The organism is Pseudomonas sp. FG47, from assembly GCF_057809115.1.
Map to the genome: position 1 here is coordinate 1 of NZ_JBMDJI010000010.1, position 54,939 is coordinate 54,939.

A 54,939-nucleotide genomic window follows, 5' to 3' on the forward strand; every position below is an offset into this window, starting at 1 on the left:
CTGCTCGCAGCCCTCTCGCGACACAAGGCCGCTCCTAAAACGCTTGGGTCCGCCTGCGCAATCCTTTGCTCAGCCCAATCCCTTCTATTAATAATCCCGTCTTATAGCCAAAACCAATCAGCAGCATGAGCTTTGCCAATGAGCCTTTGGCCGGAGCAGTCGGTAGGATTCACTCCATCAACTGATTCCAACCCCATGAAGGAGCGTCTCTCATGCCAATCATCAACAGCCAGGTCAAACCGTTCAACGCCACCGCCTACCACAAGGGCGAGTTCGTCCAGGTCAGCGAAGCCGACCTGAAAGGCAAGTGGTCCGTCGTGTTCTTCTACCCGGCCGACTTCACTTTCGTCTGCCCGACCGAGCTGGGCGACCTGGCCGACAACTATGCCGAATTCCAGAAGCTGGGCGTCGAGATCTACGGCGTGTCCACCGACACCCACTTCACCCACAAAGCCTGGCACGACACCTCGGACACCATCGGCAAGATCCAGTACCCGCTGATCGGTGACCCGACCCACATCATCTCGCGCAACTTCGACGTGCTGATCGAAGAAGCCGGCCTGGCCGATCGCGGTACCTTCGTGATCAACCCGCAAGGCCAGATCAAGATCGTCGAACTGAACGATGGCGGTGTTGGCCGTGACGCCACCGAGCTGCTGCGCAAGGTCAAGGCTGCCCAGTACGTTGCCGCTCACCCAGGTGAAGTGTGCCCGGCCAAGTGGAAAGAAGGCGAAGCTACGCTCGCCCCGTCGCTCGATCTGGTCGGCAAGATCTAAGCCGATGCGCACCCCGCGGGCGGTAGACAGCCGCCAAAGCTGAAGCAGTTACCGCCCCGTAAAAGCGCCCGGGCGACCACGCCTGGGCGTTTTTGTATCCGAGTTTTGAAAAAGGAATCGCCCGTATGTTGGACGCCACGCTTAAATCGCAACTGAAAACCTACCTGGAGCGGGTCACCCAGCCGATCGAGATCGTTGCCTCCCTCGACGACGGCGCGAAGTCCCGCGAATTGCACGACCTGCTGGTGGAAATCGCCGGCCTGTCGAACCTCATTACCTTCAGCGCGGATGGCAGCGACGCCCGTCGTCCTTCGTTCTCGCTGAACCGCCCGGGTGCCGGTATAAGCTTGCGCTTCGCCGGCATCCCCATGGGTCATGAATTCACTTCCCTGGTGCTGGCGCTGCTGCAGGTCGGCGGTCACCCGTCCAAGGCCAGCGCCGAAGTGATCGAGCAGATCCAGGCCTTGGACGGTGAGTTCACCTTCGAGACCTACTTCTCGCTGTCGTGCCAGAACTGCCCGGACGTGGTCCAGGCGCTGAACCTGATGGCGGTGCTCAACCCCAACGTGCGCCATGTGGCCATCGACGGCGCGCTGTTCCAGGACGAAGTCGACGCCCGCAAGATCATGGCGGTGCCAAGCATCTACCTGAACGGCGAATTGTTCGGCCAGGGCCGCATGGGCCTGGAAGAGATCCTCGGCAAGCTCGACACCAATGCCGGTGCCCGCCAAGCCGAGAAGATCAACGCCAAGGACGCTTTCGACGTGCTGGTGGTCGGCGGTGGTCCCGCCGGCGCCGCGGCGGCCATCTATGCCGCGCGCAAAGGTATCCGCACCGGTGTTGCCGCCGAGCGTTTCGGCGGCCAGGTGCTCGATACCCTGGCCATCGAGAACTTCATCTCGGTACAGGAAACCGAGGGGCCCAAGCTGGCCACCGCGCTGGAAGAACACGTCAAGCAGTACGACGTCGACATCATGAACCTGCAGCGCGGCGAGGCGCTGATCCCGGCCACCGATGGCGGCTTGCACGAAGTGCGCTTGGCCGGCGGCGCCTCGCTCAAGGCCAAGACCGTGATCCTCGCCACCGGTGCCCGCTGGCGCGAAATGAACGTGCCGGGCGAGCAGGAGTACCGGGCCCGTGGCGTTGCCTACTGCCCGCACTGCGACGGCCCGCTGTTCAAGGGCAAGCGCGTGGCAGTGATCGGTGGCGGCAACTCGGGCGTGGAGGCAGCCATCGACCTGGCGGGCATCGTCGCCCAGGTCACCCTGATCGAGTTCGACAGCCAGTTGCGCGCCGATGCCGTGCTGCAGCGCAAGTTGCACAGCTTGGCGAACGTGAAGGTGATCACCAGTGCGTTGACCACCGAGGTGGTGGGCAACGGCGAGAAAGTGACCGGCCTGCGCTACAAGGACCGCAGCACCGAGCAGGTTCATGACCTGGCGCTGGAAGGCATCTTCGTGCAGATCGGCCTGCTGCCGAACACCGACTGGCTCAAAGGCACCGTTGAACTGTCGCCGCGTGGCGAGATCATCGTCGATGCCAAGGGTGCCACCAGCATTCCCGGGGTTTTTGCCGCCGGTGACGTGACCACGGTGCCGTACAAGCAGATCGTGATCGCCGTGGGCGAGGGCGCCAAGGCCTCGTTGGCCGCCTTCGACCACCTGATCCGCAGCTCGGCGCCGGCGTGAGTCGAACGCCGTAGGTGAAAGCGCCGTCATGCCTTTGGGCTGGCGGCGTTTTCGTATGGCTGCTCCGGCAGTTTCCCACGACATACCCTGCAACCTTCCACTATCGCCTTACCCCTGCGGCCTGCCCCCGCGCTCATGCTAGAATCCGCCCCTTCGAATCTGGAGGTAGACGCGTGCGCAAACTGGCGGTGGTAATGGCGGTGCTAGCCCTGGCGGGCTGTGACAACGAGGTCGAAGGTGTGCACAAGCAGGTGGCCGAACATCTGCACAACCCCAAGACGGCCAAGTTCGCCAACGTGCGCTTCGACACCCAGGGTTCCATCTGCGGCCAGGTGCGCGGCAAGGACGACAGCGGCCAGTACGAGCCTTATCGCAGTTACGTGGCGATCAAGCACGACGGCCAGTACGAGATCCTCATCGACCAGACCGGCAACAACCTGCGCATTCGTGAAGTCTGCGGCGGTGCCGACCTGCAGCGCCGAGCCGATGAGCTGGCTGAGCAGCCAGCGCCGCAAGGCTGGGATGTGGAAGTGATTCAGGGCCCGAACATGGGCGCGCTGACCGACATGACCGCGCGGCTGATCGAGAAGGGTATCCCGTCGTCGGTGGAGTATCGCGAGGGCAAGCCGGTGGTGTTGATGGGGCCGTTCCCGAGCAAGGTCGAGGCCGAGGCGCGCAAGGCCGAGGTGATGGGCAAGCTGGGCACCGATTCGATCGTCATCCAGCACGGCGCCAAGCGCTGAGCCCCCACACGCTGTGCGACCCGCCTTGCCCCGTAGGCGCCAGCCTTGCTGGCGCATGCGCTGGAACACGTGGCCCGGCCCTGCTGTCACAGCTATGCTGACAAGGGTAGGGGCGAGCGGGGGAGCACCTCATGGCAACGCTGGAACGGGCCATTGCGGTGGCCATCAAGGCACATGAAGGGCAGTACGACAAAGGCGGGGCGGCCTACATCCTCCACCCGTTGCGGGTGATGGAACGGGTGGTCACCCCCGAGCAACGCATCGTCGCGGTGCTGCACGACGTGCTGGAAGACACCCCGTTCACCCTCTCGGACCTGGCCCGAGAAGGCTTCCCGTTGAAGATCCTCGCCGCGCTGCTGGCCCTGAGCCGCCGTGAGGGGGAGAGCTACGAGGCCTTCGTCATCCGCCTGGGCGTCGACCCCTTGGCACGCCAGGTCAAGTTGGCCGACCTGGCCGACAACAGCGACTTGTCGCGTATTGCCCATCCCGGCCCCGCGGACTTGGCCCGGCTGAGCCGCTACCAGCAAGCCAGCGCCTACCTGCAGGCGCTGGCCTGAGCGGCATCAGCCACAGGCCTTGAGGTTGACCGGCCCGACGAACGCGTTGCCATGCCCCATCACGCATGCCACCTGCTGGTTGCGTTGCAGCTCCCAGGCCTGCGGCGGGTAGGTCTTGTTCCAGGCCTCGAACAGTTGCCGGTCCTGCTTGGACAGGCGCAGGTCGTACTGTTTGCTCATGTAGAAGTAGGTGCGTGCGATCATGCCGCGGATCGATGGCCGCGGCATGACCTTCTTGGCCTTGAAGTCGACCTGGGTCAGGCAACTGCCGTACTGGCCATGTTGCTCGGGCAGCCAGCCGAAGCTGTAGTTGCTGCGATCGCCGTTGACCTCGCCGATGCTTGGCACCAGGTTGTGCAGGTCGGCTTCGGCGCGCTGGTAGACCTTGTCGTTGCGCGAACAATTCTTGCGCCCGCCGCTTTGCCAGCACTGGCGCTGGTGGCCGATCTGCCAGGCCGGGACGATGTGTTCCCACTCGATGCGCGAGGCGCGGTTGAGGTTCTTGCGCGGCGCGTAGCCACATGAGGCCAGGTCGACTTTGTTGCCTTTGTACTTGCAACCGCAATAGAACTCGGTGGACTGCGGCGCGTACAGCTTCCAGGCGACCTTCTTGGCCTCCTGGAAGGTGCGCGGAGCGTCGGCGTGGGCGAGCGGGGTGGTCAACAGCAGGCAGGCGACAGCGAAAAGCGAAACTCTCATGCGGGGTCAGTCTTCCTTGGGCACGGTCCAGAAAATCTGCACGCCACCGTCGTCACGGTGGGCGAGGGTGACGTTGTCGTTCTCGGCGATTTCCTCGAGCAGGGTGGCCCAGTCGTCGGGCGACTCGTGCTCGAGGCGGAAGATCAAGGCGGCGCGGCTGCGCTGGGCGGTGGGGCTGTTGATGATCTTCTGGATGCGCTGACCCAGTTGTTCATAACTGCTTGGCGACGCGGAGGCGGGTTTGGCCACGGGGCTTTTCCTTTTTTGCTGTATGTGCATACAGTATTTCACTGTAAGCCGTTTCGCAACAGCGGGTAGGGCGAAAGCCGTATAAGACCGTGGTAGCAGGATTGGTTCCGTGCAAGCAGTATTCGCCGGCAAGCCGGCTCCTACAGTGGATTGTGCCCTACCTGTAGGAGTCGGCTTGCCGGCGAATCAACCGGAACCACCATCGGCCCGGTTGAGCTCAAGCGCGGATCAGTATTCCCAGAAGATCCGCTGCAGCTCCTTGCTGTCCTGGGTCTTGGTCATTGCGACCATGGCCAGGATTCGCGCTTTCTGCGGGTTCAGGTCGTGGGCCACGACCCAGTCGTTCTTGTCGTCAGGCTGTTCGGCGTTGCGCAGCACGAAGCCACCCTGGTTGACGTGGGACGAGCGAATGATCTGCACGCCGTTCTTGCGCAGCTCCTGCAGGGCAGGGACCACCCGCGACGACACCGAACCGTTGCCGGTACCGGCATGGATGATCGCCTTGGCGCCAGCCTGGGCCAGGGCCTTGTAGGCGGTGTCGGTCACGTTGCCGTAGCCGTAGGCGATGTCCACGGCCGGCAGTTTGCTGATTTGCTTGATGTCGAACTCGGAGTTGACGGTGTGGCGCTTGGCCGGCAGGCGGAAGAAGTACGACTTGCCTTCCACCACCATGCCCAGCGGGCCCCACTGGCTCTTGAAGGCTTCGGTCTTGATGTTGACCGACTTGCTGACGTCGCGACCCGACTGGATCTCGTCGTTCATGGTCACCAGCACGCCCTTGCCGCGAGCGTCCTTGCTGCTGGCCACGGCCACGGCGTTGTACAGGTTGAGCATGCCGTCGGCGGACATGGCGGTGCCCGGACGCATCGAACCGACCACGATGATCGGCTTGTCGGTTTTTTCCACCAGGTTGAGGAAGTAGGCGGTCTCTTCCAGGGTATCGGTGCCGTGGGTGATGACGATGCCGTCGACATCCTTGCTGTCGGCCAGCTCGGCGACGCGCTTGCCCAGTTTCAGCAGGTCGTCGTTGCCGATGCTCTCGGAGGCGATCTGCATCACCTGCTCGCCGCGCACGTTGGCCAAATCCTGCAGCTCCGGCACGCCGGCGATCAGCTTGTCGATGCCCAGCTTGGCGGCCTGGTAGGTGGCGCTGTTGGCGGCGGTGGCGCCGGCGCCGGCGATGGTGCCGCCGGTGGCCAGGATCACCACGTTGGCGAGCTTCTGTTGTTGCGCGGCTTCCTTGGCGGAAACGGCGGTCGGCAGCACCAGCAGCAGCGCCAGGGCGCTCGGTGCGAAGGTGTTCAGGGCGAATTTCATCATTTCTGCTTCTCTCTTCCTGGGTGAGATGTTCTCGATGTCGCGCGAATACAAAGGCAGATTTCGTACCAGCAACTACCGTTCGTCGTATTTCATTTTGACTCCCGAAACACTGGGGGTTAGCGGGCGGCCCGGTGCAGGCGCCGCAACCTGTCGTTCGGCAGCCCGAACAAGCGTAGGAAAGGTGTTCGGTTTTTCGGATAAATTGCGGATAATCCGACAGGCGTGCCCTTGGCCTGGGCCTGCGAATGGATTTGACAAAAGCGGGGCCTGTTTCCATAGTGAGCTACCGCAAACGTTTGCGATCCGATAAAAACCACAAGATTCGGAGTCATTTCCATGAAGCTGCCGTTTTCCGGCCGTCCCCTGGCCCTCGCCGTCGTTTCTTCGTTGCTGTTCTCCCTGCCGGCCGCCCATGCCGAAGACAAGCCCAAGGTCGCGCTGGTGATGAAATCCCTGGCCAACGAGTTCTTCCGCACCATGGAGGACGGCGCCAAGGCCTACCAGAAAGACCACGCCGCCGAGTTCGAGCTGGTCGCCAACGGCATCAAGGACGAGACCGACACCGGCAACCAGATCCGTATCGTCGAGCAGATGATCGCCACTGGCGCCAAGGCCCTGGTGATAGCCCCGGCCGACTCCAAGGCCTTGGTGCCGGTGGTGAAGAAAGCCATGGACGCCGGCATCACGGTGGTCAATATCGACAACCGCCTCGACCCCGACGTGCTCAAGAGCAAAGGCATCAGCGTGCCCTTCGTCGGCCCCGACAACCGCAAGGGCGCGCGCCTGGTGGGCGACTACCTGGCCCAGCACAAGCTCAAGGCTGGCGACCAGGTCGGCATCATCGAAGGCGTGCCGACCACCACCAATGCCCAGCAGCGCACCGCCGGGTTCAAGGACGCCATGCAAGCGGCGCAAATGAAGATCGTCTCGGTGCAGTCGGGTAATTGGGAAATCGACAAGGGCAACGCCGTGGCTGCCTCGATGCTCAATGAATACCCAGAGCTCAAGGCGTTGCTGGCCGGTAACGACAGCATGGCCCTGGGCGCGGTCTCGGCCGTGCGCGCCGCCGGCAAGACCGGCCAGGTGCAGGTGGTCGGTTACGACAACATCAATGCCATCAAGCCGATGCTCAAGGACGGCCGGGTGCTTGCCACCCTCGACCAGGCGGCCAGCCAGCAGGCGGTGTACGGCATCCAGGCGGCGCTGAAGATGGTCAAGGGCGAGCAGCCAGGCGTGGATGCCGACAATGTCATCCAGACCCCGGTCGAGCTGATTACCCAGTGATGTTGCGATCCCTGTAGGGGCGGGCTTGCCCCGCGATCACCGGCGTAGCCGGTGCCATGCGCCGCGTCGACTGCTTCGCGGGGCAAGTCCGCTCCTGCCAGGGGGTTGTGCCAACCTAGGAGAGAATGGCCATGTCAGTACCGGCCAATGAAACCGTGCTAGCCGTCAGCGGCCTGGGCAAGACCTACGCCCAGCCCGTGCTCGGCGATATCACCCTCGAGCTGCGCGGCGGCGAGGTGCTGGCCCTGACCGGCGAGAACGGCGCGGGCAAGTCGACCCTGTCCAAGCTGATCAGCGGCCTGGAGATCCCCAGCACCGGGCAGATGCTTTATCGCGGCGAGCCCTACAGCCCCGGCAGCCGCGCCGAGGCCGAGCGCCTTGGCGTGCGCATGGTGATGCAGGAGCTAAACCTGCTGCCCACCCTGACCGTGGCCGAGAACCTGTTTCTCGACAACCTGCCCAGCCGTTTTGGTTGGGTCAACCAAAAGCGCCTGCGTCAGCTGGCCAGCGCGGCCATGGCCCAGGTTGGCCTGGACGCCATAGACCCGGATACGCCCGTGGGCGAGCTGGGCATCGGCCACCAGCAGATGGTCGAGATCGCCCGCAACCTGATCGGTGACTGCCACGTACTGATCTTCGACGAGCCCACGGCCATGCTCACCGCCCGCGAGGTGGAGCTGCTGTTCACCCAGATCGAGCGCCTGCGCCAGCGCGGCGTGGCCATCGTGTATATCTCCCATCGCCTCGAAGAGTTGCAGCGCGTGGCCCAGCGCATTGCCGTGCTGCGTGATGGCAGGCTGGTGTGTGTCGAGCCGATCCAGCGCTACAGCAGCGCCGAACTGGTCAACCTGATGGTCGGCCGTGAGCTTGGCGAGCATATCGACCTGGGCCGGCGACAGATCGGCGCGCCCTTGCTCAAGGTCGACAAGCTCAGCCGCGGTGACAAGGTTCGCGGGGTGTCGTTCGAGGTCAGGGCAGGGGAGATCTTCGGCATCTCCGGCCTGATTGGCGCCGGGCGTACCGAGCTGCTGCGCCTGATCTACGGCGCCGACCACGCCGACAGCGGCAGCATTGCCCTTGGCCAGCGGCAGGTAACCATCGATTCGCCCAAGGCTGCAGTCAAGGCCGGCATCGCCCTGATCACCGAGGATCGCAAGGGCGAAGGCCTGCTGCTGTCGCAATCGATCAGCGCCAACATTGCCCTGGGCAACCTTGACGCGGTGTCCCGAGCCGGGGTGCTCGACCAGGGCGCCGAGCGTGCCCTGGCCGAACGCCAGATCAACGCCATGCGTATCCGTAGCGCCAGCCCTGCCCAGGCAGTCGGCGAGTTGTCCGGTGGCAACCAGCAAAAGGTGGTGATTGGCCGATGGCTGGAGCGCGACTGCCAGGTGCTGCTGTTCGACGAACCCACCCGCGGTATCGATGTCGGCGCCAAGTTCGACATCTATGGCTTGCTCGCCGAGCTGGCGCGCCAGGGCAAGGCCCTGGTGGTGGTGTCCAGCGACCTGCGCGAGCTGATGCTGATCTGCGACCGCATCGCCGTGCTCAGCGCCGGCCGTCTGATCGACACCTTCGACCGCGACGGGTGGACCCAGGACCAACTGCTTGCCGCCGCCTTCGCCGGCTACCAGAAACGTGATGCCCTGCTGCACGACGCAGCTCCCAGGATGGACGCATGAAAACCACAACAAACATCTCGGGTGCCGCGCCCGTGCGCCGCAGCGGCACCTATTTCGGCCTGGGTACCTACCTGGGCCTGGCTGGCGCCTTGCTGGCGATGATCGTGCTGTTCTCGCTGCTCAGCAGCCACTTTCTGTCCTATGCCACCTTCAGCACCCTGGCCAACCAGATCCCCGACCTGATGGTGCTGGCGGTGGGCATGACCTTTGTGTTGATCATCGGCGGCATCGACCTGTCGGTAGGCTCGGTGCTGGCGCTGGCGGCGTCCACGGTCAGCGTGGCGATCCTCGGCTGGGGCTGGGGCGTGCTGCCCGCGGCGCTGCTGGGCATGGCCGTGGCGGCCTTGGCTGGCAGCCTCACCGGCAGCATCACCGTGGCCTGGCGCATCCCCTCGTTCATCGTCTCGCTGGGTGTGCTGGAAATGGCCCGCGGCCTGGCCTACCAGTTCACCGACTCGCGTACCGCCTATATCGGCGATGCTTATGCCTGGTTCTCCAACCCGGTGGCCTTCGGTATTTCCCCTGCCTTCATCATCGCCCTGCTGGTGATCGTGCTGGCCCAGTTGGTGCTGACGCGTAGCGTGTTCGGCCGCTACCTGATCGGCATCGGTACCAATGAAGAGGCGGTGCGCCTGGCCGGTATCGACCCGCGTCCGTACAAGATCCTGGTATTCGCCCTGATGGGCGTGCTCGCCGGGCTGGCCGCGCTGTTCCAGATCTCCCGGCTGGAAGCCGCCGACCCCAACGCCGGTTCCGGCCTCGAGTTGCAGGTGATCGCCGCCGTGGTAATCGGCGGCACCAGCCTGATGGGCGGGCGTGGTTCGGTCATCAGCACTTTCTTCGGCGTGCTGATCATTTCGGTGCTGGCCGCTGGCCTTGCGCAGATCGGCGCTTCGGAACCCACCAAACGCATCATCACCGGGGCGGTCATCGTCGTCGCCGTGGTGCTCGACACTTACCGCAGCCGGCGCGCGAGCCGGCGGAACTGAACCCATGGCTACCATTAAAGACGTCGCGGCACTGGCGGGTATTTCCTATACCACCGTGTCCCATGTATTGAACAAGACCCGCCCGGTCAGCGAGCCGGTGCGGCTGAAAGTCGAGGCGGCGATCGCCGAGCTCGACTACGTGCCCAGCGCCGTGGCCCGCTCGCTGAAGGCGCGCAGCACCGCCACCATCGGCTTGCTGGTGCCCAACAGCGTCAACCCGTACTTCGCCGAGCTGGCCCGGGGGATCGAGGACGCCTGTGAGCGCAATGGTTATTGCGTGATCCTGTGCAACTCCGACGACAACCCGCAGAAGCAGCGCAGCTACCTGCGGGTGCTGCTGGAAAAGCGCATCGACGGCTTGATCGTCGCCTCGGTGGGCGAGGACCAGGACCTGCTTGCCAGCCTCGGCGGCGTGCGCACGCCAATGGTCATCGTCGACCGCGCCCTGGATGGCGTGGCCGCCGACCTGGTGCGCATCGATCACGAGCAGGGTGCCTACCTCGCCACCCGCCATCTGCTGGAGCTTGGCCATCGCGAGATCGCCACCATCGCCGGCCCGGTCGATACCGGCGTCAGCCAGCTGCGCCTGGCCGGGTTTCGCCGGGCCATGGCCGAGGCGGGTGCGCCCATTGCCGCCGGCCATGTGCTGCACAGCGATTTCACCAGCCCCGGCGGCCATGCCGCGGCGGCGCGCCTGCTCGATGGCGAACGGCCCACGGCGATCTTCGCCGGCAACGACATGATCGGCTTCGGTGTGCTGCGCGCCGCCGCCGAGCGCAATATCGATGTACCCGGCGAGCTGTCGGTGATTGGCTTCGACGATATCGAGCTGAGTCGCTACGTGTACCCGGCGCTGACCACGGTCGGCCAGTCGATCCGCGAGCTGGGCGAAAACGCTGCCGGCCTGTTGCTGTCGCGCATCGGCACGCCCAGCCGCGGCGAGGCCGAGCAACGCATCGTCGCCCCGCGCATCGTCCTGCGTGAGTCCACCGGGCCGCGCCCGGACCTGTTCAACGATTACCGGTAAGGAATAACCATGAATGCCAAGGTGGTTGTGGTCGGCAGCCTCAACATGGACCTGGTCGCCCGCGCCCAGCGCTTGCCCCGTGGCGGCGAGACCTTGCCCGGCGAAAGCTTCTTCACCGCCCCTGGCGGCAAGGGCGCCAACCAGGCGGTGGCGGCAGCCCGGTTGGGCGCCAGCGTGGCGATGATCGGCAATGTCGGTGAAGACGCCTATGGCCAGCAGTTGCGTCGCGCCCTGGAGGTGGAGGGCATCGACTGCCAAGGGGTTGGCGTGTGCAACGGGGTTTCCAGCGGCGTGGCGCTGATCGTGGTGGATGCCGCCAGCCAGAACGCCATCGTGATCATTCCTGGCGGCAATGGCCTGCTTGGGCCTGAGTCGGTGCGCCGTTTCGACAGCCTGCTGCAGCAGGCCGAGGTGATCATCTGCCAGCTGGAGGTGCCTGCCGCAACCGTGGCCTGGACCCTGGCCCGTGGCCGTGAACTGGGCAAGACGGTGATCCTCAATCCGGCACCGGCCAGTGGCCCACTGCCGGCGGAATGGTTCGCCCATATCGATTACCTGATTCCCAACGAGAGCGAAGCCGAGGCCCTGTCCGGCCTGCAGGTCAACGACCAGGACAGCGCCCGGCGTGCCGCCGAGCGCTTGCGCAAGATGGGCGCGCGCAAGGTGATCGTCACCCTCGGCGCCCAGGGTGCGTTACTGGTCGATGCCGCTGGCAGCCGGCATTTTCCGGCCCCTCGCGTGCAGCCGGTGGATACCACCGCGGCAGGCGATACCTTCGTTGGTGGCTTTGCCGCCAGTCTGGCATGTGCTCTGCCCGAGGATGAGGCGATCGGCTTTGGCCAGCGCGCAGCCGCATTGTCGGTGACCCGTGTCGGCGCGCAGCCGTCGATTCCGTACCTCAAGGAGCTGGCACCATGAAAAAGACCGCGCTGCTGAATATCGCCCTGTCGCGTACCATCGCCGGGCTCGGGCATGGCGACATCCTGGTGATTGGCGATGCCGGGTTGCCAGTGCCGGCGGGGGTGGAACTGATCGACCTGGCGCTGACGCCCGGTATTCCGACCTTCGCCAGTGTCCTGCGCGCGGTGCTCAGCGAGATGCAGGTGGAGCACCATGTGCTGGCCGAGGAAGTGTTCCAGGCCGCGCCACCGGCCTTGGCGGATCTCGAGCAGTTGCATGCCCGTGGCGAGCTTGGCCAGCGCGGGGTGATGAGCCATGCCGATTTCAAGGCCTTGTGCCGTCAGGCGCGGGCCGTGGTGCGTACGGGGGAGTACAGGCCCTACAGCAATATTGCCCTGGTGGCTGGCGTTACCTTCTAGACCGAACGCAAGGGCTGCGCCTTTGATAGACCGCGAAGCGGCCGCCCCTGAATCCATCCCCTAGCAACAAGGAGTGCTGAATGTCCCTGAAAATCTTGCTCCAAGGAGCCGTGCTCATGTCCGCGCTGGCTGCTACCTCTGTCATGGCCGCCCCGCGCGACCTGATCATTGACACTGATCCCGGTGCCGACGATGTGGTGGCGCTGCTGCTGGCCATGGCCTCGCCGCAAGAGCTGAAGATCCGCGCCATTACCACCGTCGCTGGCAACGTGCGCCTGGAAAAGACCTCGCGCAATGCCCGCCTGGCCCGTGAGTGGGGCGGCCGCGAAGACATCCCGGTGTATGCCGGGGCAGGGCGCCCACTGGTGCGTACGCCGATCTACGCGGCCAACGTGCATGGCGAGGAAGGCCTGACCGGCGTGCAGGTGCACGAGCCGAAGAAACCCTTGGCCAAAGGCAATGCGGTGCAGTACCTGGTCGACACCCTGAGCGCCGCCGAGCCTCACAGCATCACCATCGCCATGCTTGGCCCGCAGACCAACCTGGCCCTGGCGCTGATCCAGAAGCCCGAGATCGTCAGCGGCATCAAGGAAGTGGTGGTGATGGGCGGCGCGCACTTCAACGGCGGCAACATCACCCCGGCGGCGGAGTTCAACCTTTACGCCGACCCCCATGCCGCCGAAGTGGTGCTAGGCAGCGGCGTCAAGCTCACCTACCTGCCGCTGGACGTGACCCACAAGGTGCTCACCAGCGACGCTCGCCTTGAACAGTTGGCGGCAGTGAACAACAAGGCCAGCAAGCTGGTGGTGGATATCCTCAACGCCTACATCAAGTTCGACATGGACAGCTACGGCATGCCTGGCGGCCCGGTGCACGATGCCAGCGTGATCGCCTACCTGCTCAAGCCCGAGCTGTTCAAGGGCAAGCAGGTGCATATGCTGGTCGACAGCCGCGAAGGCCCGACCTTCGGCCAGACCGTGGCCGACTGGTACGGCGTGCTCAAACAGCCGGCCAACGTGACCTGGATCGAGGAGGGCGATGCCCAGGGCTTCTTCGACCTGCTCAGTGCGCGCCTGGCCCGATTGCAATAGCCTCGAGTGGCGCGTGGCGCTCGAGCACCTGTTCGATGAAGCTGCGCGCTGCCTCACCGCCGCGATCGCGCACCAGCAGGTCGACGGCAATCAGCATCAGCTCTTCGGGGGTGCTGGGGCTGTAGGCGCTTTGGCCCTCGTCCCACTTGACCTTGATATCGGCATCGATGCTGTGGCTGCTCATGGGGCGGTTCTCGCTGGGGCCTTGGGGATAGGTCGAATACCGCGTCCTGGCGTTCGAAGGGGAGGCTGTTTCGCGCTCCGCTTCTTGCAGTAAATCATGCCTTTGCCGCAGGGGCCCTGCGACTTAAGCATAAGCACCGGGCGGGGCCGAACCGCAGGTTTGGTGCAAAATTCAGTCACGATTGCGTTTCGCGTCTAGCGCCGCGGTCAGGCAGAATTGTGCGGTTTTGCAACAAACAGTTGGTGGAACTGTCCGATAGTGCAGTTCCCAGATCGATTTAGGAGGATTCATGTTCCGTACCCGCGCTTCCCTGGCGACCCTGCTGGTGGCTTCCGTCCTGGCAGGTTGCAGCACCGGCGGTTCTTCGGGTGGCAGCAGCGCCCCCGCCGCCCCGGCCGACAACCACGGCCGCTGCGAAGCCAGTGGCGCCGACTTCACCATCGGCAAGCCGGCCAGCCCTGCGCTGCTGGAGCAGGCGCGCAAGGCCAGCGGTTCGCAAATGGCGCGCATCCTCACGCCGCATGATGTGATCACCCTGGAATACCGCTCCGAGCGCCTCAACCTGAACGTCGACGACAAGGGTGTGGTCACGCGTGTGAACTGCGGCTGATCCAAGCCCAGAATTGGCCCCTTTGTAGGAGCGGCCTTGTGTCGCGATAGGGGCGCGCAGCGGCCCCCAGTTCGTCGTCACAACACAGATCGCCGGGGCCGCTTTGCGGCCCTTTCGCGACGCAAGGCCGCTCCTACAAAAGGGCTGCATTGTTCTGACAGCCCATAAAAAAACCCGCCACAAGTGACGGGTTTTTTACAGCTATCCGAAATTACTCCGGACGAACCTGCGCAGCCTGCATGCCCTTCTGGCCGCGCTCGGCAACGAAGGAAACGGTCTGGCCTTCTTTCAGGCTCTTGAAGCCGTCGGTTTCGATGGCCTTGAAGTGTACGAACAGGTCGTCGCCGCCGCCTTGAGGAGTGATGAAGCCGAAGCCTTTTTCATCGTTGAACCACTTGACGGTGCCGGTTTGGCGATTGGACATGGGGTGAATCTCCAGAAACATGATTTTTTATCGGGGTGCAGTGTCGCCTAAGCTTCAGTGGCACCGACGACACTATAGTCTAATTCTTCGCATCTAGCGCCTATTACCTTCGCAGGATGTTGATCCAAGGCAAAAGATGCGACGGGTAGCCGGAAAAACCGGCCTATTTTGGCTTGCAACTGGCCTGGACCACCTGCTGGGCCTTCTGCATCAGCTTGGCGTCTACGCCGTCCTGGCTGTCGAGGTCCTCGATCTCCTTGTCGTTGAAATTCTTCTTGATGGCTTGGGCACCACACTCGCAGTGCTTCTTGGCTGTCGCCGCATCCACGCCTTGGCCGCTCGCCACTTGTTGGCACTGCGCCATATAGGACGCTTCCTTGCCGGCGGGGAAATCGCCTGCGTTGGCAGCCAGGGGCAGCAGCAGGGCGCTCGCGGCGCAGGCAGCCAGAAGGGACTGAAGTCGCATAACCGGACACTCCTTGGTTAATAGTCTCATCAAGAGTAGGTTGCTTCAGAAAGTCTGATAGGAAATTTTCCGCAAGAGTTCACCGCCAAGGCGTAAATTCCAAATATTTCTGCCGGCCGCTCTAGCCCCGTGCTAGCATGCCTCCCTTGCGCCACGCCCTGTGCGGGCGCATTTCTCTTTATACCTTCCAGTCACTCTGGTTCGTCCCTGGCAGGCCGAAAGGTCTCTGCCACTGTGAGGCAGGCTTTCCCGCGGGAAAGGCAGGGCGGATCTTGTACTGGCTCATCCCAACCCACGTGACCTTTGGTAGGGGTCACCACTAGGAGAGGAGGCGCCATGCCCGTTATTACTCTTCCCGATGGCAGTCAACGCACGTTCGACCAGCCGGTATCCGTAGCCGAAGTCGCCGCTTCGATTGGCGCGGGCCTGGCCAAGGCCACCCTGGCCGGCAAGGTCGATGGCAAGCTCGTCGATGCCTGCGACAAGATCGACCACGACGCCACCCTGCAGATCATCACCCCTAAAGATGAAGAGGGACTGGAGATCATCCGTCACTCGTGCGCCCACCTGATCGGCCACGCCGTGAAACAGCTGTACCCGACCGCCAAGATGGTGATCGGCCCGGTGATCGATGAAGGTTTCTACTACGACATCGCCTACGAGCGTCCTTTCACCCCCGAGGACCTCGCCGCCATCGAAAAGCGCATGCAGCAGCTGATCGAGAAGGACTACGACGTCGTCAAGAAGATGACCCCGCGCGCCGATGTCATCGACGTGTTCACCCAGCGTGGCGAAGACTACAAGCTGCGCCTGGTCGAGGACATGCCCGATGAACAGGCCATGGGCCTGTACTACCACGAAGAATACGTCGACATGTGCCGTGGCCCGCACGTGCCGAACACCCGCTTCCTCAAGGCGTTCAAGCTGACCAAGCTCAGCGGCGCCTACTGGCGTGGCGATGCCAAGAACGAACAGCTGCAACGTGTGTACGGCACCGCCTGGGCCGACAAGAAGCAGCTGGCGGCGTACATCCAGCGCATCGAAGAAGCCGAAAAACGCGACCACCGCAAGATCGGCAAGCAGCTCGACCTGTTCCACCTGCAGGAAGAAGCACCGGGCATGGTGTTCTGGCACGCCAATGGCTGGACCGTGTACCAGGTGCTCGAGCAGTACATGCGTAAAGTGCAGCGCGAGAACGGCTACCAGGAGATCAAGACCCCGCAGGTGGTCGATCGTATTCTCTGGGAGCGTTCCGGCCACTGGACCAACTACGCCGAGAACATGTTCACCACCGCCTCGGAAAGCCGTGACTACGCGGTGAAGCCGATGAACTGCCCGTGCCACGTGCAGGTGTTCAACCAGGGCCTGAAGTCCTACCGCGACCTGCCGCTGCGCCTGGCCGAGTTCGGCGCCTGCCACCGCAACGAGCCGTCCGGCGCGCTGCATGGCATCATGCGCGTGCGTGGCTTCGTGCAGGACGATGCGCACATCTTCTGCACCGAGGAGCAGGTGAAGAAGGAAGCTGCCGACTTCATCAAGCTGACCCTGGATGTGTACAAGGACTTCGGCTTCACCGACGTCGCCATGAAGCTGTCGACCCGTCCGGCCAAGCGCGTGGGTTCCGAAGAGCTGTGGGATCGCGCCGAAGGCGCCCTGGCCGATGCCCTGAACGACTCGGGCCTGGAGTGGGAATACCAGCCGGGCGAGGGCGCGTTCTACGGTCCGAAGATCGAGTTCACCCTGCGCGACTGCCTCGGCCGTAACTGGCAGTGCGGCACCCTGCAGTACGACCCGAACCTTCCAGAGCGCCTGGATGCCAGCTACATCGCCGAAGATAACAGCCGCGTGCGCCCGGTAATGCTGCACCGCGCCATCCTCGGTTCGTTCGAGCGCTTCATCGGCATGCTCATCGAACATTACGCTGGCGTGTTCCCGGCCTGGCTCGCCCCGACCCAAGCCGTGATCATGAACATCACCGACAAACAGGCCGATTTCGCCCTCGAGGTGGAAAAAGCCCTGAACGGTAGCGGATTCCGTGCCAAGTCGGACTTGAGAAATGAGAAGATCGGCTTTAAAATCCGCGAGCATACGTTGCTGCGGGTCCCTTACCTTTTGGTTATAGGGGATCGCGAAGTCGAAACGCAAACCGTCGCTGTGCGCACCCGTGAAGGCGCAGACCTGGGCTCGATGCCCGTCGCGCAGTTCACTGAGCTGCTGTCGCAAGCGGTTTCCCGGCGTGGTCGCCAAGAATCGGAGTAAAGATTATTAAGCGTGAAATGAGAAACGATAAACGAACTGCACCGAAAGCCCCGATCAACGAGAATATCTCGGCACGCGAGGTTCGGTTAATTGGTGCTGACGGCGAGCAGATTGGCATCGTCTCGATTGATGAAGCGCTGCGTATCGCTGATGAAGCGAAGCTGGATCTGGTGGAAATCTCTGCAGACGCGCAACCGCCCGTCTGCAAGGTGATGGACTACGGCAAGCACCTCTTCGAGAAGAAGAAGCAGGCCAACGAAGCCAAGAAGAACCAGAAGCAGATCCAGATCAAAGAAATCAAGTTTCGTCCAGGGACGGAAGAAGGGGATTACCAGGTAAAACTACGCAACCTGGTACGTTTCCTTAGCGATGGGGACAAGGCCAAGATCTCTCTGAGATTCCGCGGCCGTGAGATGGCCCACCAGGAGCTGGGCATGGAGCTGTTGAAGCGGGTCGAAGCTGACCTCGTGGAATACGGCACCGTTGAGCAGCATCCGAAGATGGAAGGACGCCAGCTTATGATGGTCATCGCCCCCAAAAAGAAGAAGTAATCTCCCGGGCACGGCAGGCCTGATGATTATTGTGTAATTTTTATTCGAATGCGGAGTTCCAACATGCCAAAAATGAAAACCAAGAGCGGTGCTGCGAAGCGCTTCCTGAAGACGGCTTCCGGCTTCAAGCACAAGCACGCTTTCAAGAGCCACATCCTGACCAAAATGTCGACCAAGCGTAAGCGTCAACTGCGCGGTGCCAGCTTGCTGCACCCGTCTGACGTGGCAAAAGTCGAGCGCATGCTGCGCGTTCGTTAATTCTGGTTAAGATAGAGGAAGTTACTCATGGCTCGTGTTAAGCGCGGCGTTATCGCTCGTAAGCGTCACAAAAAAATTCTGAAACTGGCTAAAGGCTACTACGGTGCACGCTCGCGCGTATTCCGCGTTGCCAAGCAAGCGGTCATCAAGGCAGGCCAATACGCCTACCGCGACCGTCGCCAGAAGAAGCGTCAGTTCCGCGCACTGTGGATCGCTCGTATCAACGCCGGTGCCCGCACCAACGGTCTGTCGTACAGCCGTCTGATTGCTGGCCTGAAAAAAGCGTCGATCGAAATCGACCGCAAGGTTCTGGCTGATCTGGCAGTGAACGAAAAAGCGGCGTTTGCTGCGATTGTCGAGAAGGCTAAAGCCGTACTGGCTTAAGTACCCACGACAATCATCCGGCGGCGCCTGCGCCGTCGGGTGTAAAACGTCATCGGATAGGGGAAGAGCCTTCAAAAGCTCTTCCCCTATTTTCGTATCTGGAGTCTGTACATGGAAAACCTGGACGCGCTGGTCGCCCAAGCCCTCGAGGCCGTGGAACGCGCTGAAGACATCACTACCCTGGAACAGATCCGGGTCCAATATCTCGGCAAGAAAGGCGAGCTGACCCAGGTGATGAAGACCCTGGGCAACCTGCCAGCCGAAGAGCGCCCCAAGGTCGGCGCGCTGATCAACGACGCCAAGGAACGCGTCACCGACGTGCTCAACGCACGCAAGGCCGCCTTTGAAGAGGCCGAGCTCAACGCTCGCCTGGCCGCCGAATGCATCGACGTGACCCTGCCAGGCCGTGGCCAGACCACCGGCGGGCTGCACCCGATTACCCGTACTCTCGAGCGCATCGAGCAGTTCTTCACCCACATCGGCTACGGCATCGCCGAAGGCCCTGAGGTCGAAGACGACTACCACAACTTCGAAGCGCTCAACATCCCCGGCCACCACCCGGCCCGGGCGATGCACGACACCTTCTACTTCAACGCCAACATGCTGCTGCGCACCCACACCTCGCCGGTCCAGGTGCGCACCATGGAAAGCACCCAGCCGCCGATCCGCATCGTCTGCCCAGGCCGTGTGTACCGTTGCGACTCGGATATCACCCACTCGCCGATGTTCCACCAGGTCGAAGGCCTGCTGGTCGATCGCGGCATCAACTTCGCCGACCTCAAGGGCACCATCGAAGAGTTCCTGCGGGTGTTCTTCGAGAAAGAACTGGCCGTGCGCTTCCGCCCGTCGTTCTTCCCCTTCACCGAGCCGAGCGCCGAAGTCGACATCCAGTGCGTGATGTGTTCCGGCAAGGGCTGTCGCGTGTGCAAGCAGACCGGCTGGCTGGAAGTGATGGGCTGCGGCATGGTCCACCCGAACGTGCTGCGCATGTCCGGCATCGACCCGGAAGAGTACCAGGGCTTCGCCTTCGGCATGGGCGCCGAGCGCCTGGCCATGCTGCGCTATGGCGTCAACGATTTGCGTCTGTTCTTCGACAACGACCTGCGGTTCTTGGCTCAATTCCGCTAGGCCCAATCGACGCAACTTTCAGGAGAACAGCATGAAATTCAGTGAACAGTGGCTGCGCGGTTGGGTAAACCCGCAAGTCTCCCGTGACGAACTGGTCGCCCGCCTGTCCATGGCCGGCCTCGAAGTCGACAGCGTGACCCCCGCTGCCGGCCAGTTCAGCGGCATCGTGGTGGGCGAGATCCTCACCACCGAACAACACCCGGACGCCGACAAGCTGCGCGTGTGCCAGGTGAGCAACGGCGCAGAGACCTTCCAGGTGGTCTGCGGCGCCCCGAATGCCCGCCCAGGCATCAAGATCCCGTTCGCCATGATCGGCGCCGAACTGCCGGGCGACTTCAAGATCAAGAAGGCCAAGCTGCGCGGCGTCGAATCCTTCGGCATGCTCTGCTCGGCTGCCGAGCTGCAGATCAGCGAAGAGAACGACGGCCTGCTGGAACTGGCTGCCGACGCCCCGGTTGGCCAGGACATCCGTCAGTACCTGAACCTGGACGACGCCAGCATCGAGATCGGCCTGACCCCGAACCGCGGCGACTGCCTGTCCATCGCTGGCCTTGCCCGTGACGTCAGCGCCCTGTACGACGTGCCGGTCACCCGCCCGGTGGTGCCAGCCGTACCGGCCGCGCACGACGAAGTGCGCCCGGTCGAAGTCAGCGCCCCGGCCGCCTGCCCGCGCTACCTGGGCCGCGTGATCCGCAACGTCGACCTGAGCAAGCCGACCCCGCTGTGGATGGTCGAGCGCTTGCGCCGTAGCGACGTGCGCAGCATCGACGCCGCCGTCGACATCACCAACTACGTGATGCTCGAACTCGGCCAGCCGATGCACGCCTTCGACCTCGCCGAAATCAACGGCGGCATCCGCGTGCGCATGGCCGAGGAGGGCGAGAAGCTCGTCCTGCTGGATGGCCAGGAAGTTGCCCTGCGCGCCGACACCCTGGTGATCGCCGACCACACCCGCGCCCTGGCCATTGCCGGCGTGATGGGTGGCGAGCACAGTGGCGTCAACACTGAGAAGACCCGCGACCTGTTCCTCGAGAGCGCTTTCTTCGAGCCGATCTCTGTCGCCGGCAAGGCCCGTTCCTACGGCCTGCACACCGACGCTTCGCACCGCTACGAGCGCGGCGTGGATTCGCAACTAGCCCGTGAAGCCATGGAGCGCGCCACCGCCTTGGTGCTGGAGATCGTCGGCGGCGAAGCAGGCCCCGTAGTCGAAGCCGTGAGCGAGCAGCACCTGCCGAACATCGCGCCGATCACCCTGCGCGACGAACGCATCACCCAGATGCTCGGCATGCAAATGCAAGCCGCCCAGGTCGAGCAACTGCTCAACGCCCTGGAGCTGAACACCAGCGCCAACGGAGCAGGGGAGTGGACCGTTACGGTCCCAAGCCACCGCTTCGACGTCAGCCTGGAAGTCGACCTGATTGAAGAGCTGGCCCGCCTGTACGGCTACAACAACCTGCCGGTCCGTTACCCGCAGGCCCGCCTGGCCCCGCAAGCCCGCCCGGAAACCCGTGGCGAGCTGCCGAACCTGCGTCGCCTGCTGGTTGCCCGCGGCTACCAGGAAGCCATCACCTACAGCTTCATCGACCCGAAACTGTTCGAGCTGTTCACCCCAGGCGTCGAGCCGCTGCTGCTGGCCAACCCGATCTCCAACGACATGGCCGCCATGCGCGCCTCGTTGTGGCCGGGCCTGGTCAAGGCCATGCAGCACAACCTCAACCGCCAGCAAGACCGCGTGCGCCTGTTCGAAAGCGGCCTGCGCTTCGTCGGCCAGCTCGGTGACCTCAAGCAGCAACCGATGATCGCCGGCGTCGTCACCGGCAGCCGCCTGCCGGAAGGCTGGGCCAACGGCCGCGACAGCATCGACTTCTTCGACGTCAAAGCCGATGTGGAAGCCCTGCTGGGTTACTCCGGTGCCCTGAGCGACTTCACCTTCGCCGCCGGCAAGCACCCGGCCCTGCACCCCGGCCAGACCGCCCGCATCGAGCGCGACGGCAAGGAAGTCGGCTACCTCGGCGCCATCCACCCCGAGCTGGCCAAGACCCTCGGTCTCGACCGCCCGGTGTTCGTCTTCGAGCTGGTGCTCGGCGATGTAGTCCAAGGCCGCCTGCCGAAGTTCAGCGAACTGTCCAAGTTCCCGGAAACCCGTCGTGACCTGGCCTTGATCGCAGGACGTGATGTAGCTTCTAGCTCGGTGCTTGAAGTAATTCGTGACAATGCGGGCGAATGGCTCACAGACCTCAGGCTGTTTGACGTCTACCAGGGTAAAGGCATTGATCCTGATAGAAAAAGCCTGGCGGTCGGCTTGACCTGGCAACATCCATCGCGCACTCTTAACGACGATGAGGTGAATGAAACCCTGCAAACCATCCTCACCTCGCTTGAACAAAGGTTGAACACCACGTTAAGGAAATAACGGCATGGGTGCTCTGACGAAAGCTGAGATGGCCGAAAGGCTGTACGAGGAGCTGGGGCTTAACAAGCGTGAGGCCAAGGAGCTGGTCGAGCTGTTTTTCGAAGAAATTCGGCACGCGCTTGAAGACAACGAGCAGGTCAAGTTGTCCGGTTTCGGCAACTTCGACCTTCGCGACAAACGCCAGCGGCCGGGCCGCAACCCTAAAACAGGGGAAGAGATCCCGATCACCGCGCGCCGCGTCGTCACCTTTCGTCCAGGGCAGAAGCTGAAAGCCCGGGTAGAGGCCTATGCTGGAACCAAGCCATAACGACGAGCTGCCCCCCATCCCGGGCAAACGCTACTTCACCATCGGTGAAGTCAGCGAGCTCTGTGCGGTAAAACCGCACGTGCTGCGCTACTGGGAGCAGGAATTCACGCAGCTCAACCCGGTGAAGCGCCGTGGCAACCGGCGGTATTATCAGCGCCAGGATGTGCTGATGATCCGCCAGATCCGCGCTTTGCTGTATGACCAGGGCTTTACCATTGGCGGGGCGCGTTTACGGCTCTCCAGTGATGAGGTCAAGGATGAGTCCAGCCAGTACAAGCAGCTGATTCGGCAGATGATTGCGGAGTTGGAGGATGTGTTGGTGGTGCTGAAGAAGTGATCAGAGCCGACGAATGGAATTTTTTTGAAAAAAAGCTTCCATTAATCAAAAGGTTAGGGTACATTTCTTCTCGTTCTCGGCAACATTGAGAACCGCCTTGTCGGGGCGTAGCGCAGCCCGGTAGCGCACTTGCATGGGGTGCAAGGGGTCGAGTGTTCGAATCACTCCGTCCCGACCATTATTGAAACGAAAAAGCCCAGTCGGAAACGACTGGGCTTTTTTGCATGCTTAAATTTTTCCTGGAGACTGTATCACTGTCCGCGCTAGTGTTTTATGGCTAGATTTTTTTTCGGTAGTATGCTGACATGAAGTGATTTCAAAAATGTTCGCGCAAAGCTATAGCTAACTTTCTGAGTTGTACTTTGGGGGAAAAATGGATTTTGAAGGCTACCTGGGCTACATAAAATATGATGGAAACCTAACTCAGGACGGAGTTATGGATGGCCGGAAGCAGGCAGAGGCGCTTCTTGGTTTCGATACCGCACTGCGGCAGTTCTTGGCGAAACTCTCTCCTGAACTAAAAAATTTGGATTTTGATATTCCAGTCAAAGTCAGGGCGGGTTCATGGGAAGCACTAATTCCTGAAACAGTAGTCGGTTGGGTCCAGGCTGGCGCAGGTGTAGTGGCGACCGCGTATGCAACTCAAGCGGCGCAAAAGATGGCTGCTCGAGATTTTGAAGAGTTTGGATTTTGTGATCTACTTAAGAAAGCTCTAAATGCAATAAAATGGTTTGCGAAAATTGCTAAACATATGGGGCGTGCTGGGGTAGAGAGTTTTGATTCGGCTAGGTTTTCTGATGATAAAGAGCTCATAGGCATCAGAAATGAAACTGGCGAGTATATCTATGTCCCGAAATATGCACTGGATCTTTATGTCGAAATTGGTAACAAGGCTTTAAGTCGGCTTGCACTTTTGATTGAGGATGGGCGTATTCTCAAAATCGGGAGCGTAACTGACGGTGTTGTCGATGAGGTTGTAATAGGTGTATCGGATAAGCGCATTTTTTGTGAGGAAGAAGAGGAAGATGTAGAGGATTTTCTATTTCCTGAGCTAAGGCATGGTGAAAATATTGTGCTTGAAGGCGAGGTGACCAGAGAGAATAAAACTTCGAACTCTATGGGGTTTAAGTATATGGATCATATTTTGACATCGTATCCTCAAGTCGGAAGTATTGTACGCTATAAACAGCTTTTGTTTTTGCGATGCAGGATTTTTGGTGTTGTCGATAGAACGGACGAGAAGGGGCGTACCATGGCGAAGAGGCCTCGAATTTATTTTTCTCATCTGGAAGCTCTTGAGCACGAGCCGACTAAAGATCTTTTCTCAGACCTATAAGCTTTATAATTACGTACAATACTTCGAGTGGTTAAAATTTTTGAGCTTTATACTCTATCGTTGGGTTAGGTGGACTGTAGCGCGATAGGCCCTTGTGTGATAGTAGAGGAGGTTCGCAGGTGATTACTTTCTCACTACTCGTGTCAGGTGAGCGCCTGAGGGGGCTAAATTCCCACAAGTTAAATGTTAACGGCGTGCTTTCTGTTGTAGGGCCCTGATGTCCTTTTTACAGTTGATAATATGCATTCGGCGGTGGCAGTTCGGGCATAGCGCAACGGTATTTTCAACCGAATCTGCGCCTCCGCTGGCTAGCCAATGTATATGGTGAGTTTCCAGATATGGTTCGCCATTTCTTCGTTCAAAAGGAGCGGGCTTAGTGCAGAGCTCACAGTTTCCCTTGGCACGTCGCTTGGCAAATTCCGCCACCCAGATCGATCGCAAATAGTACGGCGCTTCTGTATGGCGTCGACTGACGAGTAGCTGCTGAGTTCGAAGGGCATTTTCCTCGATTTCTACATCGCTAAATTTTCTTATCTTTTTTTCTTTTTCTTTGACTACGTTAAGTAGCGAAGAAGCTGGTATTTTCGGGGCGTCGCTAGCACATAGCTTAAGTGGGAATACCCATACGTTTCTGAGGTTCATGTGAGCGTCATACTGCTTCTCTTCATAGGCGTCGCCAACCAAAATTACTTCGCCGATATAAGTGTACTGTTTGGGTTCGAATACTTCGAAAAGATGTATTTTGATTTTGTTGGTTGGCGATTCATTTAACGTCTTATTTTGGGCGGATCTCAGGCTTTGATTGCCATACTGGCCCATGCCAGTGTAGTGAAAAATATCACCTTCCCACCGATCATCATAAACAGACTTCACATGATTAGAGACGATTACCAATGTATTCGTAGCATGAGATCGTCGCATTCCGCCTTGAGTGCTGCATTGAAAGGTGGTTGTCAAAATTTCATTGCTGATAATTGTCCCTGGAACTGGGGCGACGGCTGTAGACACGGAGTGGATCTCACGCTTCGTAATGGCACATTGCTTGCCACATTAGCGCTAACGCCTACAAAATTAAAGGAAAATTCCTACTTTGGCTGTCTGATTGGGAGGTATCCCTGGTGTGCTGAGGGTGGTGTTTGGGGGGAGCATCGTTATGTAGTAGATGACCCCACATGTTCTCGGAATTCCAGCCTACAAGGAGCATGAGTCGTGCAGGCGGTGCATCGCGGGGCGTCATTTTTGGCTAAATCGTATGCCCCAAAGAACGTTCTGTGATGAGGAAGGATTAACAAGGGTCAAGCTATTTTTGGTGAAGGCGCGGAGGTGGGTATGCAAGACCCGCTGTCCCGCGTGGTGGCGGGGCATCCGCTGGACCATGCAGTGGAGCAGGCGACTGTGCTGATGTGTGTGGTGCACAAGATCAGTTACCTGGCGAGGGTGGAGACTGATCAGCTGCCTACGCTGCTGACGGCGGTGCAGTACCTCATTGGCCTTGGATGTGAATCATGGGCTGATGTTTGGGCGGGGGCTGGGCGGGCACTGTCGCGGGGCACGCCCGCTCCCACAGGCCTGCTCACCTCACTTCCTATACGCGTTTGAGATTAGGCCGAGCCAGTCGTCACGACTTCCAGTTACGTTAACTTTAGAGAGCCAAGCTGCGATCAGGCTCAATAGCGCGATCAGCAACGTGATCGCGTCGACCAGCGAGACCAACCGTCTGAGCTGGATGGAAAGCCAGTACGCGGGCAGGGGCGTGCCGTAGTAGCGTTGTGCCTTCTGCCTAATGAGCATGGAGCCCTATCAATGACAGATTTTCACAACGAGTTTGCAGCAAGCCGCTACTTCAACGCCGAAAGAATCGATAGGCGCAGTGCCGACGCGTTGGCCGGCCTAGCGGCCGGGCTCGTGGCTGATAATGTGGTCACCCAGGAAGAGGCGGTATTTCTCAAAGACTGGATCGAGCGAAACCTAGCTCATATCGACGACCCGGTGATAAACCTTCTCTACCGTCGATTGAGCAGCATGCTGGCTGACGGCAAGCTTGATGCAGAGGAGTCTGCTGACCTGCTGGGTATGCTCAAGAGGCTCGGTGGGGTTTCCCCTCAAGTGATCTCGTCCGCTACTTCTCCCCCAATCGTCTCGCGGCCGACTGATCTACCTTTCTGCGCGCCTCCGCCCTCGCTCTGCTTTGAAGGCAAAAACTTCGTTTTCACAGGGATCATGGCCTTCGGCCCGCGCAAGGACTGCCAGCAGCTAGTTACTGATCGCGGTGGAATTCTTGGCGGCGCGGTTAGCAAGAAGGTGGATTATCTAATCGTTGGCAGCATAGGCAACGAGCAGTGGCGCCATGCGTCATATGGAACGAAAATTCTCAAGGCTGTAGAACTTCGTGAAGCTGGAGCAGCAATAGCCATCGTTTCAGAGGACCATTGGCAGCAAGCCGTCTTCGGCTAATCCGCTTCTCTAGCCTGCCCAAGCATCCAACGTGGATGAAATGCGAGTACCACGCCAACAATACTGCGTAGTAGCGCTGTGCCTCCCAACGAACCTGTTCCCACAGGCCTGCTTCCACAAGTCAGCACCAAGGACCTGCTCCCACGTTCGCCAAGCCGCTATGGCGCCAGGTTCACGCCATTACAGCGCCCCTTGGTGGAAAAGTCGTTGATCTGCCGCGCCTTGTTCACCGACATCAGGATCGTGCAGCCGCCAGGGTGGGCCACGTCGTCCCAGTAATTGGTATGAACCATCACATTGCCTTGCACCTCGGCGGTGCTGCCGACCACCTCCTTTTGCACGTAGGTGGTATCGCGGTACCAGCCCAACTGCACCCCAGTGCCGCCGGGCAACGGCTCCATGCGCATGGGCGGGCCGAAGAAGTCGATGGCCTGCTTGGCGTCGCGCCCTTGCCATTGGTTGCCTGCCATCAGCTCTGGCAGGGTCGGGATGCAGCCGGCCAGCGCAGGCAGCAACAGGCCAAGGACCAGCAGATGGCGTGTGCTCATCGTGGGGTGTTCGCCAGCATGTCGTCCAGCTCCTGCACCGCCTGGCTGTTGGCCTGCACGCCAATCAACTGGATGAACATGGCCTGGATGGTGGCGACCATCTTCGCCGCCGGCATCTTGCCGATCGACAGCATCTGGTTGCGCGCGCGGTTGTCGGGGGCGCAGACGAAGGCGAAGGTGCGCTGCAACCAGTAGTCCTTTGGTGCGACCCAGTCTTTGGCGTTGGTTTTCACATCCCTCACGGCACCGTCGAAGCGGCGTATCGCCCGGGCGCTGTCCAGACGGATCTGGCGCTGTTTGCATTTGACCTGCACCTCGTAGGCGGCGAGGGTCGGGAAGGCCGGGTCTTCGAACAGCTGCATGACCTGGGCAGATTGCACGCCACCGGGCTTTTGCAGGATGCCGGCGGCATCGGCGACGTAGACCTCGTTGTGCAAGCGTTCCCCTTTGCCGTAGATGATCCAGTAGTCGCCTGCGGCTTGTTCGGCCAGGGCCGGGGTGCTGCAGGCCATGGCCAGGATGGCCAGCCATCGGCAGGGGAGTAGAAGGCTGTGACGCATGGAGTCCTTTCCCGGTTTATGTAATCAAGGAGGGACTATACGAGCGCTGGGTGAGTAGGGTCGATTAGGGCGGTTGTGCTAATGGCCAAGGGCTTGTAGCGCTTGGGTGCAGTAAACAGAGTGTTTCGTGAGTAGCGAATATTTTGGGACGCGTCCGGCATACGGTCTGTTGTCGTTTTTGTAGGCTGCACTCCTTTTATCTTTGATCACGTCGCACATGCGGTGGTTGCCGTATGGTCCAGGCGGAGGGGCAGAACATGTTCGAATCTAAGCCGAAGGAGGCGTTTCTAGCTGCTGAGCATGACGTACCGGGGGCCGACATGGCCTTTCTTCAGCTTGTGCACACCGACGTTGCCAAGAACCCGGAGGGAATCCAGCCCATACCGTCTTCCTTGTTGAGTCGGGTGGCTTATCTTCGGAGCAAGGCGCAGGCGAATCGCGAGGGTACAGGACTTCTTGAAAGCAGGGATGTAGATGTCCACTCTCTGTGATGTCGCTGAAATGCTTAAGACCGTCCGGCATGAAGCTCAGCCAAGATGTATTGGCCTGTCGTGCGGGCGTTTCCCGTTCCACAGTGACGCGGATGGAGACGTTGGCTAAAGGTGACATGAGCGTTTTGGCGCTTGTCCGCATTTTTGGAGGCCGCTGGCTACGACTTGAAATTAGAGAAGACTGGCCATCAGCGTACCGTCGAGGACATTCTGAACGAGCTACGGTCTGTTGGCTGGGAGTGAACCTTCGAAAAATCTGACATAGCTCCAAGCGTTAGTAGAGATCAATACCAATTATTTTTGTTAAAGGCTCTAAATTGGCAATATTTTCAAATGATTCGGAGCATTAGTTTCAGTAGGGTCCTACATACAGATAGGTTTTAAATTCATAGCCTTCTGGCCTTCACCTACAGGGAGTTGGCGAAATGGCTTATCACGGTTACATGTCTATTAAAGGGCGGCGTCAAGGCCTGATCTCCGCAGGTTGCTCAACAACCGACTCAATTGGCGGTCGATGCCAAATCGCTCATGTGGACGAAATTATGGTGCTTTCGTTTAGCCATAATTTTTCCAATGTGGGCAATACCGAACGTGCGACGCATCGCCCAATTCTGATAACCAAATACATAGACAAAGCGACCCCGTTGTTGGCGGAGGCATTGGCCGGCCGGGAAACAATGGAGTGTCGCCTCAATTTGTACCGTATCAACGCTGCGGGTAAGCAAGAGTGTTATTTCAAGGTTGAGCTGTCAGACGCGATCGTTGTGGATCAGCGTCTGGAGGTGCCTCACTCGGTTTTGCTCAATGCACAGGATCCTCAGGAGTATCTCGCTATTCGCTATGGATTTATCGAATGGCACCATCTGATTGCCAACACCAGCGGTTATGCAAAGTGGGGCGAAAGTCGATGAGGGGCGACAATCGAAGCCCCAGCATGGACCATGACTTTTGGGAGGTAAGCAGCCTGGCGGCTCGCCTGACCCAGTATGCCTGCGAAGTAGGTGCGCGGCATTTGGACGATGGCGTTCTCAGAGCTCAGTTCACCCAGGAAATTGCCTACCTTGGGCAAGCGGTTGTCGATGAGGTGCGTACGGGTAACCTCTCGGCGGAGGAGGGGCGTGATGCCCTTGAACAAGCGCATCGCGAACTGCTCGCGCAGGTCTGGGAGTACTCGAAGCTGGTTGCGGGGGTGACCGCAGGTGTTTTGCAAATTAGTACAGGCGTGGCTGTCTGCAAGCTGTCACTGGGCGCTGGTTGCATGATTGGAGGTTTGCCATTGATCTTGCACGGCGCGAACAATATCTATGAAAACGGACTTAACATTGTAAATGGGCGTAGCGGTACAGTTGGGCCTGTACGCAGGGTTTATCAGGATCTGGCGGTAGCAGCAGGCGGGGTGAGTGCCCACGGTAACGTGGCCTACGGTGTCCTGGATCTCGGACTGTCGGCGTATAGTCTCGACCGCTTGGTGTTGAGGCCGGGTACCTGGCGGTTGTTTCGTTACATAGAGGCCGACAAAGCCCGCGCAATAAAAACCATGAGTACTCATTCGATAGTCTTCGAGGTGGGAATCGACATGCTTACAGGAGAACAGGTTATCGTCGAGTTGAGGGATAGATAATGGCTTGGCTGTTTGTCGTGTGCGTGGTGCTTGGCGTGTGCTCGGCATTTGTCTTGCGCGCCAAGTGTTCAGGTCCGCGTCTCGGCTACGGGTTGTTTTGTATTTGTCTGATTTATAACCTTTTATTTATTACTTATTACATGAGGGTCCTGGAGTTTGACCGGTTTTTATTTTTCGGGTATCAGCCGGAGTTTGTCAGGGAAAACATCATTGTAGGGTGGGCGGCGTTGGCTGGGGTGCTTCTGCATTGTGGGGCAATGCCTTCTAGACGCAGTGCTTGAGTGGTTGGAGTGGTTGAGGCCGCGATGGTGGTTTGGGTTGAAATCGCTGGGACCGCTTTGCGGTCCTTTCGCGACGCAAGGCCGCTCCCGCAACGAGGGGCGGCGGTGTTTATCTTGGGTTAGGCTACTGGCGGCAGCTCATGGTCGAATGGCAAATTTGGGCCTGTTCGGGAGCAGGTGATCGCTGAGGCCCGGATCGCGTAGGCGAGGATTGCATCGATGGTTTTATGGGGGAGCTTCGCCACACCGGTTGGGCTGTCTGCTCCTAGGCGAGCCAGGTAGGCGAGCACGGCGGCTTGGAAGGTGTCACCGGCGCCTACGGTGTCGCTTACTGGCAACGAGGTATCTGCTGGGCGCTGCCATGAGCCATGTGCGCAATGCACGCTGGCTCCATCTGCTCCATGGGTGATGAAAACCAGTCGGCAGCGCTCGTTGAGCCAGCCACGGGCCACGTCACGGGGCTCCCGGCCTGGGTAGAGCAAGGCGATGTCTTCCTCACTGGCCTTGATCACATGCGCATGCCCTGCAAACGCCTCCACCTGCCGCCGCCACACCGCCACATCCGGCTGCGGATTGAGCCGCACATTCGGATCAAGGCTGATCAAGCGCCGGTCCCGCTCGCGCTCCACCAGCGCCATCAGCGTATCGGCCACGGGTTGCACCACCAGGGTGTACGAGCCCACATGCAAGCCCCGCACACGCTCATCCAGCACCGGCAAATGCTCCAGTGTCACCTGCCGATCCGCACAGCCTTCACCGCGAAACTGATACTGCGCCGAGCCATTGGCATCCAGCCCGACCATGGCCAGCGTGGTCGGTGCATCGCTGGTCACCACATGGCGGCAGTCCACCCGTTCCTCTTCCAGCACCCGGCGCAGCCGGGCGCCGAGGTAGTCGCTGGACAACCCGCCAAACAACGCCGATGCCACGCCCAGCCGGCGCAGGCCGACGGCGACGTTGAACGGCGACCCGCCGGCAATCGCGGTAAATCCTAGCTCGCTGCTGCGGTTGCTGTTTTCCAGGCTGAAGACATCGAACAGGGCCTCGCCACACACCAGGTACATGCAGTTCTCCAGAACGATAGATAAGGGCAGGATACCTGCGCTCAGCGCGCAGGCAGTTGATCCCGGTAGCGTTGATAAGCGACCTCGTACTCGGCCTGTTGCGCCGGGCGGGGCAGGGTTCGGGTGCTTTCGTCGAGGGCGACGCAGCGGTGGCACAGGGTTTCGAGGCTATCGCCTTGGCCCAGCTGGCGGCCTAGGCTCCAGGCGGCCTGAAGCGCGGCGCCGAGGGCGGCGGCTTCGGTCTGTTGGGGGCATACCACCGGCAGGCCGAGCAGGTCGGCCAGTATCTGGCGCCAAAGCGGGCTTTTCGCCGCGCCGCCGACCAGGCGGATTTCGCTGCCTGGTAGGCCGCTGGCGCGCAACAGGTCGAGGCCGTAGCGCAGGCTGAAGCAGGTGCCTTCGAGCACGGCGCGGCAGAGGTTGGCGCGGGTTAGGTTGGCGCTGGTCATGCCATGCAGGCTGGCGCTGGCTTCGGGTAATGCGGGCACGCGTTCGCCGTCGAAGAAGGGCAGCATCAGCAGGCCGTCGGCGCCGATCGGGGCTTGGGCGGCGAGCTCAGTGAAACGGTCAAGGTCGAGTTCCAGCAGGTCGCGCACCAGGGCGCAGGCGCTGGTGAGATTCATGGTGCAGATCAACGGCAGCCAGCCGCCGCTGGAGGCGCAGAAGGTCGCCACTTCGCCCTGGGCGCTGACGTGGGGCTGGTCGGCATGGGCGGCCAGGGTGCCGGAGGTGCCGAGGCTCAGGGTGATCATGCCGGGGGCGATATTGCCGGTGCCGATGGCGCCGAGCATGTTGTCGCCGCCGCCAGTGGCTACCCAGGTCTGTGGGCTCAGGCCGAGGGCAATGGCGGCCTGTTTGCGCAGGGTGCCGAGGCAATCGCCGGATTCGACCAGTTCAGGCAGCGCAGCCAAAAGACGCTCGCCGGGCTCGATGTGCTGAAGGACATCAGGCGCCCAGGCGCGGCGGCGTACATCGTAGTAGCCGGTGCCGGAGGCGTCGCCGGGCTCAGTGCAGGCGCGACCGGTCAGCCAGTAATTCAGGTAGTCGTGGGGCAGCAGGATATGGGCGAGGCGGGCGAACAGTTCGGGATGTTGGCGCTGGGTCCACAGCAATTTGGACAGGGTATAGCCCGGCGCGATCACCAGCCCGAGGCGTTCAAGCGAGCCTTGGGCGCCGCCGAGGGCATCGAGCAACTCCGCGTTCTCGGGCGCGCTTTCGGTGTCGCACCAGAGCTTGGCCGGGCGCAGCACCTGGCCTTGGGCGTCGAGCAGCACCAGGCCGTGTTGCTGGCCGGACACCGCCAGTGCGCGAATGGCTTGGCCATCCACACCAGCTTCGCCCAACGCAGCGGACACCGCTGTGCGCAGGGCTTGCAGCCAGTCGGCCGGATCCTGCTCGCGCCGGCCATCGCGACCTTGGGGCGGCGCATGGGCGGCGCTGCCCAGGCCCAGCACCTGGCCGCTGCCGGCGTCCAGCACCAGGGCCTTGGTGCCTTGGGTGCCGCAGTCGATGCCGAGGAACAGTCCGTCCATTTCGAAAACCTCCGTGTCAGTCGCCGAGGATCTGGCGCAGGGTTTCACTCACGCCGATTTCGCACAAGCTGTCGTACAGGCGCTCGAAGGCGCTGACGAAGGCTTTGGACGCGGGGATTGCACTGCCGAAGATCGCCTCGTCGCCGAGCACCCGGGCAGCCAGGCCGTCGCGCTGCGCCACCCGGGCCTGGCAGTCGGCGGCGCGGGGGTCGGGGATGCTGTAGCGGGTGCCCTGTTCGTCCTCGCCGCGCAGGTACAGGGCCCAGGCGGCCACCACCAGGGCCACGCGCTCCAGGGGCTTGCCGTCGGCGATCAGGCGGTTGGCGGTGGGCACGATGAACTTGGGGAATTTCGACGAGCCGTCGGAGCACACGCGCTCCAGCTGGTCGGCGATGGCGCGGTTGGCGAAGCGCTCGGTGAGGCTGTGCTTGTAGCGCGTCAGGTCGATGCCCGGTACCGGGGCCAGTTGCGGGGTGACGTCCTGGTCCATGAAGGTGCGCATGTAGCGGTGCAGCAGTGGGTCGGCGAGGGTTTCGTGGACGAAGCGGTAGCCTTGCAGAAAGCCCAGGTAGGTGAGGGCCAGGTGGCTGCCGTTGAGCAGCTTGATCTTCATTTCTTCATAGGGCGTGACGTCGTCGGTGAATTGCACGCCGACCTGTTCCCAGGCCGGGCGGCTGGCGACGAACTTGTCTTCCACCACCCATTGCAAAAACGGCTCGCACACCACCGGCCAGGCATCGTCGACGCCGTGGCGCTCGAGCAGCTGCTGACGGTGGGCGGGGCTGGTCATCGGGGTGATGCGGTCGACCATGGCATTGGGGAAGCTGACGTGGCCGTCGATCCAGCGGGCCAGGTCGTGGTTCTGCAGGTGGGCGAAGGCCAGCAGGGCCTTGCGGGCGACGTCGCCGTTGTGCGGGAGGTTGTCGCAGGACATCACCGTGAACGGCCCGCTGCCGGCCCCGCGGCGGCGGCGCAGGGCTTCGCAGAGGAAGCCGAACACGCTCTGTGGGGCTTGCGGGTTGGCCAGGTCGTGCTGGATCTGCGGCAGGTCGGTGCGGAATTCGCCGGTGCTGTCGTCGATGCAGTAGCCGCCTTCGGTGATGGTCAGCGAGACGATGCGGATGTTGGGTTCGGCCAGTTTGGTCAGCAGCGCTTCGGCGCCGTCCTCGGCCAGCAGCATGCCGTTGATCGCGGCGATCACGCGGACCTGGGTGTCGTGTTGGTCGCCCAGTTCAAACAGGGTGTAGAGGTGGTCTTGCGCGGCCAGGGCATCGCGCATGGCACGGTCTTCGCGGCGCAGGCCGGCGCCGCAGATGGCCCAGTCGAGGCCTTCGCCCAGGTTCATCAGGGCGTCGGTGTAGGCGGCTTGGTGGGCGCGGTGGAAGCCGCCGACGCCGATGTGCACGATGCCCTGGCGCAATTGGCTTGGGTCGTAGCTGGGGCGGGCTACCGCCAGGCGGGGGAGATTGTGTTGGTTGAGTTTCATCCTGAAGGTCCTTAGGCCGCCTGTTGCAGGCGCTTGTCGAGGGCTTGGCCGTTGCTGTCGAACAGGTGGCAGTGGGCGGGGTCGAAGGTCAGCTCCAGGGCCTCGCCGAAGGTCGGCGCGAAGTCCCCGCGCACGCGCACCGTGAGCATCTCGCCGGACGCGGCGCGCACATGGCAGTAGCTGTCGCTGCCCAGCCGCTCACTGACATCGGCCGTCACCTGCAGCGACCCCGGCGCGCCCTGGCACCCCGGGCTGATGCTCAGGTGCTCGGGCCTGATCCCCAGGGTCACCTGGCTGCCGGTATGCAGCTCGCCCGCGCACAGCGGCAGGGCGATGCGCGCACCACACTCAAGCGCTACCTCGCACTGGTTGCCCTGGTTACGGCTCAGGTGCCCACGCAGGAAGCCCATCTTCGGCGTGCCGAGAAACCCCGCGACGAACAGGTTGGCCGGATGGTGGTAAAGCTCCAGCGGCGAGCCCACTTGCTCGACGCGCCCGCCGTTGAGTACCACCACTTTGTCGGCCAGGGTCATGGCCTCGACCTGGTCGTGGGTCACGTAGATCATCGTCGCGGCCAGCTCCTGGTGCAGGCGCGCCAGCTCCAGGCGCATCTGCACGCGCAGGGCGGCGTCGAGGTTGGACAGCGGCTCGTCGAACAGGAAGATCTTCGGGTTGCGCACGATGGCACGGCCGATCGCCACCCGCTGGCGCTGGCCGCCGGACAGCTGGCGCGGCTTGCGTTCGAGCAGCGGTTGCAGCTCGAGGATGCGCGCGGCGTTGTCGACCTTGGCGGTGACCTCGTGCTTGGCGACGCCGGCCATGTCCAGGGCGAACGACAGGTTCTTGCGCACGGTCATGTGCGGGTACAGGGCGTAGGTCTGGAACACCATGGCCAGGTCGCGCTTGGCCGGGGCGGTGTCGGTGATGTCGGCGCCGTCGAGGGTGATACTGCCGCTGCTGACCTCCTCGAGGCCGGCGATCAGGCGCAGCAGGGTGGACTTGCCGCAGCCGGAGGGGCCGACGAACACCACGAACTCGCGGTCGCGCACGTCCAGGTCGATGCCCTTGATGATGGCGTGGCCATCGAAGCCTTTGTGCAGGTTGCGGATTTTCAGGTCAGCCATGGTGGGTGTCCTTGTCAGAGGCGAGAACAGAATTGGCGTGGGAGTGGCGGGAAGTCATTTCACAGCACCGAAGGAGAGCCCGAGCACCAGCTGCTTCTGGCTGATCCAGCCAAAGATCAGAATCGGCGCGCAGGCCAGGGTCGAAACGGCCGAGAGCTTGGCCCAGAACAGCCCTTCGGGGCTCGAGTAGGAGGCCACCAGCGCGGTCAGCGGGGCGGCGGCGGACGAGGTCAGGTTGAGCGACCAGAACGCCTCGTTCCAGCACAGGATCAACGACAGCAGCAGGGTCGAGGCCAGTCCGCCGCGGGCGATCGGCAGCAGCACGCGGACGATCTCCTGCCAGGTGCCGGCGCCATCCAGGCGCGCAGCTTCAAGGATGTCCACGGGGATGTCCTTGAAGTAGGTGTACACCATCCACACCACGATCGGCAGGTTGATCAGGGTGTAGACGATGACCAGCGCCAGGCGCGAATCCAGCAGGCCAAACTGCTTGGCCAGCAGGTAGATCGGCATCAGCACGCCCACCGGCGGCAGCATCTTGGTCGACAGCATCCACAGCAGCGTGCGCTTGGTGTGGCGGGTTTCGAAGAAGGCCATCGAATACGCCGCCGGCACGGCGATAAGCATGCACAGCAGGGTCGCCGAGAAGGAGATCAGCACCGAGTTCCAGGCGTAGGCGAAGTAGTCGCTGCGCTCGTTGATGTGCAGGTAGTTCTCCAGCGTCGGCGCGAAGATGAACTGCGGCGGCGTGGCGAAGGCGTCCAGCTCGGTCTTGAAGCTGGTCAGCAGCATCCAGAAAATCGGGAAGAAGATCACCAGGGCGATGGCCCAGCACAGCAGGCCGAGCAGGGCGTTCTTCAGGGTGCGGGTTTGCTTGAGTGTCAGCATGGCGGGCTCCTCAGCTGCGCGCGGTGAGGTTCTTGCCGATCATGCGAACCAGCACGATGGCGGCGATATTGGCGATCAGCACGGCGATCAGGCCACCGGCCGAGGCCATGCCGACGTCGAACTGCAGCAGCGCCTGGTTGTAGATCAGGTAGGCAAGGTTGGTGGACTCGTATCCGGGGCCGCCGCTGGTGGTGGTGAAGATCTCGGCGAACACCGACAGCAGGAAGATGGTCTCGATCATCACCACCACGGCGATGGGCCGCGCCAGGTGCGGCAGGGTCAGGTGCCAGAAGATCGCCAAGGGGCCTGCGCCGTCCAGGCGCGCGGCTTCCTTCTGTTCCAGATCCTGCGACTGCATGGCGGTCATCAGGATCAGGATGGCGAACGGCAGCCACTGCCAGGAGACGATCAGGATGATCGACAGCAGCGGGTAGTGCGCCAGCCAGTCCACCGGTTGCGCGCCGAACAGGCGCCACACGGCGGCGAGGATGCCCGACACCGGGTGGAAGATCAGGTTCTTCCACAGCAGCGCGCTGACCGTGGGCATGATGAAAAACGGCGAGATCAGCAGCACCCGCACCACGCCGCGGCCCCAGAACTCGCCGGCCTCCAGCAGCGCGGCAATCAGCACGCCGAGCACCACGCTGATCGCCAGCACGCTGCCGACCAGGGTCAGGGTATTCAGGGCGCCGGGCATGAAGCCGGCGTCGGTGACGAAGAAGGCGAAGTTCTCAAGGCCCACGAACTGGTTTTCGCCGGGGTACAGCAGGTTGTAGCGGATCAGCGAGAAATACAGGGTCATGCCCAGGGGCACGATCATCCACAACAGCAGCAGCGCCACCGAAGGGCTGACCAGGAACCAGCCGGGGCCGACGCGGCGTTTGCCGGGGCGCGCGGTGGCGAGGCTCGGGGTGTCGAGGGCCGATGTGTTCATGGCGACTCCGTATGCAGCAAAAAGGGGCGGTCACCGCGCCGGGGTTCGGCGCGGTCGGGGGGCGCTGCGGGTTACTTGGGGTAACCGGCGCGCTTCATCTCGCGTTCGGTGGACTGCTGGGCCGAGGCCAGCACCTGGTCCACTTTCATCTGCCCGGTGAGGGCGGCGGCGAACAGCTTGCCGACCTGGGTGCCGATGGCCTGGAACTCGGGGATGGTCACCAGCTGGATGCCCACGTAGGGCACGGGCTTGAGGGTGGGGTGGTTGGGGTCGACGCGCTTGAGTGATTCGAGGGTGACCTTGGCGAATGGCGCGGCGGCCAGGTACGCGTCGTTGTAGGTCGAGGCGCGGGTGCCGGGCGGCACGTTGGCCACGCCTTCTTTCTCGGCCACCAGCTTGCCGTAGGCCTCGGAGGTAGCCCAGGTGGCGAACGTCCTGGCGGCGTCCTTGGATTTGGAACTGGTGGGGATCGCCAGTGCCCAGGAATACAGCCAGGTGGCGCCCTTGTCGGTGACTTCCTTGGGCGCGAAGGTGAAGCCGACCTGGTCGGCGACCTTGCTCTGGGTCTTGTCGGTGACGAACGAGCCGGCGACGCTGGCGTCGACCCACATCGCGCACTTGCCGCTGTTGAACAGCGCGAGGTTTTCGTTGAAGCCGTTGCTGGAGGCGCCGGGCGGGCCGTATTGCTTGAGGGTGTTCACATAGAAGTTCAGCGCGTTCTTCCATTCGCTGGTGCTGAACTCGGGTTGCCATTGCTCATCGAACCAGCGTGCGCCGAAGGCATTGGCCACGGTGCCGATCAGCGCCATGTTCTCGCCCCAACCGGCCTTGCCGCGCAGGCAGATGCCGTACTGGCCCTGATCGGGCTGGTTGAGCTTGGCGGCGAACTCGCCGAGCTGGGTCCAGGTGGGTTGCTCGGGCATGCTCAGCCCGGCTTGCTCGAACAGGTCCTTGCGGTAGTAGGTGATCGAGGCTTCGGCATAGAAGGGCAGGGCGTACAGCGTGCCATTGGCCGACAGGCCGTTGCGTACCGAGGGAAACACGTCGTCGAGGTTGTAGTTGGCGGGCAGGTCGGTCATCGGCGCCAGCCAGCCCTTGGCACCCCATAGCGCGGCTTCGTACATGCCGATGGTCAGCACGTCGAACTGGCCGCCCTGGGTGGCGATATCGGTGGTCAGGCGCTGGCGCAGTACGTTCTCTTCAAGCACCACCCACTTGAGCTGGATGTCCGGGTGCTGCTGCTCGAACACCTTGGCCAGGCGCTGCATGCGGATCATGTCGTTGTTGTTGACCGTGGCGATGGTCAGGGTATCGGCGGCCTGGGCATGCAGCGGCAGGCTGAGGCAGGCGGCGGCCAGGCAGGCCTTGATCGAGTCGTTCATTGGTGAACTCCCTCGGGGAAGACGTTATTGTTTTTGTGTCGCTCGCGGTGGATTACACCGTTGCGCGACGACGCCGACAACGCCTCGCCTGCACCTTGGCTGATACTTTTTTGCTATGCGCATTCCCTTGTAGGAGCGGCCTTGTGTCGCGAAAGGGCCGCGCCGCGGCCCCGGCGATTGATGCGTTAACGCCGAAACCCTGGGGCCGCTGCGCGCCCCTTTCGCGGCACAAGGCCGCTCCTGCAGGAGATTGCGCACGGTGTTCAGGCGCGGTTCTGCTCGGTCAGCCGCTGGGTCACCAGGCTGCGGTAGTCGGAAGGGGTCATGCCCTTGAGTTGCAGGAAGCGTCGGTTGAAATTCGACAGGTTGCTGAAGCCTGATTCGAAGCACACCTCGGTCACCGGCAGCTCGCCCTTGGCCAGCAGCTCGCACGACTTGCTCACCCGCAGCCGGTTGACGAACTCGACGAAGCCGCGCCCGGCGGCCTGCTTGAAGAACCGCGAGAAGTAGGTCGGCGTCATGCCCAGGTGCTCGGCCACCTCGTTCTGGCTCAGGTCCTGGGCGTAGTGCTGGAAGATGTAGTCCACCGCCCGGTTGATACGCTCGACGTTGTGTTCGTCGGCCAGCTGCGAAGAGGTGACGGTGGACAGCAGTTGGTAGTCATCGCAGGCGGCAAGCTGTTCCATGAGGATAAAAAAGTATCCCAGGCGGGTCATGCCGCGGCTGTCGGCGATGCGTTGCAGCAGCTGGCGGCTCTCCTTGATCAGTGCCGGGTCGCGGAACTCGATGCCGTAGCGTGCCCGGGCCAGCAGCGGGGCCAGCTGGGTGAGCTCGGCGAACACCTGGCTGCCGTCCTCGAGTACCTCGTCGGTGAAGTTGACCAGCATGTCGCGCTTGCCCACCACCTCGTCGGGGCCGACCTGGCTGATCCAGTTGTGCGGCAGGTTGGGGCCGGTGAGGAACAGCGTGTCGGGGGCGAAGTTGCCGATGTAGTCACCGATGAACACCTTGCCGGCGCTGGCGACGATCAGGTGCAGCTCGTATTCCTTGTGGAAGTGCCAGCGCACCAGCGGGCTGGGGAAGCCGTGCTGGCGGTAGATCAGCGAGGCGCCTTCGTGGTCGTCCATCAGCTCGTAGGACGGGTCGGTGGCTTTGCTCGTTCTGGGCATCGTGCTGGCAGGCTCCGCGGGACGAAGGGGCATCCTAGTGTGCTGTTGCACAAAAAACACTCGCGAATCATGGGGTGTATTTGCAAAACACCACACTAGCGCGAAGTCCGGACGCTGGGCAGGGGGGGTAGCGTTCCTACATGTCGCATTCCGGCGTTGCTGTAGGCCATTTCCTAAAGGCCCATTTCCACCCGTTTGGCCATTGTGGCGGGGTGAGCGTGGGCTTTAGTCTCGCCCTGCCCGTCGCGCTCCAGCAACACGGATCGACCAGGTTTCTGGGCAGAGCATCACGCACGGATCGCGTGGGCTGGCCTGGTCGGCACCAGGCGCTGGGCGCGGCGGGCTCTTGATTTTCCTACCGGGTATTACAGGGGGCAGCGAGTGAACAAGGACGATTGGCCGAAAGGCCCGGGGCAATTGAAGATCGTCAGCCTGGCGACACGTGCCGGGCGACATTCGATTCGCAACTGGGTACAGGCGATACCGGGCTTGCCAACGCGGGAGGTGCTGCAGGAGACCTCGGTCATCCTCGGCGTGATCACCGGCCTCACGCAACAGGCGCTGGTAAAACCACGCGAGGCACAGACACTGATGCGCGCCACCTACTACCTCAGCGGGCTGGCCAAAGCGATGCTCGACGGGCAATTACCGGTGGTGCGGGGCGAGAAGGGCGAAGGGGAGTGAGTGCCCTTCAAAAGCCGCTTTCGGGCAAACGAAAGCGGCTTTTTGGTTGCAGCTCAAGTTCAATGCGGCTTTTGTGGGAGCGGGCTCGCCCCGCGATTGCAGTGTCGGCCCTATGGCGGAACAAGCAGCGGCTCAGGCCCTGCGCAAGGCTGCGGCCAGGGCGACGGTCAACAGCACCGCCAGCAGCATCGCCAGGGTGATGGTCACGGCAACCCCCAGCGGCTCGAGCAGTGCCGCCACGGCCAGGTAGAACGCAATCACCCCCACCGCACCAATTGCATTGCCCCGCACCATCGCCGCCATGCCTGCCCGGCCGCCCTGCATATGGGCGAACACCATCAACGGCCAGGCGATCACCGGGATGGGCGCAAGCATGCCGCTGGTGGCTGGCCCCAGCCAACTGGCCAGGCTGGTGGTGACCATCAGCAAAGTGGTGGCGGACACCATGCGCAAGGGGATTTCCCAATAACGGTGCCGCGGTCGGGCCAGGGTGTCAGGCTTGGGTTCACGGCCGCTGGCGCGGATCAGCACGCCGATCAGCAGCAGTGCCACGGCCACCGACACATACAGGTTGCCCCAATGGGTAAAGGCATAGGCCGCCAGCCCGTAGAACAGCACTGCCAGCAGTACCGCCGGGGCCAGCCCGACCTTGCGCGTGGCGTACAGGTAGAAGGCGTAGGTGGCCTGCACCGCCGCCAGCCCGCCCAGCGCGCCGGGTACCGCGTTCAGGGCGAAGGCGCTGCCCTGTTCCAGGCTCAGGAAGGTCATCACCAGCCCCGAGGTGATCGGCAGGCCGGAAAGCAGGCCGCCCAGCAGGCTGCCCCAGCGACGCGCGGCAAGGGAAATGGCCCACATCAGCAGCGGGGTGACCAGCAGTTTCAGGTAAAGCAGGGTCATTGCGGGGTATCCAGGCTTGCAGAACATGCGCCCGCCGTCGGCATTGGGTGGGGCGCGGATGGCTCAGCCGCGGCTGGCCTCCAGTGCCTGGGCCAGGTCGGCGATGATGTCGTCGCAGTGCTCGATGCCGATCGACAGGCGCACCATGTCCCGCGGCACACCGGCTTTCGCCAGCTCTTCGTCATTGAGCTGGCGGTGGGTAGTGGACGCGGGGTGGCAGGCCAGCGATTTGGCGTCGCCGATATTGACCAGTCGCACCACCAGTTGCAATGCGTCGATGAAGCGCGCGCCGGCCGTTTGCCCGCCCTGGATGCCGAACGAGAGGATCGACGCTGGCTTGCCGCCGGTGTAGCGCAGGGCCAGGCCATGCTCGGGATGGTCGACCAGGCCCGCGTATTGCACCCAGGCCACTTGCGGGTGCGCTTGCAGATAGTGGGCGACCTTAAGCGCGTTCTCGGTATGGCGCTCCATGCGCAGGGCCAGGGTTTCCAAGCCTTGCAGGATCAAGAAGGCATTGAACGGCGAGAGCGCCGCGCCAGTGTTGCGCAGCGGCACCACGCGGCAGCGGCCGATGAACGCGGCGGCGCCGAAAGCCTCAGTGTAGGTCACCCCGTGGTATGACGGGTCAGGGGTGTTGAGCAGGGCGAAACGCTCCTTGTTAGCAGCCCAGGGGAATGTGCCCGAGTCGATGACGATGCCGCCGATGCTGGTGCCGTGGCCACCGATGTACTTGGTCAGCGAGTGCACCACGATATCGGCGCCGTGTTCGAACGGCCGGCACAGTACTGGGGTGGCCACGGTGTTGTCGACGATCAGCGGCACGCCATGGCGATGGGCCGCCTCGGCCAGGGCCGCAATATCGACGATATTGCCGGCAGGGTTGCCAATGGATTCGCAGAACACTGCCTTGGTCCGGTCATCGATCAGCGCCTCGAGGGCGGCGATGTCGTCATGGGCGGCGAAGCGGGTGGTGATACCCATGCGCGGCAGGGTGTGGGCCAGCAGGTTGTAGGTGCCGCCGTACAGCTTGGCCACCGAGACGATGTTGTCGCCGGCCTCGGCGACGGTCTGGATGGCGTAGGTGATGGCCGCCATGCCCGAGGCCACCGCCAGCGCGCCGACTCCGCCCTCGAGGGCGGCCATGCGTTGTTCGAGCACATCGTTGGTGGGGTTCATGATGCGCGAATAGATGTTGCCGGCGACCTTCAGGTCGAACAGGTCGGCGCCGTGCTGGGTATCGTCGAAAGCGAACGAGGTGGTCTGGTAGATCGGCACGGCCACCGCCTTGGTGGTCGGGTCGGGGCTGAAGCCTGCGTGGATGGCGAGTGTTTCCAGCTTCATGCGGTCATTCCTTGAGCGTGGGGTGGAAGCGTTCGAGCATGGAGCGGGCTGGATACGTTGGTCAAGGGGCCGCGCGCCTGGCGCCGGACCTGGCAGTTTTGCCAGTAGCGGCCAGTTGCAACCTCGCGCCATCATCGTCGCCTGCGCCTGACCAAGCGGACGGCGCGCATTCAGGAGCCCTGCCATGTCGAGCCTGATCGCTTCAGCTTGTTTTTACGGCGCCGCCTTGCTGCTCATTCTGTTTGTCGGCGTTGTCTACAGCACGCGCCGGCAGTTCATGTCCTACCACAGCGTGGCGCTTTCCCGACGCTGGCTCGAGCTGGACGATGGCGTGCGCCTGTTGCTGCTGGCATTGATCCATTTGGTCGGTTGGGGCTGGATGGTTATCGCGTTCGCCGGTTTTGCCTTGTTGGCCGCTTGGCACCACCAATCCATGCAGCCAGGCCTGGTCATGGCGTTGCAGGCGTTGATCACGCTAGGCACGGTGCCGGTGATCTGGGTGTCCAGTGGTGTCCGGCAACGCACGGGCGCTGCACCGCCCATCTTTATCGGATGGATGGTGCTGTGCCTGAGCCTTTTGGGGTTTCTGCTGGCCTGGCCGGTCTGGTCGTCATCATGACGGCGTACCGTGCCACAGGGCATGCAGGCCTTCTACTGCTTCTGCAGCCGAGCGGTTTCTTCGTCCAGGTACCCCAGTAAAGCGGCAACCTCCGTCTCGCCCAGGCGCATATTGGGCATCGCCAGCTGGTTGTACTGCTCATACAACAGCATGGCCAACGGGTCCTTGGCCGCGAGCATCTGGTCTGGTGCCATCAGCCAGCGTTTCAGCCAGGCCTCGTCGCGCTGGCGGGTCACCCCAAGCAGGTCTGGCCCGATGCCATGGGTGACGCCACGCTCGGCATCGCCGAGGGTATGGCACGAGGAACAACGGGTCCGGAACAGCTGTTCGCCAGCGCTCGGCGGGCGAATGTCCGGCGCCTGGGTATAGTCGCGGCGTTGGGCGCTGGCGGTCTTCCAGTTGTGCAGGCTGTTGGCCAGGCGGTCGGCGAGGATGTACGGGCTTTCGAACGGCGAGGCCTTCATCCAGCGCCCGGAGGCTTGGTTGCCGATGATCAGGCTGAGGTTGTGGTCCTTGCTGCGGCCGTTCTCCAGGCCCTCGATGTACAGGCCCAGGCTGCGCCGCAGTTGCTCGATGTCGGCGGCCTCGCCGGTGAGCAGGGTCCAGCCGGGGCCGATGGCGAACTTCTGGGCGTAGCGCTTGAGGGTGGCGGGGGTGTCGTTGTAGGGGTCGATGCTGATGGAGTAGAAAAAGATGTCCTGCCCGACGCGCTCACCCAGCAGCTTCTGCACCTGGCGCAGGCGCGCGGTCTCCACCGGGCAGGAGTCGCCGCAGCCGGTGAAGATGAAGTTGATGGCCACCACTTTGTCCTTGATCAGGTCGTCGAAGAAACGCACCTTGTCGCCGTCCTGGGTGAGCAGGGGGATGTTGGGGAAATAGTCGGCGCCCCAGGGGGTGGACGGTGTCGCGCTGCGGGTGGGGGGCACTGACCAGGGCAGGGTGAGGGTAAGCAGCAGCAGGAACAGCAGGCGGCAGAGGCGGGGCATGGTTTTACCCTCTGGTCAGGGACAGGCCAGGGCAGCGTGGGAGCGGGCTTGCCCCGCGAACACCGGCAAGGCCGGTGCCATGCGGTGCGTTCATCGCCGGGCAAGCCTGCTCCCACGCCAAACTCCTATTGGGGCTTGGCGGTCTCAACGTATGCTCAACGGTACCGTCACGCTCTGCCCCAGCGCCGACTTGACCGTTACCGTCGGTGGCGAGGCCGGACCGCTGCCGGTGGTGGTCACCGACAGTTTCCAGCGCGCGCCGGAACCGCTGGCGCTTAACGTCGCCAGGCCCAGGTCGAGCGGCCCGCTGGTGGTGTTGCTGGTCACCCGGATGCTGTTGCCGGCGGCCACCGAGGTGGTGCCGGAAACCTCCCAGGTCCAGCGACTGTTGCTGCGCAACTGCACGCTGGCGCTGCTGACCTGTATATCGTCCATCGGCAGCGCAGGCGAGACCGCGATGCTCACCGTGGCCGGGGCCAGCGACTCGAGGCCTTTGGCATCGCGGGTGGCGTAGGTGAAGCTGGCGGTGAACGGGCTGGCGACCGTGGCCGGTGGGGTGTAGGTCACCTGGGTCCCGTTGCTGCTGGTTACGCCCTGGCCGGAATCGGGCTGGGCCAGGCTGCTGACGCTCAGCGGCAGGTTGCCGTCGGGGTCTGTGTCGTTGGCCAGCACGTTGAGCACCAGCGGCTTGCCCGCGGTGGTGGCGGCGCTGTCGTTGACGGCCAGCGGCGGCTTGTTGGCGTCGTTGCCCGGGCCGCTGCTGGCGGTGCGGAAGGTCGGCAGGGCCGCAGAGTTGACGTATTGCACCCCATCCCAGCCCGGTAGCGGGGTCGGCATCATCTGGAACTGGCCGGGGTGCTCCAGGTCCCAGCGCAGCAGCATCGAGGTGTCCTCGTGCTGGGTATTGTGGCAGTGCTCCATGTAGGTGCCGGCGAACTCACGGAACCGGATGGCCATTTCCACTGCTTCCGAGGAGTCGGCATCCGGGCCGATGCGGTAGACGTCCTTGCGTGCCCATTTTTCCCATTCCGGCGGCGCCTTGCCGTCGCGGCTGAGAATCACCCCTTCCTCGAAGTGCACATGCACCGGGTGGCTCCAGCCATTGCCGCCGTTCTTGATCTTCCACACTTCCAAGGTGCCGTCGCCGCTGAAGCCGCCCTCGGTGGCTTCGCTGGCCAGTTGCGGCGCAGCGTTGATACGCCGGGGATCCATGCTGTAGCCGAAGCCGCCGTCGGTCTTGATGGTCCATGGCGCGCTGTCGGTGCCGTCGGAGCGGCCGAACAGGAACTCGCGGTGGCGCGCGGCCTTGATCTTGGCCTGTTCGCTGACGCTGTTGCGGTCGATCGGCAACGGGATCATCACCAGGCCAGCGGCCTTGCCGGGCTTGGCCGGCTCGTACAGGGCCGGGTTCATGCTGAGGTCCTGGCCGCTGTAGGGTTGCACGATCAATTGCAGGAACTTGCCGACCACCGGATCGCCGCCGTCCCATTCCGGGCCTTTGCTGGTCTGCCGGATCACCGCCTTGTACTTCTCGGACAACACATCCGCCAGCGCGATCGCTTGTTTCGGGCCTTTGCCGGTTTCGTGCTCCATCAGGTTGACGAAGTACAGCTTGTCGCCGACGTTGATCCCGTTTTTCGCGAAGTTGATGATGATGTCGTAGCGTTCGGCGATGCCTTGCAACGGCAGGATGGCGTTGTTGTCCTGCAGGTTGCCGTCACCGTTGAGGTCCAGGCTGCCGTCGAACGGCACGGCGTGTTCCATGATGTTGCCGTCGTTGGCGATCATGTGGAACGGCACGCGGTTGTAGGACACATTGGAGCCCGCCGGGCCCTTGAGCTCACCGCTATTGCCGGGCACTTCCCGGACCACGGCAAACTTGAAGTAGCGCGACACCGAGCCATTGAGGATGCGGAAGCGGTAGCTGCGCGCACGCACCTTCAGTTTGGGTTGGTACTGCCAGTTGACCAGGATCTGGTCACCGAGGAAACCGTCGGTATTGAATGGGTTGAACCACAGTTGGCCGTTGGCATCCCAGGCCTTGTCGGCGACCACCAGGTTGACGTCGTAGTCGCGGTTGCCCCAGGGCATGGCGCTACCGCTGGGCAAACGCAGGTTGACGCCGTCCTGCAAGGCTTCGTTGCCACGGTCCAGGGCCGAGTAGTAGTTCATCATCACCGCGTTGCCCTTGTAGACGTTCTGCGCGGTGAAATCGAGCATGTGGTCGTGGAACCAGTGGGTGCTCATGGTCTCGCGCCAGTCGCCGCGGATCTTGATGCTGCCGTTTTCGCAGGTTTTCAGGCCAGGCGAGGCATCGTTGACGAACAGGGTTTCGCCCGGCGCGCAGGGAAACGCCGCGCGCGGGTCCTGGGCGCGGGTGTTGATGGTGTCGTAGCCGGCCAGTTGGATCGGCCAGCGGTAGTCATAGTACTGGCCAGGGAAGAAATAGGCGTTGGCGAAGCCGTCGCTCTCGGCCGGCGAGTGACCGTTGTGCTCGTGGGTGGAGATGGTGTGCAGACCGAAGCCATTGTTGGCCGAGGGGTCGATGGGCAGGGCGTTGTAGTGGCGCATCAGCACCGGCTGGCCGTAGCGCACCATCAGCAGCTTGACCGGGAAGGTGCCGTCGAAGGTCCACAGCGCCTTGTGGTTCTGCAGCGGCATCTTCGGGTGGAAGCGCGTGTCGATGCCCTTGGTGGTCCCCAGGGTGGTGGGGATGTCGGAGGTCTGGTAGTACAGGCCGCCAGGAGCGAATTCGCCCTTGGCGTAGTTGTGCAGTTGCTTGCGGTCGCGCAGGCCCTGGTTGATGCGCGCGCCGGCCTGGGCGGTCTTGAATGCGGCCTGCGGGTAGAACTCGTTCCAGCGTTGGTGCGACCAGCCTTTTCCTGGCGGCCTCCCTTCGGCGGGCGAACCGACGCCGCTGCGGTTGAGGAACATCTCGATCTGCGCTTTCCATGGGTTGCGGTCGAGCACGTTGGCGTACTGCGACGGGAACGGCGTCAGCCCCGGCTGGGTGAGGAAGGCCTCCAGGGCATTGCCGTTGGGGCTGCTGCGCGCGGCGTAGTCGGGGTCTTGCGCGGGGGCGGCGCCAATCACGGGGGGCGGGAACGTCAGCGCATAGGGCGGGGTGGCCGGGTCGAGCTTCTCCGGGCCGAACTCCTCGAACAGCAGCAGTTGCTGGGTGAACGGCTCGGCGCCGAACAGTGGGCTGGGCTTGCCGTTGGTGGGGTACTTGCGCGAGGTCTGCAACGTGGGGGGCAGCACATTGTTGCTGGTCACCGTGGCGCGGTCGCCATAGGCGTTGTTGCTGAGCTCCAGCGAACCCTGGTTGGCCTCGGGCATGGTCTTCAGTGCATCCAGCGCCGCCGCTGCATCCACCGGGTTGGCTGGCGGATCGCTGTAGGCGGACGGGTCGGTGGGTGGTGGCTGGCTCACGTCGTCGAGCGACCCCGCGACCGCGCTGGCCAGCCCGAGGCTGAGCAGCAGTGCCGTGAGGGAGGACAACCTGAACACCGCAAAGGAGGTTGCTGCTGGTTTTTTCATTGCCGTATGCCCCGTGTTGTGCAGACCGGCATCTGGGCCACCGCACGGGGTGGCGATGTGCCTTGTAGGGGCTTGAGCAACGGCTGTGCCAAGAGAAAAATGGCGAAACGCCACATGTTTCAAGATGTTGCAATAATGCGAAAGAGAGCCCCCTCGTGGCTTGTCGCAAAGCTGGGGACAGGCACCCACTCCTGGGTGTGGAATACGCCCCACATGTCCTTGTCTTGGCGGTATCACCCAAGGCAAAAGGGACGACATCATGTGTCGCCCCTTCGCGGTCAAATAGTCAGCCCGCGTTACGCAACTGCTTGAGCAAGGCCTGCAATGTCGCCTTGCCCGGGTCATCCAACCCGAATACCGGCCGACGTGGCTCGCCCACCGCCAATCCGCTGATCGCCAAACCGGCCTTGATGGTAGCAGGCAAGCCGCCCTTGAGGATGAACTCGAGCAGGGGCAACTGGCGGTAGAACAGGGCCTTGGCCTGTTCCAGCTCGCCGGCCTGCACTGCCTTGTACAACTGCTGGTTCAGTTCGGGAATCAGGTTGGCCGCCGCGGTGCACCAGCCCGCCGCACCGGCGACGAAGGCCTCCAGCGCCAGCGGGTTGCAGCCGTTGTAGAACGGCACCTGGCCTTCACCGAGCAACTGCAGCTTGTGCATGCGCTGGATGTCGCCGGTGCTCTCCTTGACCATGGTCACGTTGTCCACTTCGCGCACGATGCGCAGGATCAGCTCCACCGGCATGTCGGTGCCGCTGGTGGCCGGGTTGTTGTAGAGCATGATCGGGATGTCGACAGCCGCGCCGATGGCGCGGTAGTGCTGGAGGATCTCCGCTTCGCCGAGTTTCCAGTAGGCCGCCGGCAGCACCATCAGCGCGTCCGCGCCATGCTGCTGGGCGAAGCGTGCGCGGCGCACCGCGCCGGCGGTGGTCAGGTCGGAAACGCTGACGATGCTCGGCACGCGCTTGCCGATACGCTCCAGGCTGTATTGCGCGACCTGTTGCCATTCATTGTCGCTCAGGTAGGCGCCTTCGCCGGTGCTGCCCAACGGGGCGATGGCCTGGACGTTACCATCGATCAGGCGTTCGATGGACTGGCCCAGGGCTGGCAGGTCGAGCTGTTCACCGTCCTGGCTGAACGGGGTGATGGTGTAGCCGATGATGCCGTGGAATCGATTAGTCATTGTGCAAGGCTCCGCAAGCAAGGCAGTCAGGGTCAGTTCAGGCAATCGGCGTGGACACGCAGCGCCTGCCGGGCGTAATAGTTGAAAGCGGCGCCGTGGCGCTTGGGCCGGTCGATCCAGTCGTGGGCGTCGCGGCCCAGCGCCGGGGCGATCGGCTTGATGGTACCGGCGGCCATCGCCAGCAGTTGCAGGCGCGCGGCGCGCTCGATCAGTTGGGCGTAGACGCAGGCCTGTTCGATGCAGGTCCCGGTGGACAGCTGGCCATGGTGCGAGAGCAGGATGGCGCGCTTGTCGCCCAGCGCGGTGCTGATGATCTCGCCTTCCTCGTTGCCTACCGGCACGCCTGGCCAGGCTTCAAGGAACGCGCAGTCCTCGTACAGGGGGCACAGGTCCATGTGCGAGACCTGCAACGGCACTTCGAGCATCGACAGGGCGGCCACGTGGGTGGGGTGGGTGTGGATGATGCAGTTGACATCCGGGCGAGCGCGGTACACCCAGCTGTGGAAGCGGTTGGCCGGGTTGGGCATGCCCTGGCCTTCGAGCACCTCGAGGTCTTCGTTGACCAGCAGCAGGTTGCTGGCGCTGATTTCGTCGAAGCCCAGGCCCAGTTGCTGGGTGTAGAAGGTACCGGGTTGCGGGCCGCGGGCGCTGATCTGCCCGGCCAGGCCCGAGTCATGGCCATGGTCGAAGAGAATTCGGCACGTCAGGGCCAGCTTTTCGCGCACAGTCCACGTATTATCGGCGAGCGAGCCTTGCATCTGCGTCAGTGCCTTTTGCACCAACTGGTCTTTGCTGAGGGTGAGGGTGTTGGCCATGGGGATCTTCCTCTGTGGCTTGATATTGGGTGCCAGGGCTGGCTCGCCCCCGAGCTTTGGACGGTGAGGGGGCGAACCACCACATGACACAAATTATCCTATATGACACAAAGTGTCATATGCAAGTGCGTTTGTTTGGGAAACCCGCGTCACATGTCTATCCGACTGAAACTGCTGAGAAAGAAACTGGGCGTCACCCTTGAGCAGCTGGCTGAGAAGTCCGGCATGACCAAGAGCTACCTGTCCAAGGTCGAGCGTGGCCTGAACACCCCGTCGATCGCCGCCGCGCTCAAGCTGGCGCGGGCGCTGAACGTCAATGTCGAGGAGTTGTTCGCCGATGAGTGCGAAGGCCAGGCGCGTTATAGCCTGGTGCGCCGTGGCGAGCGCCAGGCGCTGGTGGGCGATGGTCAAGGCCCGGGCTATGCGGTACTGACCTCGCAGGTAGGCCAGCGCAGCCTGTTGCCGTTCCTGATCCAGCCGCCAAGCGAGTTCAGTGATCCGACCTTCAAGGAACATGCGGGGGAGGAATTCCTGTTTGTCCACGCAGGGCAGGTGGAGGTCGACTTCATGAGCGAGCGGGTGTTGCTGGAGGCCGGCGACGCCCTGCATTTCAATGCCCAGACACCCCATCGCCTGCGTTCGGCGGGCGAGCACCAGGCGCAGTTGCTGGTGGTGGTGCAGGGCGGCGAAGGCTGAGGGCCTGGCGATGATCGAGGCCTCGCGGTTCTGGCGTGATCCGGCATTGCCCTTTGTCGAGGCCCGCCGTGTCGGCGACGGCCGCCAGGTGTGCTATGCGGCGCATTCCCACGAGAGTTTCTCGATCGGCGTGATCACTGGCGGGCGCAGCAGCTACCTGACTGGCAACGCCCGGCACGAGGTGGCGGCAGGCACCACGGTGTTGATGAACCCCGGGGTGGTGCACACCTGCAACCCGATCGACGGCCAGCCGTGGTCGTACCTGATGCTATTCGTCGACATGCCTTGGCTGTTGGCCCGAGGTTTCCAGTTGCCCTCGGTGGCCTTGAGTGCGTCGGCGGCGTTGTACGGGCAGTTGCTGGGGGTGTTCGCCGGGCTGTTCGAGCCCAGGGGCGAGGGCCGGGAGGCGCAGCTGGAGGCGTTCTTCAGGGCGTTGCCGCAGTTGCTGGAAACCGATGCGAGCGGCCAGCCGGCGGGTCATCCGCGCCTTGAGCTGGCCGCCGCGTTCATCCGTGCGCATCGCCTCGACCCGCTGACACTGGAGGACATGTGCGCCGCCGCGGGCCTGTCGCGGGCCTACCTGATTCGCGCGTTCGGCAAGCGCTTCGGGCTGACGCCCCATGCCTACCTGCTCGACCAACGAGTGCAACATGCCCGGGCGCAACTGCGCGCCGGCAGGCCGATTGCCGAGGTAGCGCTGGAGGCGGGTTTCGCCGACCAGGCCCATCTGCAGCGAGCATTCAAACGACACCTGGCGGCCACGCCGGGGCACTATCGCAACGGCTGAGCCAGCGTGGGAACGGGCTTGCCACGCTACAAGGCGCAAACCGTCCGCCTCACACCATCAGGTACAACGCGCTCGCCACCAGCAATCCCGCCAGCAGCCGATTGAGCAAGCGCATTCGCCACGGCTCGCGCAGATACTGGCGGATCATGCTGCCGGCCCAGGCCCAGCTGGCCACGGATACAAAGCAGATCGGCGCGTAGATCCAGGTGAACAGCCACAACAACGGCTGCTCGCCCGCCGTGTAGGCACCGATGCCGGCCACGGCCGCCAACCAGGCCTTGGGGCTCAGCCACTGCATGGCTGCGCCATGCCATGCGCTGGGTGCTTGTCGGCTATCGTCGCTGCCAAGCCGGCCATCGTCACTGGCCAGCTTCCAGGCCATGTACAGCAAAAACAGCACCCCACCCCAGTGCAGCAGGCGTTCCAGCAGTGGCCAGCGCAGCAGCAATTCGTGCACGCCCAGCCCCACCAGCACCAGCAGCAGGCAAAACCCCAGGGTGGCACCTGCCGCATGCCCGAGGCTGGCACGCAGGCCATGGCGGGCACCGCTGCCCAGGGCGACGATATTGACCGGGCCAGGGGAGATGGAGGCGGCCAGGGCGAAAGCGGCCATGGACAGTGAAAGGCTCATGCACTGGTTCCTTGCAAGGGTGAACAGGCCCTCATCCTGGGCGCGGCGCAGGGGTGCTGTATTGAACAAAAATGCCCATCCGCTCCTGTTACAGCTTTTGTAATAGTTTTGCGCTATCAGAGAATTCTGCTTCGATTGTAGGATCGTCTTCCCTATTTTCTATCAAGGTCTATATGAGCACCTTCGCGGAGCCCCCCAGTCCCTGGCCATCCCGGCCTTCCTCCCCGCGTTCCCGTGACGCTTCCCCAGTGAGTACCCGCTAATGGAATGGCTAGCCGACCCCACGGCCTGGCTGGGCCTGTTGACGCTTATCGTCCTCGAGCTGGTGCTGGGTATCGACAACCTGGTGTTCATCGCCATCCTGGCCGACAAACTGCCGCCCCACCAGCGTGACCGCGCCCGGGTGATCGGCCTGTCGCTGGCGCTGATCATGCGCCTGGGCCTGCTGGCCAGCATCTCGTGGATGGTGACGCTGACCGCGCCGCTGTTCGAGGTCTTCGGCAAGAGCTTCTCCGGCCGTGACTTGATCATGCTGTTCGGCGGTGTGTTCCTGCTGTTCAAGGCCACCATGGAGCTGCACGAACGCCTCGAGGGCCATGTCGCCCAGGCCAGTGGCGCGGTGCGTCATGCCGCCTTCTGGCCCATCGTCGCGCAGATCGTGGTGCTGGATGCGGTGTTCTCGCTGGACGCGGTGATCACTGCCGTGGGCATGGTCGAGCATTTGTCGGTGATGATGATCGCGGTGGTCTTCTCCATCGGCATCATGATCGTCGCCAGCAAGCCGCTGACCCGTTTCGTCAACGAACACCCGACAGTGATCATGCTGTGCCTGGGCTTCTTGATGATGATCGGCTTCAGCCTCACCGCCGAGGGCCTGGGCTTCCATATCCCCAAAGGCTACCTGTACGCGGCCATCGGCTTCTCGCTGCTGATCGAGCTGTTCAACCAACTGGCCCGCGCCCGCCGCAAGCGTAGCGTGCAGCAGCACCGGCCGCTGCGTGAGCGCACCGCCCATGCCGTGCTGCGCCTGATGGGTGGGCGCCGGGTAGAGGCTGATGAAGTGGGTGAGGAAATCGCCGACCTGGTGGCAGGTGGCGACGAGCAAGTGGTGTTCGACCGCCGTGAACGGGTGATGATCAGTGGCGTGCTGAACCTGGCCGAACGGCCGATCCGCACCGTGATGACGGTGCGCGCCAAGGTCGACGCCATTGACCTGTCGCAGCCGGCCGAAGTGATTACCCAGGCCCTGATCAACTCGCCGTACTCACGCCTGCCGCTGATTCGCCAAGGCCGTATCGATGAACCGCTGGGCTTCGTGCACAAGAAGGAGCTGCTCAAGGAGTTGCTGGCTGGCAACCAGCCCGAGCTGGAAACCCTGGCTCGTGCCCCGCTGAACCTGCTGGAGAGTTTCAGCATCCTCAACGCCTTGGAGCAGATGCGCGGGCAGTCGACGCACATCGCTTTCGTGGTCAACGAATTCGGTGATTTCACCGGCGTATTGACCATGACCGACATCCTCGAGTCGATTGCCGGAGAACTGCCGGATGCCAGCGAGGTGGAGGGCCCGGGCGTGGTCGAGGAGGAGGGTGGCTTTGTCGTCAGCGGCGCCCTGAACCTGGCCCAGGTGCAGGCCCGTACCGGCTTCGTGGCTCGCGCCACCGAGGACTACCAGACCCTGGCGGGCCTGGTGATGAGCTTGCTGGACCGCCTGCCGGTGGTCGGTGATCGGCTGGCCTGGAATGGCTGGGTCATGACCGTGGTCGCGGTGGAGGAGCGCCGGGTGCGCCAGGTGCGTCTTACACCGGGCGCCGACGTTGACGCAGCAGGTGCTTGAAGCCTTCGAGCACCAGCACCAGCACCGCGGCCCAGATCGGCAGGTAGGTCAGCCACTGGTCCGGGCCGATGGTTTCGCCCAGCAGCAGGGCCACTGCCACCAGCAGCACCGGCTCGACGTAGCTGAGCAGGCCGAACAGGCTGAACGGCAACAACCGGCTGGCCAGCACGTAGGCGATCAGGGCGCTGGCGCTGATCGCCCCGAGCAGCGGGATAAGCCCGTACAGGCCCGGGTGTTCGGCCAGGTCCGCCGCTGACAACGGGCCCTGGATGACGAAGTACAGGGCCCACGGCAGCAGCAGGCACATGTCGCACCACAACCCCCCCAGGTGGTCGGTGCGGCAGCGGCGGCGCAGCACGAAGTAGATCGGGTAGCCGATCATCACCAGCAACGTCTCCCAGGCGAAACTGCCATGTTGGTAAAGCTCGTGGCCCACCCCCAGGGCCGCGCAGCCGACCGCCACCTTTTGCAGGCGCGACAGGCGCTCGCCATAGACCAGCCGCCCGGTCAGGACCATGGCCAGTGGCAGCAGGAAGTAGCCCATCGACACTTCCAGGCTGCGCCCGTGCAACGGTGCCCAGAGGAACAACCACAATTGCACGCCCATCAGCCACGAGGTGCCGAGCATGCCCAGCAGCAGGACCGGGCTGCGGCGCACCCGGCCGAGCAGTTCGCCGACGCGTTTCCAGTCCTTGGATACCAGCATGAACAAGGTCAGGCAGGGCAGGGTCAGCAGGGTTCGCCAGCCGAAGATCTCCTCGCCGTCGAGGGGCTTGAGGAAGGAGGTATAGAAGTACATCACGGCGAACAGACAGGACGCCATGACCGACGAAAGAATGCCTTTTGACACGAATGCCTCGGAAACGGGAAGTGAGCGGGTGGATCAGCCGCGCATGATCTCAGGGGCGTTGCCTTGCGGCAACCGTGGGCTGCCGGGACGCGCGGCCAGGGCCAGGAGCAGCTCATGGGCGGGCATTGGCCGGGCGAACAGGTAGCCCTGCTGGAAGTCCACACCGTGGCGCGCCAGGTAATCGCGCTGCACCGCGGTTTCCACGCCTTCGGCGACGATGCCCAGGTCGAGCTTGGCCGACAGTTCGATGATGGTGTCGAGGATATGCTGGGACAGCGCGTCGCCGCCGATCATGGCGACGAAGCTCTGGTCGATCTTCAGGTAATCGACCTTGAACTGGCGCAAGTAGTTGAGGCTGGACACACCAGTGCCGAAGTCGTCGAGGGCGATCATTACCCCCAGCGCGTGCAGCTTTTCGAACAGCTCGAGGGTGATCGGCGTGGGTTCGAGCAACTTGCGTTCGGTCA

General features: G+C 62.7%; 55 protein-coding genes and 1 tRNA gene (1 of these 56 only partly in view). 30 read left to right on the forward strand and 26 right to left on the reverse strand.

The features are described 5' to 3' along the window. Positions 1 to 212: 212 nt before the first annotated feature. The 4 genes from ahpC to ACODS5_RS10450 all read left to right on the forward strand — a co-directional run bounded on the left by ahpC (position 213) and on the right by ACODS5_RS10450 (position 3,764). On the forward strand, positions 213 to 776 hold the full coding sequence (ahpC, locus tag ACODS5_RS10435) for an alkyl hydroperoxide reductase subunit C (protein ID WP_134693692.1): 564 nt from the start codon (positions 213 to 215) through the stop codon (positions 774 to 776). 125 nt (positions 777 to 901) lie between these two features. Beyond that, positions 902 to 2,464, forward strand: coding sequence for an alkyl hydroperoxide reductase subunit F (gene ahpF, locus ACODS5_RS10440; protein WP_489108603.1), 1,563 nt, complete (start codon positions 902 to 904; stop codon positions 2,462 to 2,464). Positions 2,465 to 2,637: 173 nt separating this feature from the next. Next, complete coding sequence (locus ACODS5_RS10445) at positions 2,638 to 3,207, forward strand: SPOR domain-containing protein (protein WP_134693694.1); 570 nt, start codon at positions 2,638 to 2,640, stop codon at positions 3,205 to 3,207. A 131-nt stretch (positions 3,208 to 3,338) separates the two neighbouring features. After that, complete coding sequence (locus ACODS5_RS10450) at positions 3,339 to 3,764, forward strand: GTP pyrophosphokinase (RefSeq protein ID WP_134693695.1); 426 nt, start codon at positions 3,339 to 3,341, stop codon at positions 3,762 to 3,764. A 6-nt stretch (positions 3,765 to 3,770) separates the two neighbouring features. Here the strand turns inward: ACODS5_RS10450 and ACODS5_RS10455 are convergent, their stop codons facing one another. The 3 genes from ACODS5_RS10455 to ACODS5_RS10465 form a co-directional block, all read right to left on the reverse strand. Next, positions 3,771 to 4,463, reverse strand: a complete 693-nt coding sequence (locus tag ACODS5_RS10455; protein WP_134693696.1) for an endonuclease — start codon at positions 4,461 to 4,463, stop codon at positions 3,771 to 3,773. A gap of 6 nt (positions 4,464 to 4,469) precedes the next feature. Continuing rightward, positions 4,470 to 4,712 carry a DUF1654 domain-containing protein gene (locus ACODS5_RS10460; RefSeq protein ID WP_134693697.1) on the reverse strand — a complete coding sequence of 81 codons (243 nt, stop codon included), beginning with the start codon at positions 4,710 to 4,712 and terminating at the stop codon, positions 4,470 to 4,472. 228 nt (positions 4,713 to 4,940) lie between these two features. Next, a complete protein-coding gene (locus tag ACODS5_RS10465; RefSeq protein ID WP_489108604.1) occupies positions 4,941 to 6,029 on the reverse strand; it encodes an asparaginase in 1,089 nt (362 codons plus the stop codon). A gap of 339 nt (positions 6,030 to 6,368) precedes the next feature. Between ACODS5_RS10465 and ACODS5_RS10470 the strand changes: the two genes are divergently transcribed. The 7 genes from ACODS5_RS10470 (at position 6,369) to ACODS5_RS10500 (ending at position 13,421) form a co-directional block, all read left to right on the forward strand. After that, positions 6,369 to 7,316 (forward strand): sugar ABC transporter substrate-binding protein, encoded by a 948-nt coding sequence (locus ACODS5_RS10470; RefSeq protein ID WP_489108605.1) that lies wholly within the window; start codon positions 6,369 to 6,371, stop codon positions 7,314 to 7,316. A 131-nt stretch (positions 7,317 to 7,447) separates the two neighbouring features. Then, a complete protein-coding gene (locus tag ACODS5_RS10475; protein ID WP_489108606.1) occupies positions 7,448 to 8,995 on the forward strand; it encodes a sugar ABC transporter ATP-binding protein in 1,548 nt (515 codons plus the stop codon). Then, positions 8,992 to 9,984 (forward strand): ABC transporter permease, encoded by a 993-nt coding sequence (locus tag ACODS5_RS10480; RefSeq protein ID WP_134693700.1) that lies wholly within the window; start codon positions 8,992 to 8,994, stop codon positions 9,982 to 9,984. The genes ACODS5_RS10475 and ACODS5_RS10480 overlap by 4 nt, the downstream gene beginning before the upstream one ends. A gap of 4 nt (positions 9,985 to 9,988) precedes the next feature. After that, positions 9,989 to 11,011 carry a LacI family DNA-binding transcriptional regulator gene (locus ACODS5_RS10485; protein ID WP_134693701.1) on the forward strand — a complete coding sequence of 341 codons (1,023 nt, stop codon included), beginning with the start codon at positions 9,989 to 9,991 and terminating at the stop codon, positions 11,009 to 11,011. Between the two features lie 9 nt (positions 11,012 to 11,020). Beyond that, entirely contained in the window at positions 11,021 to 11,929 is a 909-nt protein-coding gene (rbsK, locus tag ACODS5_RS10490) for a ribokinase (protein WP_489108607.1), read from the forward strand. Then, positions 11,926 to 12,330 carry a D-ribose pyranase gene (gene rbsD, locus ACODS5_RS10495; RefSeq protein WP_489108608.1) on the forward strand — a complete coding sequence of 135 codons (405 nt, stop codon included), beginning with the start codon at positions 11,926 to 11,928 and terminating at the stop codon, positions 12,328 to 12,330. The genes rbsK and rbsD overlap by 4 nt, the downstream gene beginning before the upstream one ends. A gap of 80 nt (positions 12,331 to 12,410) precedes the next feature. Then, the gene (locus tag ACODS5_RS10500; RefSeq protein ID WP_489108609.1) at positions 12,411 to 13,421 is read left to right on the forward strand and encodes a nucleoside hydrolase; all 1,011 of its coding nucleotides are present in this window, start codon (positions 12,411 to 12,413) and stop codon (positions 13,419 to 13,421) included. On the opposite strand, the gene ACODS5_RS10505 is transcribed toward ACODS5_RS10500, so the two are convergent. Further along, complete coding sequence (locus tag ACODS5_RS10505) at positions 13,393 to 13,605, reverse strand: hypothetical protein (protein ID WP_134693705.1); 213 nt, start codon at positions 13,603 to 13,605, stop codon at positions 13,393 to 13,395. The genes ACODS5_RS10500 and ACODS5_RS10505 overlap by 29 nt on opposite strands. A 289-nt stretch (positions 13,606 to 13,894) precedes the next feature. On the opposite strand from ACODS5_RS10505, the gene ACODS5_RS10510 reads away from it, so the two are divergent. Then, on the forward strand, positions 13,895 to 14,215 hold the full coding sequence (locus ACODS5_RS10510; protein WP_134693706.1) for an I78 family peptidase inhibitor: 321 nt from the start codon (positions 13,895 to 13,897) through the stop codon (positions 14,213 to 14,215). Positions 14,216 to 14,426: 211 nt separating this feature from the next. Here the strand turns inward: ACODS5_RS10510 and ACODS5_RS10515 are convergent, their stop codons facing one another. Together ACODS5_RS10515 and ACODS5_RS10520 are read right to left on the reverse strand one after the other, a co-directional pair. Then, positions 14,427 to 14,639, reverse strand: a complete 213-nt coding sequence (locus ACODS5_RS10515) for a cold-shock protein (protein ID WP_110993890.1) — start codon at positions 14,637 to 14,639, stop codon at positions 14,427 to 14,429. A 163-nt stretch (positions 14,640 to 14,802) separates the two neighbouring features. After that, positions 14,803 to 15,105 (reverse strand): hypothetical protein, encoded by a 303-nt coding sequence (locus tag ACODS5_RS10520; RefSeq protein WP_318866011.1) that lies wholly within the window; start codon positions 15,103 to 15,105, stop codon positions 14,803 to 14,805. 336 nt (positions 15,106 to 15,441) lie between these two features. Between ACODS5_RS10520 and thrS the strand changes: the two genes are divergently transcribed. From thrS to ACODS5_RS10570, 10 genes are all read left to right on the forward strand, one after another. Next, a complete protein-coding gene (gene thrS / locus ACODS5_RS10525) occupies positions 15,442 to 17,364 on the forward strand; it encodes a threonine--tRNA ligase (RefSeq protein ID WP_489108610.1) in 1,923 nt (640 codons plus the stop codon). 17 nt (positions 17,365 to 17,381) lie between these two features. After that, a complete protein-coding gene (gene infC, locus ACODS5_RS10530) occupies positions 17,382 to 17,915 on the forward strand; it encodes a translation initiation factor IF-3 (RefSeq protein ID WP_031314567.1) in 534 nt (177 codons plus the stop codon). A 63-nt stretch (positions 17,916 to 17,978) separates the two neighbouring features. After that, positions 17,979 to 18,173, forward strand: a complete 195-nt coding sequence (gene rpmI / locus ACODS5_RS10535; protein WP_003250667.1) for a 50S ribosomal protein L35 — start codon at positions 17,979 to 17,981, stop codon at positions 18,171 to 18,173. A gap of 27 nt (positions 18,174 to 18,200) precedes the next feature. Continuing rightward, positions 18,201 to 18,557 carry a 50S ribosomal protein L20 gene (rplT, locus tag ACODS5_RS10540; RefSeq protein WP_003250671.1) on the forward strand — a complete coding sequence of 119 codons (357 nt, stop codon included), beginning with the start codon at positions 18,201 to 18,203 and terminating at the stop codon, positions 18,555 to 18,557. 111 nt (positions 18,558 to 18,668) lie between these two features. After that, entirely contained in the window at positions 18,669 to 19,685 is a 1,017-nt protein-coding gene (gene pheS, locus ACODS5_RS10545; protein WP_023629191.1) for a phenylalanine--tRNA ligase subunit alpha, read from the forward strand. A gap of 31 nt (positions 19,686 to 19,716) precedes the next feature. Further along, positions 19,717 to 22,098, forward strand: a complete 2,382-nt coding sequence (gene pheT, locus ACODS5_RS10550) for a phenylalanine--tRNA ligase subunit beta (protein ID WP_489108611.1) — start codon at positions 19,717 to 19,719, stop codon at positions 22,096 to 22,098. A 4-nt stretch (positions 22,099 to 22,102) separates the two neighbouring features. Next, on the forward strand, positions 22,103 to 22,405 hold the full coding sequence (ihfA, locus tag ACODS5_RS10555) for an integration host factor subunit alpha (protein ID WP_009394049.1): 303 nt from the start codon (positions 22,103 to 22,105) through the stop codon (positions 22,403 to 22,405). Then, positions 22,386 to 22,742 (forward strand): MerR family transcriptional regulator, encoded by a 357-nt coding sequence (locus tag ACODS5_RS10560; protein ID WP_023629031.1) that lies wholly within the window; start codon positions 22,386 to 22,388, stop codon positions 22,740 to 22,742. Before ihfA ends, ACODS5_RS10560 begins: the two co-directional genes overlap by 20 nt. A 101-nt stretch (positions 22,743 to 22,843) precedes the next feature. Continuing rightward, positions 22,844 to 22,920: transfer RNA gene (locus ACODS5_RS10565), tRNA-Pro, on the forward strand. A 195-nt stretch (positions 22,921 to 23,115) separates the two neighbouring features. After that, positions 23,116 to 24,078, forward strand: a complete 963-nt coding sequence (locus ACODS5_RS10570) for a hypothetical protein (RefSeq protein WP_489108612.1) — start codon at positions 23,116 to 23,118, stop codon at positions 24,076 to 24,078. Positions 24,079 to 24,264: 186 nt separating this feature from the next. Here the strand turns inward: ACODS5_RS10570 and ACODS5_RS10575 are convergent, their stop codons facing one another. Beyond that, a complete protein-coding gene (locus ACODS5_RS10575) occupies positions 24,265 to 25,086 on the reverse strand; it encodes an HNH endonuclease (protein WP_489108613.1) in 822 nt (273 codons plus the stop codon). Between the two features lie 795 nt (positions 25,087 to 25,881). Between ACODS5_RS10575 and ACODS5_RS10580 the strand changes: the two genes are divergently transcribed. Continuing rightward, a complete protein-coding gene (locus tag ACODS5_RS10580; protein WP_489108614.1) occupies positions 25,882 to 26,532 on the forward strand; it encodes a BRCT domain-containing protein in 651 nt (216 codons plus the stop codon). A 158-nt stretch (positions 26,533 to 26,690) separates the two neighbouring features. On the opposite strand, the gene ACODS5_RS10585 is transcribed toward ACODS5_RS10580, so the two are convergent. Beyond that, positions 26,691 to 27,080, reverse strand: a complete 390-nt coding sequence (locus ACODS5_RS10585) for a hypothetical protein (protein ID WP_489108615.1) — start codon at positions 27,078 to 27,080, stop codon at positions 26,691 to 26,693. After that, positions 27,077 to 27,640 carry a hypothetical protein gene (locus ACODS5_RS10590; protein ID WP_489108616.1) on the reverse strand — a complete coding sequence of 188 codons (564 nt, stop codon included), beginning with the start codon at positions 27,638 to 27,640 and terminating at the stop codon, positions 27,077 to 27,079. The genes ACODS5_RS10585 and ACODS5_RS10590 overlap by 4 nt, the downstream gene beginning before the upstream one ends. Positions 27,641 to 28,556: 916 nt before the next feature. On the opposite strand from ACODS5_RS10590, the gene ACODS5_RS10595 reads away from it, so the two are divergent. Continuing rightward, complete coding sequence (locus ACODS5_RS10595) at positions 28,557 to 29,042, forward strand: Hcp family type VI secretion system effector (protein ID WP_489108617.1); 486 nt, start codon at positions 28,557 to 28,559, stop codon at positions 29,040 to 29,042. Between the two features lie 23 nt (positions 29,043 to 29,065). Continuing rightward, on the forward strand, positions 29,066 to 29,752 hold the full coding sequence (locus tag ACODS5_RS10600; RefSeq protein ID WP_489108618.1) for a DUF4225 domain-containing protein: 687 nt from the start codon (positions 29,066 to 29,068) through the stop codon (positions 29,750 to 29,752). 400 nt (positions 29,753 to 30,152) lie between these two features. On the opposite strand, the gene ACODS5_RS10605 is transcribed toward ACODS5_RS10600, so the two are convergent. From ACODS5_RS10605 to ACODS5_RS10640, 8 genes are all read right to left on the reverse strand, one after another. Beyond that, positions 30,153 to 31,097, reverse strand: a complete 945-nt coding sequence (locus ACODS5_RS10605; protein WP_489108619.1) for a carbohydrate kinase family protein — start codon at positions 31,095 to 31,097, stop codon at positions 30,153 to 30,155. Between the two features lie 41 nt (positions 31,098 to 31,138). Beyond that, on the reverse strand, positions 31,139 to 32,629 hold the full coding sequence (xylB, locus tag ACODS5_RS10610) for a xylulokinase (protein ID WP_489108620.1): 1,491 nt from the start codon (positions 32,627 to 32,629) through the stop codon (positions 31,139 to 31,141). A 16-nt stretch (positions 32,630 to 32,645) separates the two neighbouring features. Beyond that, on the reverse strand, positions 32,646 to 34,115 hold the full coding sequence (locus ACODS5_RS10615; protein ID WP_489108621.1) for a mannitol dehydrogenase family protein: 1,470 nt from the start codon (positions 34,113 to 34,115) through the stop codon (positions 32,646 to 32,648). Positions 34,116 to 34,126: 11 nt separating this feature from the next. Beyond that, complete coding sequence (locus tag ACODS5_RS10620) at positions 34,127 to 35,239, reverse strand: ABC transporter ATP-binding protein (RefSeq protein WP_489108622.1); 1,113 nt, start codon at positions 35,237 to 35,239, stop codon at positions 34,127 to 34,129. A 54-nt stretch (positions 35,240 to 35,293) separates the two neighbouring features. Further along, positions 35,294 to 36,127, reverse strand: coding sequence for a carbohydrate ABC transporter permease (locus tag ACODS5_RS10625; protein WP_489108623.1), 834 nt, complete (start codon positions 36,125 to 36,127; stop codon positions 35,294 to 35,296). 10 nt (positions 36,128 to 36,137) lie between these two features. Further along, entirely contained in the window at positions 36,138 to 37,061 is a 924-nt protein-coding gene (locus tag ACODS5_RS10630) for a carbohydrate ABC transporter permease (RefSeq protein WP_038705865.1), read from the reverse strand. A 71-nt stretch (positions 37,062 to 37,132) separates the two neighbouring features. Next, a complete protein-coding gene (locus ACODS5_RS10635; protein WP_489108624.1) occupies positions 37,133 to 38,443 on the reverse strand; it encodes an ABC transporter substrate-binding protein in 1,311 nt (436 codons plus the stop codon). A gap of 263 nt (positions 38,444 to 38,706) precedes the next feature. Next, positions 38,707 to 39,612, reverse strand: a complete 906-nt coding sequence (locus ACODS5_RS10640) for an AraC family transcriptional regulator (RefSeq protein ID WP_489108625.1) — start codon at positions 39,610 to 39,612, stop codon at positions 38,707 to 38,709. 381 nt (positions 39,613 to 39,993) lie between these two features. Between ACODS5_RS10640 and ACODS5_RS10645 the strand changes: the two genes are divergently transcribed. Further along, positions 39,994 to 40,296, forward strand: a complete 303-nt coding sequence (locus ACODS5_RS10645) for a DUF3077 domain-containing protein (protein WP_489108626.1) — start codon at positions 39,994 to 39,996, stop codon at positions 40,294 to 40,296. Positions 40,297 to 40,428: 132 nt separating this feature from the next. Here the strand turns inward: ACODS5_RS10645 and ACODS5_RS10650 are convergent, their stop codons facing one another. Both ACODS5_RS10650 and ACODS5_RS10655 read right to left on the reverse strand, forming a co-directional pair. Continuing rightward, complete coding sequence (locus ACODS5_RS10650; RefSeq protein WP_134694074.1) at positions 40,429 to 41,193, reverse strand: hypothetical protein; 765 nt, start codon at positions 41,191 to 41,193, stop codon at positions 40,429 to 40,431. Between the two features lie 63 nt (positions 41,194 to 41,256). Continuing rightward, the gene (locus ACODS5_RS10655; RefSeq protein WP_489108627.1) at positions 41,257 to 42,534 is read right to left on the reverse strand and encodes a bifunctional O-acetylhomoserine aminocarboxypropyltransferase/cysteine synthase; all 1,278 of its coding nucleotides are present in this window, start codon (positions 42,532 to 42,534) and stop codon (positions 41,257 to 41,259) included. Positions 42,535 to 42,718: 184 nt separating this feature from the next. Here ACODS5_RS10655 and ACODS5_RS10660 point away from each other — a divergent pair, with 184 nt between their 5' ends. Beyond that, entirely contained in the window at positions 42,719 to 43,153 is a 435-nt protein-coding gene (locus tag ACODS5_RS10660; protein ID WP_489108628.1) for a hypothetical protein, read from the forward strand. A gap of 32 nt (positions 43,154 to 43,185) precedes the next feature. On the opposite strand, the gene ACODS5_RS10665 is transcribed toward ACODS5_RS10660, so the two are convergent. The 4 genes from ACODS5_RS10665 to ACODS5_RS10680 all read right to left on the reverse strand — a co-directional run bounded on the left by ACODS5_RS10665 (position 43,186) and on the right by ACODS5_RS10680 (position 49,674). Beyond that, the gene (locus tag ACODS5_RS10665; RefSeq protein ID WP_489108629.1) at positions 43,186 to 44,139 is read right to left on the reverse strand and encodes an SCO family protein; all 954 of its coding nucleotides are present in this window, start codon (positions 44,137 to 44,139) and stop codon (positions 43,186 to 43,188) included. 144 nt (positions 44,140 to 44,283) lie between these two features. Beyond that, on the reverse strand, positions 44,284 to 47,679 hold the full coding sequence (locus ACODS5_RS10670) for an Ig-like domain-containing protein (protein WP_489108630.1): 3,396 nt from the start codon (positions 47,677 to 47,679) through the stop codon (positions 44,284 to 44,286). Positions 47,680 to 47,965: 286 nt separating this feature from the next. After that, positions 47,966 to 48,859, reverse strand: coding sequence for a dihydrodipicolinate synthase family protein (locus ACODS5_RS10675; RefSeq protein ID WP_134691989.1), 894 nt, complete (start codon positions 48,857 to 48,859; stop codon positions 47,966 to 47,968). Between the two features lie 32 nt (positions 48,860 to 48,891). Continuing rightward, a complete protein-coding gene (locus tag ACODS5_RS10680; RefSeq protein WP_134691990.1) occupies positions 48,892 to 49,674 on the reverse strand; it encodes an aldolase in 783 nt (260 codons plus the stop codon). Between the two features lie 153 nt (positions 49,675 to 49,827). Here ACODS5_RS10680 and ACODS5_RS10685 point away from each other — a divergent pair, with 153 nt between their 5' ends. After that, positions 49,828 to 50,370: a helix-turn-helix domain-containing protein gene (locus ACODS5_RS10685; RefSeq protein WP_134691991.1), complete on the forward strand. Its 543-nt coding sequence runs from the start codon at positions 49,828 to 49,830 to the stop codon at positions 50,368 to 50,370. Positions 50,371 to 50,380: 10 nt separating this feature from the next. After that, on the forward strand, positions 50,381 to 51,157 hold the full coding sequence (locus ACODS5_RS10690) for an AraC family transcriptional regulator (RefSeq protein ID WP_134691992.1): 777 nt from the start codon (positions 50,381 to 50,383) through the stop codon (positions 51,155 to 51,157). A gap of 49 nt (positions 51,158 to 51,206) precedes the next feature. On the opposite strand, the gene ACODS5_RS10695 is transcribed toward ACODS5_RS10690, so the two are convergent. Continuing rightward, a complete protein-coding gene (locus ACODS5_RS10695; RefSeq protein WP_134691993.1) occupies positions 51,207 to 51,788 on the reverse strand; it encodes a LysE family translocator in 582 nt (193 codons plus the stop codon). A 262-nt stretch (positions 51,789 to 52,050) separates the two neighbouring features. On the opposite strand from ACODS5_RS10695, the gene ACODS5_RS10700 reads away from it, so the two are divergent. Further along, positions 52,051 to 53,622, forward strand: coding sequence for a TerC family protein (locus tag ACODS5_RS10700; RefSeq protein WP_489108631.1), 1,572 nt, complete (start codon positions 52,051 to 52,053; stop codon positions 53,620 to 53,622). On the opposite strand, the gene rarD is transcribed toward ACODS5_RS10700, so the two are convergent. Next, entirely contained in the window at positions 53,585 to 54,472 is an 888-nt protein-coding gene (rarD, locus tag ACODS5_RS10705) for an EamA family transporter RarD (RefSeq protein WP_489108632.1), read from the reverse strand. The genes ACODS5_RS10700 and rarD overlap by 38 nt on opposite strands. Positions 54,473 to 54,505: 33 nt before the next feature. Continuing rightward, positions 54,506 to 54,939: the 3' end of an EAL domain-containing protein gene (locus ACODS5_RS10710; RefSeq protein ID WP_489108633.1), read on the reverse strand. The gene runs 1,153 nt beyond the window's last position; the window shows 434 of its 1,587 coding nt (coding positions 1,154-1,587); its start codon lies off the right edge, out of view; its stop codon occupies positions 54,506 to 54,508.

What these genes read in the sequence shown, in the direction of transcription:
- thrS (WP_489108610.1), top strand. Translation starts at nt 15,442, where the DNA reads ATGCCCGTTATTACTCTTCCCGATGGCAGTCAACGCACGTTCGACCAG.
- pheT (WP_489108611.1), top strand. Translation starts at nt 19,717, where the DNA reads ATGAAATTCAGTGAACAGTGGCTGCGCGGTTGGGTAAACCCGCAAGTC.
- rplT (WP_003250671.1), top strand. Translation starts at nt 18,201, where the DNA reads ATGGCTCGTGTTAAGCGCGGCGTTATCGCTCGTAAGCGTCACAAAAAA.
- ACODS5_RS10560 (WP_023629031.1), top strand. Translation starts at nt 22,386, where the DNA reads ATGCTGGAACCAAGCCATAACGACGAGCTGCCCCCCATCCCGGGCAAA.
- ihfA (WP_009394049.1), top strand. Translation starts at nt 22,103, where the DNA reads ATGGGTGCTCTGACGAAAGCTGAGATGGCCGAAAGGCTGTACGAGGAG.
- ACODS5_RS10665 (WP_489108629.1), bottom strand. Translation starts at nt 44,139, where the DNA reads ATGCCCCGCCTCTGCCGCCTGCTGTTCCTGCTGCTGCTTACCCTCACC.
- ACODS5_RS10680 (WP_134691990.1), bottom strand. Translation starts at nt 49,674, where the DNA reads ATGGCCAACACCCTCACCCTCAGCAAAGACCAGTTGGTGCAAAAGGCA.
- ACODS5_RS10500 (WP_489108609.1), top strand. Translation starts at nt 12,411, where the DNA reads ATGTCCCTGAAAATCTTGCTCCAAGGAGCCGTGCTCATGTCCGCGCTG.
- ACODS5_RS10450 (WP_134693695.1), top strand. Translation starts at nt 3,339, where the DNA reads ATGGCAACGCTGGAACGGGCCATTGCGGTGGCCATCAAGGCACATGAA.
- ahpF (WP_489108603.1), top strand. Translation starts at nt 902, where the DNA reads ATGTTGGACGCCACGCTTAAATCGCAACTGAAAACCTACCTGGAGCGG.
- ACODS5_RS10670 (WP_489108630.1), bottom strand. Translation starts at nt 47,679, where the DNA reads ATGAAAAAACCAGCAGCAACCTCCTTTGCGGTGTTCAGGTTGTCCTCC.
- ACODS5_RS10485 (WP_134693701.1), top strand. Translation starts at nt 9,989, where the DNA reads ATGGCTACCATTAAAGACGTCGCGGCACTGGCGGGTATTTCCTATACC.
- ACODS5_RS10605 (WP_489108619.1), bottom strand. Translation starts at nt 31,097, where the DNA reads ATGTACCTGGTGTGTGGCGAGGCCCTGTTCGATGTCTTCAGCCTGGAA.
- rbsK (WP_489108607.1), top strand. Translation starts at nt 11,021, where the DNA reads ATGAATGCCAAGGTGGTTGTGGTCGGCAGCCTCAACATGGACCTGGTC.
- ACODS5_RS10660 (WP_489108628.1), top strand. Translation starts at nt 42,719, where the DNA reads ATGTCGAGCCTGATCGCTTCAGCTTGTTTTTACGGCGCCGCCTTGCTG.
- ACODS5_RS10685 (WP_134691991.1), top strand. Translation starts at nt 49,828, where the DNA reads ATGTCTATCCGACTGAAACTGCTGAGAAAGAAACTGGGCGTCACCCTT.
- ACODS5_RS10515 (WP_110993890.1), bottom strand. Translation starts at nt 14,639, where the DNA reads ATGTCCAATCGCCAAACCGGCACCGTCAAGTGGTTCAACGATGAAAAA.
- ACODS5_RS10580 (WP_489108614.1), top strand. Translation starts at nt 25,882, where the DNA reads ATGACAGATTTTCACAACGAGTTTGCAGCAAGCCGCTACTTCAACGCC.
- ACODS5_RS10585 (WP_489108615.1), bottom strand. Translation starts at nt 27,080, where the DNA reads ATGAGCACACGCCATCTGCTGGTCCTTGGCCTGTTGCTGCCTGCGCTG.
- ACODS5_RS10625 (WP_489108623.1), bottom strand. Translation starts at nt 36,127, where the DNA reads ATGCTGACACTCAAGCAAACCCGCACCCTGAAGAACGCCCTGCTCGGC.
- ACODS5_RS10570 (WP_489108612.1), top strand. Translation starts at nt 23,116, where the DNA reads ATGGATTTTGAAGGCTACCTGGGCTACATAAAATATGATGGAAACCTA.
- pheS (WP_023629191.1), top strand. Translation starts at nt 18,669, where the DNA reads ATGGAAAACCTGGACGCGCTGGTCGCCCAAGCCCTCGAGGCCGTGGAA.
- ACODS5_RS10620 (WP_489108622.1), bottom strand. Translation starts at nt 35,239, where the DNA reads ATGGCTGACCTGAAAATCCGCAACCTGCACAAAGGCTTCGATGGCCAC.
- ACODS5_RS10635 (WP_489108624.1), bottom strand. Translation starts at nt 38,443, where the DNA reads ATGAACGACTCGATCAAGGCCTGCCTGGCCGCCGCCTGCCTCAGCCTG.
- ACODS5_RS10675 (WP_134691989.1), bottom strand. Translation starts at nt 48,859, where the DNA reads ATGACTAATCGATTCCACGGCATCATCGGCTACACCATCACCCCGTTC.
- rpmI (WP_003250667.1), top strand. Translation starts at nt 17,979, where the DNA reads ATGCCAAAAATGAAAACCAAGAGCGGTGCTGCGAAGCGCTTCCTGAAG.
- ACODS5_RS10510 (WP_134693706.1), top strand. Translation starts at nt 13,895, where the DNA reads ATGTTCCGTACCCGCGCTTCCCTGGCGACCCTGCTGGTGGCTTCCGTC.
- ACODS5_RS10455 (WP_134693696.1), bottom strand. Translation starts at nt 4,463, where the DNA reads ATGAGAGTTTCGCTTTTCGCTGTCGCCTGCCTGCTGTTGACCACCCCG.
- rbsD (WP_489108608.1), top strand. Translation starts at nt 11,926, where the DNA reads ATGAAAAAGACCGCGCTGCTGAATATCGCCCTGTCGCGTACCATCGCC.
- ACODS5_RS10505 (WP_134693705.1), bottom strand. Translation starts at nt 13,605, where the DNA reads ATGAGCAGCCACAGCATCGATGCCGATATCAAGGTCAAGTGGGACGAG.
- ACODS5_RS10650 (WP_134694074.1), bottom strand. Translation starts at nt 41,193, where the DNA reads ATGACCCTGCTTTACCTGAAACTGCTGGTCACCCCGCTGCTGATGTGG.
- ACODS5_RS10465 (WP_489108604.1), bottom strand. Translation starts at nt 6,029, where the DNA reads ATGAAATTCGCCCTGAACACCTTCGCACCGAGCGCCCTGGCGCTGCTG.
- ACODS5_RS10655 (WP_489108627.1), bottom strand. Translation starts at nt 42,534, where the DNA reads ATGAAGCTGGAAACACTCGCCATCCACGCAGGCTTCAGCCCCGACCCG.
- ACODS5_RS10630 (WP_038705865.1), bottom strand. Translation starts at nt 37,061, where the DNA reads ATGAACACATCGGCCCTCGACACCCCGAGCCTCGCCACCGCGCGCCCC.
- ACODS5_RS10590 (WP_489108616.1), bottom strand. Translation starts at nt 27,640, where the DNA reads ATGCGTCACAGCCTTCTACTCCCCTGCCGATGGCTGGCCATCCTGGCC.
- ACODS5_RS10595 (WP_489108617.1), top strand. Translation starts at nt 28,557, where the DNA reads ATGGCTTATCACGGTTACATGTCTATTAAAGGGCGGCGTCAAGGCCTG.
- ACODS5_RS10695 (WP_134691993.1), bottom strand. Translation starts at nt 51,788, where the DNA reads ATGAGCCTTTCACTGTCCATGGCCGCTTTCGCCCTGGCCGCCTCCATC.
- xylB (WP_489108620.1), bottom strand. Translation starts at nt 32,629, where the DNA reads ATGGACGGACTGTTCCTCGGCATCGACTGCGGCACCCAAGGCACCAAG.
- ACODS5_RS10600 (WP_489108618.1), top strand. Translation starts at nt 29,066, where the DNA reads ATGGACCATGACTTTTGGGAGGTAAGCAGCCTGGCGGCTCGCCTGACC.
- ahpC (WP_134693692.1), top strand. Translation starts at nt 213, where the DNA reads ATGCCAATCATCAACAGCCAGGTCAAACCGTTCAACGCCACCGCCTAC.
- ACODS5_RS10615 (WP_489108621.1), bottom strand. Translation starts at nt 34,115, where the DNA reads ATGAAACTCAACCAACACAATCTCCCCCGCCTGGCGGTAGCCCGCCCC.
- ACODS5_RS10690 (WP_134691992.1), top strand. Translation starts at nt 50,381, where the DNA reads ATGATCGAGGCCTCGCGGTTCTGGCGTGATCCGGCATTGCCCTTTGTC.
- ACODS5_RS10470 (WP_489108605.1), top strand. Translation starts at nt 6,369, where the DNA reads ATGAAGCTGCCGTTTTCCGGCCGTCCCCTGGCCCTCGCCGTCGTTTCT.
- infC (WP_031314567.1), top strand. Translation starts at nt 17,382, where the DNA reads ATGAGAAACGATAAACGAACTGCACCGAAAGCCCCGATCAACGAGAAT.
- ACODS5_RS10640 (WP_489108625.1), bottom strand. Translation starts at nt 39,612, where the DNA reads ATGCCCAGAACGAGCAAAGCCACCGACCCGTCCTACGAGCTGATGGAC.
- ACODS5_RS10520 (WP_318866011.1), bottom strand. Translation starts at nt 15,105, where the DNA reads ATGCGACTTCAGTCCCTTCTGGCTGCCTGCGCCGCGAGCGCCCTGCTG.
- ACODS5_RS10475 (WP_489108606.1), top strand. Translation starts at nt 7,448, where the DNA reads ATGTCAGTACCGGCCAATGAAACCGTGCTAGCCGTCAGCGGCCTGGGC.
- ACODS5_RS10480 (WP_134693700.1), top strand. Translation starts at nt 8,992, where the DNA reads ATGAAAACCACAACAAACATCTCGGGTGCCGCGCCCGTGCGCCGCAGC.
- ACODS5_RS10700 (WP_489108631.1), top strand. Translation starts at nt 52,051, where the DNA reads ATGGAATGGCTAGCCGACCCCACGGCCTGGCTGGGCCTGTTGACGCTT.